The organism is Pseudomonas sp. HS6, assembly GCF_023375815.1.
GTDB lineage: Bacteria > Pseudomonadota > Gammaproteobacteria > Pseudomonadales > Pseudomonadaceae > Aquipseudomonas.
Genome location: NZ_CP067412.1, coordinates 335,906 through 393,017, shown reverse-complemented (window position 1 = coordinate 393,017; position 57,112 = coordinate 335,906). Strand labels below are relative to the sequence as shown.

The following is a 57,112-nucleotide window of genomic DNA, read 5'->3' as shown; positions in this document are numbered from 1 at the left end:
GCGCAGTGTGTTTTTCGGGCCGATGGCGGTGGCGATCATGGGGGGGTTGATTGTTGCGACTGCTCTGACGCTTTTGTTTTTGCCGGCGTTGTATGCGGCTTGGTTCAGGGTTCGCAAGGAGGCTTGAGGCTGTATGAGCTTGGCGGCCTTTGGGCCGGCCAGGCTCTGGGTGTTCTTTGTGAATATCCGTTTCTTTGGGTGTTGCGGCTGGCGGTTTCGCCCTTACGGCGAGTCCCTTTTGGCAAACGCCCCAAAAGGAACCAAAAGGTCTAGGCCCCGGCGTTCGGCCCCTCGCTTTGGCTCGGTGTTCCTTCGTTCCGGGATTCATCCGGGGGCATCGCCTACGGTTTGCTTCGCTGCACCTCCTCTCGATGTGTTCGACTTCGTCGAACGGCGCTACGCGCCCACCCCCGGATGACTCCCTCCACTCAGCCTGCCGATGGGGCCGGCACGTCAAGAGCGGTACTTGAGCTAACGCTCATCGTGTTGAGTGGTGGAAAGCCAAAGCCAAAGCCAAATCGGGAATGGAGTGGGAGTAGAGCTGTATGTGTTTTAAAACCCGAGTTCACCTCGGTATTTCACGTCGGCGTACCTCTCCCAAACACCTCGGTCAGTTCCCTCTCCCCCCGGGAGAGGGCTAGGGTGAGGGGGCTTCTTGAGTCGTTCAAAAAAGCTCCGGAGCACCAGAAAGCTCTCGAGCGTTTTCTTCAGTTTTGCGATCTCAAGCTAAGCTTTGGATTAGTTCGCTCCACAAATCTGACCCCCATGAAAAAGCCCGCTCAACCTGTAAAGATCAGCGGGCTTTTCATTGCACGAAAGAATTAAAGCGTACCAAACACCTTCTTCGCCAGACTCGTCGCCGCAGCGGCCGGGTTCTTGCGGATGGTTTCTTCCTGTTTGCCGATCATCTCGAACAGACCGTTCAGTGCTTGTTCGGTGACGTAGTTTTCGACGTTGGCGCTTTTCGCATCGACCACGCCCAGCGTCGCAGCCTGGCCGGCGAAGGCGTTGTATTTCTGCGCCACGCCGACTTTGTCGGTCGCCTGTTTGACGATAGGCAGGAATTTGGCACGGATCTGTTCGCGGCTGGACTTGTCCAGGTACTGCGTCGCGGAGTCGTTGCCGCCGCTGAGGATGCCTTTGGCGTCGGCCACGCTCATTTTCTTCACAGCATCGACCAGGATCGGCTGGGCCTGGGTCACGGCGTTTTCCGCCGCCTTGTTCATGGCGGTTTCCAGTTCATCGACCTGGGCCCCCATGCCGAACGCTTTCATCTTGCCGGCGACTTTGCCGAGTTTGCCCGGCAGTTCGATTTTCACATCCGGGTTATTGCTGAAGCCGCCCGGCGTGCCAAGTTGTTTGACGGCCAGTTGTGCGCCCTGGGTCAGAGCGTCCTTGAGGCCGCCGGTGGCGTCGCCTTGCGACAGGTCGCTGAGGGACAGGGCCATAGCGCTGGCGGAGATCATCAAGCCCGCGCACAGGCCGGCGAAGCGTAGGGTAGGGCGGAGCATGAAAGCTTCCTTATTGGAAAAAAAGTGCGGTAAGGGCGTTAACGGGCCGAGTCAACGCGAATCTTCAGCGGCTGCGGATCCTTGCCATCAAGCTGCACGGCATGGTTTTCGGTGGTGATGAACATCAGCTCGCCGTTGACTTCGATCCGTGCGCTGACCGAGTAGCGGTGGCCCGGTTTGACCTGGGCCGGATCGTAGCTCAAGTGGAACGGCAGCGGCACCTGGCCTTTGACCGGGCCCTTCTGTTCGTCGAGGACTACGGCCGGAGCATCGGCCAGCGAAACGTCCTGCAGGCTCACACTCAAGGTCGCGCTTGGTGGCAGAGCGATGCGTTGCAGGTAGAACACTTCGCCGTCGAGGCTGACTTTGCCGGCGGGCGAAGTTGATTGGCAGGCGCTGAGCAATGTGGCAGCAGCCAGCAGGGATAGTTTTTTCATCGGATATCTCCGTATCGACGGCGCCAGAAGAAGCCTGGCGCCTGTAGGAATCTAGTCGCTTTGCACAGGGACGGCGGGCTGATCGGCTGCATCTTCACTGCGATGCAACGCCACCTGACGGATCGACAAGCGAATCTCCGCCGGCAGTACCCGCTTGGCTGCGCCTTCGGCCAGTTCGCCGAGCAGTTCGTGGTAGCTCAACTTGCCGGCTTCGTCGCGACGCAGCACGTCGAGGTCGAGCAGGGTCTGGATGAAGTGGCGGAACAGGCTTTTGTCGAAGAACTCCGGCGCATTCAGGCCATGCAGGATCGACAGGCGCTGGGCCATGACCGTGCACAGGTCTTCCAGTTCTTCGGCGCTGATGGTGTTCTGGCCAGCGTTGAGCAGTAACGACACGGTCATGTAGAAGCGTTGCAACGTCTGGGCGATGCTCTTCGACAGCAGGGTCAGCAGCACGAAATGCCGCGAGCTCGGTGCCGGACGCAGGTACACGTCTTTCTCGAAACGCAGCAAGCCTTGTTCGACGAAGGCTTCCAGCCACTGATCGATCACCGCATCCAGTTCGTCCAGTGTCCAGCGGATGAACAGCTCCGATTGCAGGTACGGATACAGTGCGCGGGTGTAGCGCAGGATCTGTTCGCGGCTCATGCGCGAGGCGCTCTGGAAAAAACTCGCCAGCAGCGCCGGCAACGCGAAGATGTGCAGCACGTTGTTGCGGTAGTAGGTCATCAGGACGGCGTTCTGCTCGTCCAGATAGAGAATCTTGCCGAGTGCATCGTTCTGCTCGGACAACAGGTCCATGTCCTTCACGTGCTCGATCAGCGCACGGCCATCGCCTTCCGGTAACGTGGTGTGCGGCGAGTACGGCACCTTGCGCAGCAGCGCCAGGTACAGATCCAGCACCCGCGCCATGGCCCGATCGTCCAGCGCCAGTCGGGTGGTCGACAGCAGCGCCAGCGCCACCAGGTTGACCGGGTTGATCGCCGCCGCTTCGTTCAGATGCTGCGCGACTTTCTCGCCGAGGCGGTTGGTGGTTTCGTTGAGCCACGCCGGTTTGAACTGCGGGCCGAGTTCCTGCTGGCGCCAGTCTGGCTGTTCGCTGTCGAGGAATTCCGCGAGTTTGATCGGTTCGCCGAAGTTCACCGCCACTTGGCCGAAGCGCTGCTTGAGCGCGCCGATGACTTTGAAAATGTCGAAGATCGATTCTTTCTTCTTGCTCGCGCCACGCAGTTCGCCGAGGTAGGTACGACCTTCAAGTACACGCTCATAACCGATGTACACCGGCACGAACACGATCGGCATCCGCGACGAACGCAGGAAGCTGCGCATGGTGATCGCCAGCATCCCGGTTTTCGGTTGCAGCATGCGCCCGGTACGCGAGCGGCCACCTTCGACGAAGTATTCGACCGGGAAGCCTTTGGTGAACAGGGTGTGCAGGTATTCGTTGAACACCGAGGTGTACAGCGGGTTGCCCTTGAACGTGCGGCGCATGAAGAACGCACCGCCACGACGCAGCAGGCTGCCGATCACCGGCATGTTGAGGTTGATACCGGCGGCGATGTGCGGCGGGGTCAGGCCGTTGCGGAACAGCAAGTACGACAGCAGCAGGTAGTCGATGTGACTGCGGTGGCACGGCACGTAGATCACTTCGTGACCCTGCGCGACCTTCTGCACGCCTTCGATGTGGTTGACCTTGATCCCGTCGTAGATCTTGTTCCAGAACCAGCTCAGCACCACTTCCAGAAAACGGATCGCGGTGTACGTGTAGTCCGAGGCGATCTCGTTGCCGTAGCGCAGGGCCTGGGCCTTGGCTTTTTCCGGGGAGATGTTTTCGCGCTCGGCTTCATCGAGGATCGCTTGCTTGACCAGCGGCTGATTGAGCAGGCCTTTGACCAGGTTGCGGCGGTGGGAAATGTCCGGACCGATCACCGCAGCCTTGAGGTTGCGGAAGTGCACCCGCAGGATTCGCTGGGCCATGCGCACGGTGCGCTCGTGGCCCTTGTTGTGTTCGATCAGTTCGCGCAGATGGATCGGTGCGGAGAATTGCACCCGGGTCTTGCGGCCCAGAATCATGATGCTCAGCAGGCGGCGCAGGCGCCCGGTGACGGCCCAGCTGTCGGCGAACAGCAATTTCCACGGACTGTTTTCGCTGTCCGGTGACTGGCCCCAGAACACGCTGACCGGAATGATCTGCGCGTCTTCGGCGGCGTTCTGGCTCAGGGCGCTGACCAGTCGGGTCAGGGTCGGCGGTGCGCCGCGCTTGTCCTGGCGACCGAGCCAGTCCGGGTCCGGCGTCAGGTAGAAGAACGCCGCCGGCTCCAGCAGATTTCCGACCGACACCGGCAGCACCGGGCGCGGCAGGCCGGCCTTGGTGCACTCGGTGTCGACCACCGCCAGATCAGTCAGCGATGGATTTTGCAGGACGTAGAACACCGGACGACTGCGGTCGAGGTTGAGGGTGAACGACGACTGGTTGATCGTCTCGGAGCGAACCCAGAGATACAACAGTCGGCGCAAGGTGCCAAACACAAGACGGCGGAACGGGGAACGGGTCATACGGCTTCTGCGTGAGTGGATAAACCGAGCGTTTGCTCGGGCGGACGACAGTTTGCCGTATTGGGCGAAAATCGGCAAAAAAGCGGCGAAGTAATCTCCTGTTGAGAGTTTTGTCGCCTGTCATATACTCGGCGCTCTGTCGCCGGGGCCCTTTTATGGACGTCGGACGCAGGCTGACGTTCCGCAAAGGCTTTCCTGCGAAAAGCCTGTTCAATAATAAAAAAGGAGTATGAACAGATGGCAACACGTGAAACCGGCAACGTGAAGTGGTTCAACGACGCCAAGGGCTACGGCTTCATTCAGCGCGAAGACGGGGTGGACGTGTTCGTGCACTACCGCGCGATCCGCGGTGAAGGCCACCGTTCGCTGACCGAGGGTCAGCAGGTTGAATACGCGGTGGTGGAAGGGCAGAAGGGGTTGCAGGCTGAAGACGTGGTCGGGTTGTAAACCGCACTCTTCGGATCCCCAAAAAAACTGTGGGAGCGGGCTTGCCCGCGAAAGCGGTTTGTCAGCCACATCTTTTTTGGATGTGCCGCCGCCTTCGCGGGCAAGCCCCGCTCCCACAGGTTCTGCGTAAAGCTTCGTTACGCAGTTTTCCAGGTGATTTCTTCTTCACCGTCGGCGCTGATACGAATCCAGCGATCCGCCGTTTCCTCACCTTCTTCTTCAACCCACGTCCCCGGCGCGCAGCGCACTTCGACGTTCAGCGCGGCGAACGCGGCGCGGGCGCAGGCGATATCGTCGTCCCATGGCGTCTGGTCGCTTTCCAGGTAGAGGCTGTTCCACTTGCCCACGGCTTTCGGCAGCCAGGTCACCGGGATGTTGCCGGCCTTGCACTTGTAGGTCTGGCCTTTCTGTACCCAGTCGCTGCACGGGCCAAGGGCTGCGCCTAGCCAGGCGGAAATAGCCTTGTGGTCGACGTCGGCGTCTTTCAGGTAAATCTCGATGTCCGGTTGGCGCATGGATATCCTCACTGCGGGTCTGAAAAATCCATTCGCGGATTTAGCCGGCCCCGGGCTACTTGCCCGAGTCCAAAAGTTATTGAAGAACGAAATAATCGTAGCGCATCGACACGGTGGTCACGAACGGCTCGGCCTGTTCGATCACCGCCGCGCGGCGTTCGGCACTGGCGCGCCAGCCGTGAGGCGTCATCGCCAACAGGTTGGCGCGATCCTCGGGCTTGTCCAGTGTCAGCTTGAATTCGAGGGTTTCACTGTGCGCCAGCGCCATGCCTTCCGGCACCAGGGCCAGGTGCTTGTCGTCGGTGTACTCGCGCACTTCGTCGTACAGACTCTCGCGCAGTTCCATCAGATGGCCGCTTGTCGGGCCGACTTTCATCAGGCCGCCGCCAACACTGAGCAGGCGCTTGGCTTCTTCCCAATCCAGTGGACTGAAGACGCTGGCCAGAAACTGGCAACTGCCGGAAGCCAATGGCACACGGGCCATGCTGGCGATCAACCAGGTCAGCGCCGGATTGCGTTTGCAGGCGCGTTTGACCGCTTCCTTCGAGATGTCCAGCGCATAGCCATCGGCGTCCGGCAAGGCCTCGGCGATCTGCGCGGTGTAGTAACCCTCGCCACAACCGATATCGACCCAACGGGCCGGCGCATAACTCGCCGCCAGTTCCGCCAGACGCTTGGCCACCGGTGCATAGTGGCCGGCGTTCAGGAAGTCGCGGCGGGCCTCGACCATTGCCTGATTGTCGCCAGGGTCGCGGCTGTTCTTGTGCTGCACCGGCAGCAGGTTCAGGTAACCCTGACGTGCGCGGTCAAAGCGGTGGCCGGCGGGGCAGACCACGCCGTTGTCCACCGCGTTCAGCGGTTCACTGCAGATCGGGCACGCGAGCATCAGGCGAGCAACTTGATCAGGGTCTGGTAGTAGATCTCGGTCAGCACGTCGAGATCGGCCGCCAGCACGCGCTCGTTGACCTGGTGGATGGTCGCGTTGACCGGGCCCAGTTCAACCACTTGCGTGCCCATGGTCGCGATGAAGCGGCCATCGGAGGTGCCACCGCTGGTGGACGCCTTGGTCTCGCGACCGGTGATCTGCTTGATGCTCGACGACACCGCGTCGAGCAACGCGCCCGGCTCGGTGAGGAACGGCAGACCGGACAGCGCCCAGTCGATGTGCCAGTCCAGACCGTGCTTGTCGAGGATGTCGGCGACGCGCTTTTGCAGGCCTTCAACCGTCGATTCGGTGGAGAAACGGAAGTTGAACAACGCCACCAGATCGCCCGCAATCACGTTGGTCGCGCCGGTGCCGGAGTTGACGTTGGAAATCTGGAAACTGGTCGGTGGGAAGAAATCGTTACCGTGATCCCAATGCTCGGCGGCCAGCTCGGCCAGAGCCGGCGCCGCGAGGTGGATCGGGTTCTTCGCCAGGTGCGGATAGGCCACGTGGCCCTGCACACCGCGTACGGTCAGTTTGGCGCCGAGGGAGCCGCGACGACCGTTCTTCACCACGTCGCCCACCAGCGTGGTGCTCGATGGCTCGCCGACGATGCACCAGTCCAGACGCTCGTTACGTGCCGCCAGACGCTCGACCACAGCCTTGGTGCCGTGATGCGCCGGGCCTTCTTCGTCGCTGGTGATCAGGAACGCGACCTTGCCCTTGTGATCCGGGTAGTCGGCGACGAAGCGCTCGGCCGCCACGGTCATCGAGGCCAGGCTGCCTTTCATGTCCGCCGCGCCACGGCCGCAGAGCATGCCGTGCTCGTCGATCACCGCGTTGAACGGGTCGATCTGCCAAGCCGTCACCGGACCGGTCGGCACCACGTCGGTATGACCGGCGAAGCACAGCACTGGGCCGTCGTGTTTGCCGTGGATCGCCCAGAAGTTATCCACATCTTCGATGCGCATCGGCTCCAGGGTGAAACCGGCATCGCCCAGGCGCTGCATCATCTGCTTCTGGCAATCGGCGTCGACCGGCGTCACGGACGGACGGCGGATCAGGTCGATGGCGAGTTGGAGGGTCGGCGAAAGGTCGGCGTGGGCCGTCATGGAAAACTCCGGATGCTGTAAATGTGGGAGCGAGCTTGCTCGCGATGACGATGTCTTGATCAACATAAGTGTTGAATGTGACGGACTCATCGCGAGCAAGCTCGCTCCCACAGGTCTAGGGACAGGCCATCGGGGCCTTGGCCCTGCAAAATGGCGGTTATCTTAAAGCAAAACGGCGACCATTGGCCGCCGTTTAGTGCATCGCAGAGGATTTAGACAGCCGGTGCCGGTTCAGGCGTCGGCGCCGGTTTCGGCAGCGACGACAGGAACGCCATGATCAGCGCCGCCACGTACGGCAGCGACTGCACCAGCAGCATGGTCACCCAGAAGCGCATGTCGTTGCTCGGCAGGCCCTGCACCAGGAAGATCCCCAGCGCCGCGCCCCACAACAGCAGCATGATGAACAGCTCTTCCCGGGCCTCGGAAATCGCCACCCAGAAGCCATGGTTGTCGGCGTTTTTCGGGGTGCGGAAGAACGGAATGCTGCTGGTGAAGAAGCCGTACAGCACCGCTTTGGCGATGGTGTGCGACAACGCCAGGCCGGCCAGTGCCGCGCAGAACGCATCCTTCAGGTTCACGCCCACGGCGCGACGGTAGAGGAAGATGATTTTGCCGACCTTGAACACGAACAGCGCCAGCGGCGGGATTGCGAAAATCAGCAGCGGTGGATCGACCCGTTGCGGCACGATGATCATCGCCGCCGACCACAACAGCGCGCCGACGGTGAAGAAGATGTTCATGCCGTCCGCCACCCACGGTAGCCAGCCCGCGAGGAAGTGGTAACGCTGGCCGCGAGTCAGCTCGGTGTCCTTGCCGCGCAGCAGGCTGCCGGTATGACGCTTGATGATCTGGATCGCGCCGTAAGCCCAGCGGAAACGCTGCTTCTTGAAGTCGATAAAGGTGTCCGGCATAAGACCCTTGCCGTAACTGTCGTGGTAATACGCCGCCGACAGGCCTTTCTCGAATACCCGCAGACCGAGCTCGGCGTCTTCACAGATGCACCAGTCAGCCCAGCCCAGTTCTTCCAGAACCGAGCGACGGGTCATGGTCATGGTGCCGTGCTGGATGATCGCGTCGCGGTCGTTGCGGGTGACCATGCCGATGTGGAAGAAGCCTTTGTATTCGGCGTAGCAGAGCTTCTTGAAGGTGGTTTCGTTCTGGTCGCGATAATCCTGCGGCGACTGCACCACGGCGATTTTCGGGTCGGCGAAGTGCGGCACCATGTGCTTGAGCCAGTTCGGGTGCACGCAGTAGTCGGAGTCGATCACCGCGATCACTTCGGCGTCCTTGGCGGTGTGCGGGATCAGGTAGTTCAGCGCACCACCCTTGAAACCGGCCAGGGGCGAGACGTGGAAGAACTTGAAGCGCGGGCCGAGGGTTTCGCAGTAGTCGCGCACCGGTTCCCAGACCGCCGGGTCCTTGGTGTTGTTGTCGATGATCAGGACTTCGAAGTCCGGGTAATCGAGGTTGGCCAGGGCGTCGAGGGTCTGTTTGACCATCTCCGGCGGCTCGTTGTAGCAAGGCACGTGGATCGAGACTTTCGGCCGGTAGTCCGAATCGCCGACCACTGGCAGGAATTCACGGCGACGCTTGTGAATCCACACTGCCTCGGCCAGTTCGTGGGCCTCGGTCAGCAACACGATGAACACCCCCAGCGCACCGAGCGCCAGCAGGAAGCCCACCGTCAGGCTGAACCACGTGCTGTATTGCTGGCTGTAGTCGTAACCGATCCACACCAGCACCGAACCGCACAGGAACGCGATAAAGGTCAGGAAGGTACGGCCGCGCTGGCGCAGGGCCGAGCCGTCGATCATCAGCAGGGTCAGCGACAACAGCGCCAGCACCACCGAGCCGATGGCCAGCACGCGCCATTGCGGGATCGCTACCACCGGGCCTTCGAAGTTGAATTTCTGCTGGCGCGCGGCGTTGAACACGCCCCAGTAGGCGCCGACCGAACCTTCGTCGCTGGCCTTCCACGGCTGGTCAAACGCTTCGATCACGAAGTAGTTGAAGCCCTGGCGGTTGAGTTTGTTGACCAGCGTGCGCAGGTAGATCGCCTGATCCGCCGGCGACGCATCGGCGCCACCGCGCATGCGGCCGTTGCTCGGCCAGCCCACTTCGGACAGCAGCAACGGTTTTTTCGGGAACATTTTTTTCAGGTCGCGGGCGCGGTCGAAAACGAACTGCCCGGCCTTGTCCACCGGAATGAATTCCCAGTAAGGCAGAACGTGCGCGGCGATCAGGTCTACGTGCTTGGCCAGCTCCGGGTGCTCTTCCCAGACGTGCCACTGTTCGGAAGTGGTCACCGGCACTTTCACTGCCGCGCGCACGCGGTCGAGCAGCACGCTGAGTTGTTCGGCGGTGATTTCCTTGCGGAAGATCGCTTCGTTACCGACCACCACGCGAACCACGCTGCGTGAGGTGTTGGCCAGTTCGATGGCGCGAGTGATTTCGCGCTCGTTGCGTTCCTGGTCGGGGCTGATCCAGATCCCCAGGGTTACGCGCAGGCCGAACTCTTCAGCCAGTTTCGGAATGTCTTGCAGGGAACCGTCGACCGAGTAGATGCGGATGTTGTCCGTCAGCTTGCTCATGATCTCTAGGTCGCGGCGCATTTCATCGTCGGACGGATACTGATCCTTCTGTGGGAACTGTCCTTGCTGGAACGGTGAATAGGAGAAACCGGAGATCTGCTCCGGCCAGTTCGGCGCGGAGACGGGGCGGTTGATCAGCGCCCAGAAACCGGTGAACAGGGCGGCGATTGCCAGAACCACCACCAGGTTGAGTCCAAATTTACGCGATGACATAGCTGTGTCGGGTTCCAAGGTCTGTGGAACGAAGGGTCGGCTGGTTGACGCCTGAGGGCGCGCATCCTACACCGGCAGTTCGCCGAGTCCTACAACAGACAGGGAAATGCCGGACGTTGGGCAATCCAACCCGACTTAAGTTCTTTCGTTTCAGCATGTAAGACAAATCTTTGTTACGTACCGCTTTAATTAAAGCAGTCAGATTCACCGTTCATAGCGCAAAGATGCTCTTGGCCGCCGACGGCCCTATAATGCGCGCCGGTTTTTGGGGTAATGGTCATGAGTACAGAAGATCCGCGGTTTGCAGGCATCGCCCGTTTGTATGGCGTCGAGGGGATGGAGCGCTTGCGCGCCGCCCACGTGGCGATTGTCGGCGTTGGCGGCGTCGGTTCCTGGGCGGCGGAAGCCATGGCCCGTTGCGGGGTGGGCGAGATTTCGCTGTTCGACCTCGACGATGTCTGCGTCAGCAACGCCAACCGGCAGTTGCATGCGCTGGACAGCACCGTCGGCAAACCCAAGGTCGAGGTGATGGCCGAGCGTCTGCGCGGGATCAACCCGGACTGCAAGGTGCACGCCGTGGCGGATTTCGTCACCCGCGACACCATGGCCGAATACATCACGCCGAATATCGACTGCGTGATCGATTGCATCGATGCGGTCAACGCCAAGGCTGCGCTGATCGCCTGGTGCAAACGCCGCAAGATCCAGATCATCACCACCGGCGGTGCCGGGGGGCAGATTGATCCGACGCTGATTCAGGTGTGCGATCTCAACCGCACCTTCAACGATCCACTGGCCTCGAAAGTGCGTTCCACGCTGCGCCGGGACTATGGTTTCTCACGCACCGTAACTCGTCATTACAGCGTGCCGTGTGTGTTCTCCACCGAACAGCTGCGCTATCCGAAGCCGGACGGCAGCATTTGCCTGCAGAAGAGTTTTGTCGGCGACGGCGTGAAGCTGGACTGCGCCGGTGGGTTTGGCGCGGTGATGATGGTGACAGCGACGTTCGGCATGGTCGCGGCGACCAAAGCGGTGGACAAGATTGTGGCGGGCGTTCGGCGCCCGGCGGATCGGATCAAGCCTCAGGCTTAATTGTTGAGGCTGATGGCCTCATCGCTGGCAAGCCAGCTCCCACAAGGTTCTATGCTGTTCACAAATCAAGTGAACACACTGAAATACCTGTGGGAGCTGCGGTGCGACGATTCGACTTGCCAGCGATCGCGGTTAACCGGCCAGCACATTCATCCGCTGCAGCACGGCATTCAAGCCATTGCTGCGCGAAGGCGACAACTGCCGCGACAGCCCAAGTTGATTGAACCAGTCCGGCAGATCGACCTGCTGCAACTCGTCGGCGGTCAAACCGTTGACCCGCAACAACAGCAACGCCACCAACCCGCGAATCATCCGTGCATCGCTGCTCGCTGCGAATTGCCAGTGGCCGTCGCGCAATTCGCCGATCAGCCACACCTGACTTTCGCAGCCATGCACCCGGTTGGCGTCGCACTTGTCCGCGTCGCTCAACGGCGGCAGGCGATCACCGAACTGCATCAGCAGCCGCGCTCGCTGTTCCCAACCGGCGGCGCTCTGAAACGTTTGCAGCGCTTCGGCGGCCTCGACCGGCACGCTCATCGCAACAACTCCAGCGCCTGATCCAGCGCTTCAAAGAACCGCTCCAGATCCTCGGAATCGTTGTACAGCGCCAGCGACACGCGAATCGCCCCGGCTAGCTCGAAGCGCTTGAGCAACGGCATCGCGCAGTGGTGCCCGGCGCGTACGGCGATGCCCTGTTCGGTCAGCAAGTGCGCCAGATCGGCGTTGTGCACGCCTTCCACGACAAAACTCGCCAGCGCCAATTGCGGCTTGCCCAGCAGACGGATGCCATTGCGGGCGGCAAGGCCACGCAACAGGTAAGCGTGCAGCGCGGCTTCGTGGGCGGATACGGCGTCCAGATCCAGACCGGCGAGGTAGTCGAGGGTCGCGCCGAGGCCGATCACGCTGGCAATCGGCGGCGTTCCCGCCTCGAAGCCTAGCGGGGCAGGGCGGAAGCGCGCGTCGTGGTAATTGGCTTCCAGCACCATCTCGCCACCGAACTGCCATGGGCGCAGTTGCTCGAGTGCTTCGTTGCGTCCGAACAGCACGCCGAGGCCATCGGGGCCGTACAGCTTGTGGCTGGAAAACACATAAAAGTCGCAACTCAACGCCTGCACGTCATGCCGGCCGTGAACCACGCCTTGTGCGCCATCAACCACCGTCAGCGCGTTTTGCGCTTTCGCCATCGCCAGCAATGCCGGCAACGGTTGCCACGCACCGAGCACGTTGGACAACTGACTGACCGCCAGCAAGCGGGTGCGCGGGCCGATCAGGTGCACGGCGGCGGTGAGGTCGATCACGCCGTCATCGTCCAGCGGCAGGATCACCAGTTTCAGGTCACGACGTTGTGCCAGTTGCTGCCACGGCAGCAGATTGGCGTGATGCTCCAGGGCGCTGATGACAATTTCATCGCCCGGATGGAAAAGATGTTCCAGGCCGTAAGCCAGGAGATTCAGCGCACTGGTGGCGCCGTGGGTGAAGATGATCTGCCCGCTGTCACCGGCATTCAGCCACTGGGCAACCTTCAGGCGACTGTCCTCGAACGCCTGCGTGGCGTGGGCTCCGGGCAGATGCTGCGCACGGTGCACGTTGGCCGCGCCATTGGCGTAGTAATGCGCCAGCGCGTCGAGCAGGGCCTGGGGTTTTTGCGTGGTGGCGGCGTTGTCCAGATAAGTCTGGTCTTGCCGTTGCAGGGCGGCGATGGCCGGAAAATCGGCACGCCAGGGGGAGGGAATCATCACGGTTTCAAGCCCCGGTGAAGATGGGCGGGTTAACGCCGAACCCTGTGGGAGCGGGCTTGCCCGCGATGGCGATCTTTCGAACGCCATCGCAAACAGGCCGGCTCCCTCAGGTGAGCTTCTGGCGCTTAGTTGTGAGCGTGCAGCGCTTCGTTCAGTTCGATCGCCGACTTGTGGGTCTTGCATTCCACGGCACCGGTTTCCGAATTGCGACGGAACAGCAGGTCGGTCTGACCGGCCAGTTCACGGGCCTTGACCACTTTGACCAGGTTGTTGTGCTCGTCCAGCAGCGCCACCTTGGTGCCGGCGGTCACATACAGGCCCGACTCGACGGTGTTGCGGTCGCCCAACGGGATACCGATACCGGCGTTCGCGCCGATCAGGCAGCCTTCGCCGACCTTGATCACGATGTTGCCGCCGCCCGACAGGGTGCCCATGGTCGAGCAGCCGCCGCCCAGATCAGAACCCTTGCCGACGAATACGCCAGCGGAGACGCGGCCTTCGATCATGCCCGGGCCTTCGGTGCCGGCGTTGAAGTTGATGAAACCTTCGTGCATCACGGTGGTGCCTTCGCCCACGTAAGCGCCCAGACGCAGACGCGCGGCGTCAGCGATACGCACGCCGGCCGGAACCACGTAGTCGGTCATTTTCGGGAACTTGTCCACCGAGAACACTTCCAGCAGTTCGCCACGCAGACGGGCTTCGAGTTGCAACTCGGCCAGTTCGCTCAGGTCGATCGCGCCCTGGCTGGACCAGGCTACGTTTGGCAGCAGCGGGAAGATCCCGGCCAGGCTCACGCCGTGCGGCTTGACCAGACGATGGGACAGCAGGTGCAGTTTGAGGTAGGCCTCTGGCGTGGAAGTCAGTTGCGCGTCTTCGGCCAGCAGAGTGGCGACCAGCGGCTTGTGGCTTTCGGCCAGGCGGGTCAGCAGCTTGCCTTGTACCGCGTCGATGCCTTTCACGGCTTCAGCCAGTTGGGCGGCTTGTGCGGTGGTGAAGGTGATGGCCTGGTTGCCTTCGGTGTAGCCGAGGATCGGTGCAACAGCGGCGACCAGTTCGGCCGAAGGATTGAGCAGCGGCTGCGCGTAGAACACTTCCAGCCACGCGCCTTGACGGTTCTGGGTGCCGACACCGAAGGCAATACTGAACAGGGAGTTGGACATGTGAATACCTCTACAAAAAGTGACGGGCTGCTTACTTGAGGGCGGCCGCGTAGATATCTGGCTTGAAGCCAATCAGGGTTCGGTCACCGAGATCGAGCACCGGGCGCTTGATCATCGAGGGTTGAGCGAGCATCAGTTCGATGGCTTTCGACTGGTCGAGATCGGCTTTGCGTTCGTCGTCGAGTTTGCGAAAGGTCGTGCCTGCGCGGTTCAACACCGTTTGCCAGCCGTGTTCGTCACACCATTGGGTCAGGTGTTCACGGTCGATGCCGGCGGTTTTGTAATCGTGGAAGTCGTAGCTGACAGCGTGTTCATCGAGCCAGGTGCGAGCCTTTTTCATGGTGTCGCAGGCTTTGATGCCGAAAAGGTGCAACGTTTTGCTTGAAACGGTCAAGGAATCGCCCCCTTTACAGGTGCTGGAGAAAAATGGTGTCGGATTATGCCATGACCAAACTGTTTCGCGGCGGCCGAGGTTGATTTCCCGGACGGGGGCTGCGACATAGGTGCAACGGTCAGCCACAGCCTAAGCGGCTAATATGGCAGTTCAACGCTGTCGATTGTCTGAGATTTCCGCTTTATGCAAACCGCTTATACCGTCCTGATCCTGCTGATGCTGGTCAGCGTTTCGCGGCTGGTCGGACGGGTCATCCCGTTGCCGCTGCCGCTGGTACAGATCGCCGCCGGGGCCTTGCTGGCCTGGCCAACCCTCGGCCTGCACGTGGCTCTGGATCCCGAGCTGTTCCTGTTTCTGTTCCTGCCGCCGCTGCTGTTTTCCGATGGCTGGCGCATGCCCAAGCGTGAATTGTGGCGTTTGCGGGGGCCGGTGCTGACGCTGGCGGTCGGGTTGGTGCTGTTTACCGTGGTCGGTGCCGGCTACTTCATTCACTGGCTGCTGCCGACGATTCCATTGCCGGTAGCTTTTGCGTTGGCGGCGGTGCTGTCGCCGACGGATGCCGTGGCGGTGTCGGCGATTTCGCAGAACCGCTTGCCCACGCCATTGATGCACATGTTGCAAGGCGAAGCGTTGATGAACGATGCCTCGGGCCTGGTGACGTTCAAATTCGCCCTGGTTGCAGCGGTCACCGGTGCGTTTTCTTTGGCCAACGCCAGTCTGACCTTCGTGTTGGTCGCAGTCGGCGGGTTGGCGGTCGGGGTGGCGCTGAGTTGGCTGGTCGGCCGATTGCGCGCCTGGATGATCGCCCGGGGCTGGGACGATCCGGCGACGCACGTGGTGTTCATGTTGCTGCTGCCGTTTGCCGCTTACGTGTTGGCCGAACGGCTCGGCGCGTCGGGCATTCTGTCGGCAGTGGCGGCGGGGATGATGCAGAGCTGGCTCGACCTGTTGCCGCGCCAGACCAGCACCCGATTGCTCAACCGCAGCGTCTGGTCGTTGCTGGAGTTCGCCTTCAACGGCTTGATCTTCCTGCTGCTTGGCTTGCAATTGCCGGACATCATCAAGGCTGTGGCCAGCCACGAAACGTCATTGTGGCCGACCCTTTTCTATCGCTGTCTCGACGTGGTGGCGATTTTCCTGGCGCTGGTGCTGTTGCGTTTCATCTGGGTGCAAAGCATCTGGCGTCTGTCGGTGCTGCTGCGTCGATTGCGCGGCAAGGGTGAATTGACACAAGTGCCGACGGCTCGTTCCTGCTGGCTGCTGACCGTCGGCGGTGTGCGTGGTGCGGTGACGCTGGCGGGCGTGATGTCGGTGCCGATGCTGATGGGCAGCGAGGCCTTTCCCGAGCGTGACTTGCTGATTTTCATCGCCGCCGGGGTGATCCTGATGTCGCTGGTGGTGGCCTGCATCGCCTTGCCGTTGCTGCTGCGCGGGATCCAGAAAAGCCCCGACGACAAGCGCCGCCAGGAAGTCCGTGATGCCTGGCGCAAGACCGCCGAAGCGGCGATCCATGCGCTGGAAGTCGAGGAGGTCAATCCGCAGGATGCTGCCCAAGCGGCGCTGTCGGCGGAGCTCAAGGCGCGGATCATGTCCGAGTATCGCCATCAACTGGAGGTGTTCAACGATTCGGCGGAGGCCCAGGCGCTGGCGTTCCAGATGGATCTGCTTGAACGCCGTTTGCGTCTCAAGGCGCTGCGTGCGCAACGCCTTGAGTTGTACAGCCTCAGCCGTCAGCACCAGATTGGCGATGACGTGCTGCGTGAAGTGTTGGGCGAGCTGGATTTGAGTGAGGCGAATCTGGGGCAGGTCAAGTAATCGCATCGACCTGTCCCGTGCCGCTTACGCTGTTTGTGCAGTTGGGTAGGCCTTCGCCATAAAGGCCTTGTCCTTTTCACTGAGTGTCAGATTGAGGTCGATCTTGAAGTCGCCGTGGGTCCAGCTCTGGCGCACGGCGTAATGCATGATCGATTTCGGATCGTAGGGCGAGTAATCGAACTCGCTGGCGTCGAGCAGATTGAAGTAGCGCTCATCGACAGATCGGCGAGCGTAATCGTCTTCGTCAGCGTCTTCGGCCACTCCGTGTGCGGCGTAAACCGCAGGCTTGTTCCAAGGTATGTTCGACTCGGGGTGCAGGTGTTCATGTTCGGCACCCAGCGCATGCCCGAATTCATGCATGACATTGGCAGCAAAAAGTGCCGGGGCGAGCAATTGTTCCGGGGACAGCCTCATGGTGGGCTCTTCTGCTTCGACCAGCAGCGCGTTGGTACCGGTCATCGACCAGTAAATGCCGGGGTCGCTGCTGATACGGATATCTCCTGACTCACCTTCGACAAAATTGAATGTCAGGTTGATATAGGGCAGCCAGTTGTTCGCCGCGGCTTTGACGGCGTCCTTGAATGCTTGATCGCCACTCAGAAACGCAATGCGCAAGGTCCGGCCCGGTGCCCAGAAGTAAGCGTGTTTGCCAACGGCGCGCTTCTTGCGACCGGATGCCGAGGTTTTTTCATTGGCGGGGTTCTCGGTCACTGCAACTTCATAAGAACGTTGGAGCGACGCTGTTTTTTCTATAAGGCAAAATGTTGCGGAGTTCATGCTAAGTGTCCGTACTGATGTTGATCCAATAGGCGGTTGTTTATTTCAGTCAAGTTGAGCTAGAAGGCTGGGCAAGTCGTAAATTAATCGAGAGTGCGGGCTGAAGGAAGTTGAAGGTGGGTGGGTTGTATTGCGTGATGTTGAAAGTTCGCGAGGTATTACGCCAAGCGAACTCTGTCTGTCGGTAACGGTTGTTTATTTTGGATAAAGCAGTCGCATCAGTCGCTTGTCTTTTTTACTGATCCGGCGGTTGATCGGTAACTCCCAGTTGCCCACAGTCAATGTGTTTGCTACCGGGTGGTGCATGATCGATTTTCGGTCGTAGGAGGTGTAGATCGCGTCCAGTGTGTCGAAAGACGCGAACAGGTTCCTGTCAACCTGCTCCTCGGTCAGCGGGTTCATTTCACGGTTCTTGTAAAACTCATACACCTTTGGCTTATCCCACGGAATATTGGCCTTTGGGTGTTGATGTTCGTGCATCGCACCCAGTGCATGGCCGAATTCGTGGATCACGATCACCTCAAAGTCTTCATGATCAGGTTTGACCCCCAGGTTCATGGTGGGGTGGTCGGGATGGATCAGCAAGGCATCGGTGCCCAGCATCGAGCTGTTGTCATTGTTCTTTGTCGCAATCCTGATGTCGCCTTTCAAATCGTCGACAAATTCAAACTTCAGATTGATGTACGGTAACCACTGGTTGGCCGCAGCGATAATCCTGTTCTTATGGTCGGCGTCAGGTGCATCCATGAAAGCCACTTTCAAGGTTCGGCCGTTGGCCCACAACTTTGAATAATTGACTACTGAGCGTTTGCGTCGGGTGCCGGCAGCTTTACCGGCATTGGCGGGGTTTTCATTAATTGCCGTCGTGTAAGCAACTTGATCGTCGGGCCATTGAATGAGTTGGCAATCCAGCAGGTTGTTCATGTTTACTTCATCCTTGAAGTTAAATTTTTGAGTTGGTTTTAGGCGCAGAGATATGCGCGGCTCAAGACTAACGTCTGGCCGGCCGGCAAGTGGAGTAAATAGTTGGAGGATCTGTAACCCGATGTATGAGGCGCCCGTGCCGGATTGCCCGGCACGGGCGTTCACGCATTACTTGTGGCGCAGGACGAAATCGCGGATACGTTCGGCCGCTTCCACACACTCCGCCAGCGGCGCGACCAGCGCCATGCGCACACGGCCGGCACCTGGGTTGACCCCGTCCACATCTCGGGACAGGTACGAACCCGGCACCACGGTCACGTGTTCTTCGGCAAACAGGTCCCGGCAGAACGCTGCGTCATCACCTTGCACGTTTGGCCACAGGTAGAAGCTGCCATCCGGACGCTGCACATCCATCACCGGGCTGAGGATCGCCAGCACGGCATCGAATTTCTCGCGATACAGCGCACGGTTGGCGCGCACATGCACTTCATCGTTCCACGCGGCAACGCTGGCCAACTGGGTCTGAACCGGCATCGCGCAGCCGTGGTAGGTGCGATACAGCAGGAAGCCTTTGAGGATGTCGGCGTCGCCAGCGACGAAACCGGAGCGCAGGCCCGGCAGGTTCGAGCGCTTGGACAGACTGTGGAATACCACGCAACGCTTGAAGTCCTTGCGACCCAGTTCGGCGCAAGCGCTGAGCAGGCCTGACGGTGGCGTCTGTTCGTCGAAGTACAGCTCGCTGTAGCACTCGTCGGCGGCGATCACGAAGTCATATTCGTCGGCCAAAGCGATCAGTTTTTTCAGCACGTCGACTGGAATCAGCGCGCCGGTCGGGTTGCCCGGCGAGCACAGGAACAGGATCTGGCAGCGCTTCCAGATGTCCGGCGATACCGCGTCGAAGTCCGGGTTGAAGCCGTTTTCATCCAGGCATGGCAGATAGTGCGGCTTGGCGCCGGCGAGGAACGCTGCGCCTTCGTAGATCTGATAGAACGGGTTCGGGCTGACCACCAGCGCGTCGTCGCCACGATTGACCACGGTCTGGGTGAAGGCGAACAGCGCTTCACGGGTGCCGTTGACCGGCAGTACGTTGCGCGCCGGGTCGATCCAGCCGCTCGGCACGTTGAAGCGACGTTCGCACCAGGCGGCAATGGCTTCGCGCAGGGCCGGGATGCCGAGGGTGGTCGGGTACACCGCCATCTGGTCCAGGTTGTTGGCCAGCGCCTCGGCGACAAAGCTTGGCGAACGGTGTTTCGGCTCGCCGATGGACAGCGCGATCGGGCGTTTGTCCGGGTTCGGCGTGACGCTGCCGAGCAGGGCACGGAGCTTTTCGAACGGGTAGGGCTGAAGCTGGGACAGAGCGTTGTTCATCGGTGCTGGGTCTCGTGCAAAGCGGTTGAATCCGGGCGCTCAGTCAAATGCTGATGCGCGACAGTTTGATATCGGGTTCCTGATTGACGCTGAGCTGCTCGACGATGGCATCCTGCAAACGGCTGCACAGCAGCGGGTCGGACAGCGGCTGATTGTGGGCGTCGGTGATGAAGAACACGTCTTCCACCCGTTCGCCCAGGGTGGCGATCTTGGCGTTCTGCAGCGACAGATCGAACTCCAGGAATATCCCGCCGATCCGTGCCAGCAGGCCCGGACGGTCGGGTGCGGTGAGTTCCAGCACCGTCACCGGACGCTGGGCGTCGTTGTGGATCGTCACTTGTGGTGCGAACGCAAAGTGTTTGAGCTGGCGCGGCACCCGACGCTGGATGATGGTCGGGTAGTCGTCCGGGTTGCGCAGGGCCTCGGTCAGGCCGTCGCGGATCTGTTTGACCCGGATCGGATTGTCGCCGATGGATTCGCCTTCCGTATCGAGCACGATGTAGGTGTCGAGGGTGAACTGGCTGCTGGAGGTGATGACCCGGGCGTCGTGAATGTTCAGGTTGAGCTGGTCCATCGCGGCCACGGTCACAGCGAAGAAGTCGTGCTGGTCCGGCGCATAAATGAAGATCTGCGTACCGCCCTCGAATTCGCGTTGGGTGGTTTCCTTGATCAGCACCAGCGGCCCGCCGTCGGCCGGCTGCTGGAGAATCGCATCGCTGTGCCAGGCCACGTCGCCGGCGGTGTGGCGCAGGAAATAGTCATCGCCCAGTTGCGCCCACAATTGCTCTACATCGTCCGGATCGGTGCCGCCGCGCACCAGAATATCCAGCGCTGCGCTCTGGGTCTGGCGGATCTGTTCTTCGCGATCCACCGGGTTTTCCAGGCCTCGACGCAGAGCGCGCTTGGTCTCGGTGTAGAGCTGGCGCAGCAGGCTGGCGCGCCAGGAGTTCCACAGCGTCGGGTTGGTGGCGTTGATGTCGGCCACGGTCAGAACGTACAGGTAGTCGAGACGGGTTTCATCACCGACCGCCAGGGCGAAGTCATGGATCACTTGCGGGTCGGACAAGTCCTTGCGCTGGGCGGTGGTCGACATCACCAGATGGTTCTGCACCAGCCAGACGATCAGGCGGCTGTCCCACACCGGCAATTGATGGCGCTGGCAGAACGCCTCGGCATCGACTGCGCCGATCTCCGAGTGGTCGCCATGCCGGCCCTTGCCGATGTCGTGATACAGGCCCGCCATGTAGATGAGTTCGGGCTTGGGCAGCTTGGCCATGAGCTTGGCGGCCAACGGGAATTTCTCCGACACCTGGGTGTACTGCAATTTACGCAGGTGTTTGATCAGGTTCAGCGTGTGCGCATCGACCGTATAGATGTGGAACAAGTCGTGCTGCATCTGCCCGACGATGAAGCCGAACTCCGGCAGGTAGCGCCCGAGGATGCCGTAGCGGTTCATTCGCCGCAGGTTGCGGTGGATGCCGATCTTGCACTTGAACAGCTCGATGAACAGGCTGGTATTGCGAATGTCGTTGCGAAAGTTGTCGTCGATCAGGTGACGGTTTTCCCGCAGCAGACGAATGGTGTCGGCGCGCACGCCTTTGATTTCCGGCTGCTGGGCCATCAGCACGAAGATCTCGAGCATGGCGAACGGCGTGCGGCGGAACACGTTGTCGTTGCGTGCCTCGATGTAACCGTCGTGCAGCTGGAAGCGCGAGTTGATCGGCTGCGGCGGCGCTTCGTCTTCCGGGGCGAGGATGACCTCCTCGAAGTGCTGGATGATCAGGTCGCTGAGCTGGGCGATGCTCATCACCACGCGAAAGTACTGCTGCATGAAGTTTTCGACGGCCTGCTTGGCGTCGTCACCTTCAAACCCCAGCAGCCCCGCAATGGTGCGTTGATGATCGAACAGCAGACGATCTTCGGAGCGGCCGGCCAGCATGTGCAGGGCGTAGCGCACTTTCCAGAGGAATTCCTGTGACGACGCCAGCAGGGCGTTTTCACTCTCGACCAGGAAGCCTTCGCCCGCCAAAGCACGCAGGTTGAGGGTGCCGTACTGACGACGGGCGACCCACAGAATCGTCTGAATATCCCGCAGTCCGCCGGGCGAACCTTTGACGTTGGGTTCCAGGTTGTATTCGGTGTCGTTGTACTTGTGGTGGCGAGCCTTCTGCTCGGCGCGCTTGGCCAGGAAGAACTCCTTGGCCGGCCACATGTGTGCGGTGCTGGTGACATCGAGCATGCGCTGGCGCAGACGCTCGGGGCCGCAGATGGTGCGGCTCTCCATCAGGTTGGTGACCACCGTCAGGTCGGCGCGGGCCTCTTCGGCGCACTCGTCCACTGAACGAACGCTCTGACCGACTTCCAGGCCAATGTCCCACAGCAGTGTGAGAAAACGCTCGATGGAGTCGCGGAAGATTTCGTGATCGGCGCTGTCCAGCAGGATCAGCAGGTCGATATCGGAATAGGGGTGCAACTCACCGCGACCGTAGCCGCCGACCGCGACCAGCGCGATGTCGGCGTCTTCGCTCCAGTTGAACTGGTCCCAGGCCTTTTGCAGGATGTTGTCGACGAACCAGGCGCGATCCTCGATCAACCGCCGGATATCGCGGCCGCTGCGAAAGCGCGCATCGAGCACTTCGCGGGCCTGGCGGATCGCCTTCTTGAAGGCGGCGATAGGGCTCGCTTTCAGGGCCAGTTCAGCCTGGAACTGGCCGCGGTCGAAGAGTTCGGGATCCACCTGCGGCATCGATTGGCTTTCCTTTCTATAGGCTGGGAGCGGTGTCGGGATCAGGCCGATACGCGCGGGATCGTGTCATCGCTGCGCAGGGTGAAGATCTCGTAGCCGGTGTCGGTGACAAGCAAAGTGTGTTCCCACTGTGCCGACAGCTTGCGGTCCTTGGTGATCGCGGTCCAGCCGTCGCCCAGTACCTTGGTGTCGGCCTTGCCCTGGTTGATCATCGGTTCGATGGTGAAGGTCATGCCGGCCTTCAGTTCCATGCCGGTGCCGGCGCGACCGTAGTGCAGGATCTGCGGCTCTTCGTGGAACACCTTGCCGATGCCGTGGCCGCAGAACTCGCGCACCACGGAGAAACCGTTCTTTTCAGCGTGCTTCTGGATGATCTCGCCGATGTCGCCGAGGCGGCAGCCGGGTTTGACGATCTCGATCGCCTTGTACATGCATTCCTGGGTGACCTGGGACAGGCGTTCGGCCCAGACCGGCACGGTGCCGACGTGGAACATGCGGCTGGTGTCGCCGTGGTAGCCGTCCTTGATTACGGTAACGTCGATGTTCAGGGTGTCGCCGTTCTTCAGCGGCTTGTCGTTCGGGATGCCGTGGCAGACCACGTGGTTGATCGACGTGCAGATCGACTTCGGGTAGCCCTTGTAGTTGAGCGGGGCAGGGATGGCTTTCTGCACGTCGACGATGTAGTCGTGGCAGATCTGGTTCAGCTCATCGGTGGTCACGCCCGGCTTGACGTGCTCGGCAATCATTTCCAGCACATCGGCGGCCAGTTTGCCGGCGACACGCATGGCGGCGATGTCCTCGGGGGTTTTGAGGGTGACGGTCATACAGGCTCTCTCTGCGCTCGGCGGCGCTTGTTGATACGGGCAGGGCGGCGGTTTTCGCCTGGCGGCCCTGAAAAACGCGATTCTAACAGACCAAAGGCGCAAATCCGCGCCTGCGTGCATCGCTTCGACCTATACAATAGTGCGCGTCAGGGCGATTCCAAGGGGCCGGCGCCCATGTCCCTGACGCGATTACAGATTCCGGGTTCCGTTTGCGTCCTTCCTGTGATATAAAATGCGCCGCTTTCCGGGGATAGCTCCGGGAGCATTAACCCACACACGTGTCGACACGATGACCTGGGTGCCTTTGATCCTCGGATCAGGGTTGGTCATTGGGATACGTGGAGGCCCAACCCGACTTATCAAGGAACTATCATGTCCCAAGTCAACATGCGCGATATGCTGAAGGCCGGTGTGCACTTCGGTCACCAAACCCGTTACTGGAATCCGAAAATGGGTAAATACATTTTCGGCGCGCGTAACAAGATTCACATCATCAACCTTGAAAAAACCCTGCCAATGTTCAACGAAGCTCTGACTTTCGTAGAGCGTCTGGCCCAGGGCAAAAACAAGATTCTGTTCGTCGGCACCAAGCGTTCCGCTGGCAAGATCGTTGCTGAAGAAGCAGCACGTTGCGGTTCGCCGTACGTGGATCACCGCTGGTTGGGCGGCATGCTGACCAACTTCAAAACCATTCGTGCTTCCATCAAGCGTCTGCGTGACCTTGAAGTTCAAGCCGAAGACGGTACTTTCGCCAAGCTGACCAAGAAAGAAGCGCTGATGCGCTCCCGTGATCTTGAGAAGCTGGATCGCTCCCTGGGCGGCATCAAGGACATGGGCGGTCTGCCAGACGCACTGTTCGTGATCGACGTTGACCACGAGCGCATCGCGATCACCGAAGCCAACAAGCTGGGCATCCCGGTCATCGGCGTTGTCGATACCAACAGCAGCCCGGAAGGCGTTGACTACATCATCCCAGGCAACGATGACGCAATCCGCGCTATCCAGCTGTACATGGGTTCGATGGCTGACGCAGTAATCCGCGGTCGCAACAATGTTGCCGGCGGCACTGTAGAGTTCGCAGCTGAAGAAACTCAGGCTGCAGCTGAGTAATTGACGCCCTGGCGTTGACTCAGTAAGCAAAAAGGGGGCTTGGCCCCCTTTTTGCCACCTCGAAAACCATCTGTCGGCAGCGCAGCTACAGCATCTGTAACGTGCAGCGGCTACAAGGTGGCTCGGGAAGAATTGAACGCCCGTTCGATCGGGTGGAATGGTTGAAAACCTATCCAAGAGGAATTTGAAAATGGCAGCAATTACTGCAGCGTTGGTTAAAGAACTGCGCGAGCGTACCGGCGAAGGCATGATGGATTGCAAGAAAGCCTTGGAAAAGGCTGACGGCGACATCGAAAAAGCCATTGATGACATGCGTGCTTCGGGCGCGATCAAGGCTGCCAAGAAAGCTGGCAACGTTGCCGCTGAAGGCGCTATCGCCATCAAGTCGAACGACAAGGTAGCTGTGCTGCTGGAAGTCAACTCGCAGACCGACTTCCTGGCCCTGCAAGACGACTTCAAAAACTTCGTTGCTGCCAGCGTAGAAAAAGCCTTCGACGAAAACCTGACCGACGCAGCTCCGCTGATCGCCGCTCAGGAATCGGCTCGTGAAGCTCTGGTTGCCAAAGTAGGCGAGAACGTCAACATCCGTCGTCTGGTACGCGTAGAGGGTGACGTTGTCGGCACCTACCTGCACGGTAACAAGATCGGTGTTGCTGTTGTCCTGAAAGGCGGCGACGTCGAGCTGGCCAAAGACATCGCTATGCACGTTGCTGCAAGCAACCCTGAGTTCCTGCTGCCTTCGCAAGTCTCCGACGAAGCGATCGAGCGTGAAAAAGCTGTGTTCCTGCAGCTGAACGAAGAGAAGATCAAAGGCAAGCCAGAAAACATTGTTGAGAACATGGTCAAAGGCCGTATCAGCAAGTTCCTGGCAGAAGCAAGCCTGGTTGAGCAGGCGTTCGTCAAGAACCCTGAAATCAAGGTTGGCGAACTGGCCAAGAAAGCCGGTGCTGAAATCGTTTCCTTCACCTACTTCAAAGTAGGCGAAGGCATCGAGAAGCCGGTCGACAACTTCGCTGAAGAAGTTGCTGCCCAGCTGGCTGCCGCCAAGCAATAAGACGGTTTTTCAACTGTCGCCCGAAAGAGGCTGCCCGCTCACGCGCGCAGCCTCTTTTCAGATAGGGTTACCAATTTTTAATTGGTTTCCCCTTGGAACTGACTTACAAAGCCATGTTCCGATGGCGCTGAAGCAGCGCCAAGCTAGAGTGAACGCCAGCTGTAAACAGCTCGCAAAGAATTTTTAAATACGCCGCAGGAGAGATTCGCAATGGCTCAGCAGGGCAGTGGTTATCAGGCTCGCTATAAACGCATTCTACTCAAGCTTAGCGGCGAGGCCCTGATGGGCTCGGAAGAGTTCGGGATCGATCCGAAAGTGCTGGATCGCATGGCGCTGGAAGTCGGCCAACTGGTCGGTATCGGTGTTCAGGTCGGTCTGGTGATCGGCGGCGGCAACCTGTTTCGCGGTGAAGCGCTGAGCAAGGCCGGCATGGATCGGGTCACGGGCGACCACATGGGCATGCTGGCCACTGTGATGAACGCCCTGGCCATGCGCGATGCGCTGGAACGTGCCAATATCTCGGCCATCGTGATGTCGGCCATTTCCATGGTGGGTGTGACCGATCACTATGATCGTCGCAAGGCCATGCGCCACCTGAACTCCAAGGATGTGGTGATTTTTGCAGCCGGTACCGGCAATCCATTCTTCACTACGGATTCTGCAGCCTGCTTGCGCGCCATTGAAATCGACGCGGATGTCGTGCTCAAGGCGACCAAGGTCGATGGCGTCTACACCGCTGACCCATTCAAGGACCCGCATGCCGAGAAGTTCGATCATCTGACTTATGATGAAGTACTGGATCGCAAGCTGGGTGTAATGGACCTGACGGCTATCTGCCTGTGCCGCGACCACAAGATGCCGCTGCGCGTATTCAACATGAACAAGCCTGGTGCTTTGCTGAACATCGTCCATGGCGGCGCTGAAGGCACCCTGATCGAGGAAGGTCAACAATGATCAACGAAATCAAGAAAGACGCTAAAGAGCGCATGACGAAGTCCGTCGAGTCTCTGGCTCACAACTTCGGCCGCATTCGTACCGGTCAAGCTCACCCAAGCATTCTGGAAGGCGTAATGGTTCCGTACTACGGTTCCGATACCCCGATCAAGCAAGTGGCCAACATCACCGTCAAGGACGCCCGTACCCTGCAAGTGGTTGCGTTCGAGCGCAACATGCTCGGTGCTGTCGACAAGGCGATTGGTAGTGCGGGTCTGAACCTGAACCCAACCAACCTCGGTGAACTGCTGCTGATCAGCATGCCGGCCCTGACTGAAGAAACCCGTCGAGGTTTCACCAAGCAGGCGCGTGACGTGGCTGAAGATGCTCGTGTTGCCGTGCGCAATATCCGTCGCGATGCCAACAGCTCGCTGAAGGATCTGGTTAAAGAGAAAGAAATCAGTGAAGACGAAGAGCGTCGTGCCACTGGCGAAATCGACGACCTGACCAAGAAGTTCGTGGCTGAAATCGACGCGAAGCTGGCAGAGAAAGAAAAAGACCTGATGGCCGTATAAGGGTCGAGCTTTAAATGGATAAGACCAAGCAGACTGCGCCGTCCGCGGTGCCGCGCCATGTCGCGATCATCATGGATGGCAACAATCGCTGGGCGAAAAAACGCTTTATGCCGGGTGTCGCCGGGCATAAAGCGGGCGTGGACGCTGTTCGGGCGGTGATCGAGGTGTGTGCCGAGGCTGGGGTCGAGGTGCTGACCCTGTTCGCCTTTTCCAGTGAGAACTGGCAGCGCCCGGCCGATGAGGTCAGTGCCTTGATGGACCTGTTCTTCAAGGCACTGCGTCGTGAGGCTAAACGCCTCAACGACAACAACATCAGTCTGCGCATCATTGGCGACCGCTCGCGTTTTCATCCTGAGCTTCAAGCTGCCATGCGCGAAGCCGAGGCCATGACCGCGGGCGCGAATCGCTTTGTCCTGCAGATCGCCGCCAACTACGGCGGTCAGTGGGATATCGCGCAAGCGGCGCAGCGTCTGGCTCGTGAGGTTCAGGCCGGACATCTGCGTCCGGAAGACATCACGCCGGATCTGCTGCAAACCTGTCTGGCGACCGGTGACCTGCCATTGCCGGATCTGTGCATCCGCACTGGCGGTGAGCACCGCATCAGTAACTTCCTGCTGTGGCAACTGGCCTATGCCGAGTTGTACTTCTCCGACCTGTTCTGGCCGGACTTCAAACACGATGCCATGCGTATTGCGCTGGCCGATTTCGCTTCGCGTCAGCGTCGTTTCGGTAAAACGAGCGAGCAGATCGAAGCTGGAGCCCGGGTTTAATGCTTAAACAACGAATCATCACTGCACTGATCCTGCTGCCGATCGCCCTGGGCGGATTTTTCCTGCTCGAAGGTTCCGGTTTTGCGCTGTTCATCGGGCTGGTCGTGAGTCTGGGTGCCTGGGAATGGGCGCGCCTGGCCGGCTTTACCGCGCAATCGTTCCGCGTCGGTTTTGCGGCAGTGGTCGCGCTGATGTTGTTCGTCATGTACATCCTGCCTGGGCTGGCGCCTTGGGTACTCGGTGCCTCGGTGATCTGGTGGGCGGTGGCGACCTGGCTGGTGCTGACCTATCCGCGCTCCAGTGAGCGCTGGGCCAGCGCCGCCAGCAAATTGGTGATTGGTTTGCTGATTCTACTGCCGGCCTGGCAAGGGCTGATCCAGATCAAGCAATACCCGCTGGGCAACTGGATGATCATGGCGGTGATGGTGCTGGTGTGGGGTGCCGATATCGGTGCCTATTTCTCCGGACGTGCTTTCGGCAAGCGCAAGCTGGCTCCGCAAGTGAGCCCAGGCAAGAGCTGGGAAGGCGTGTATGGCGGTCTGGCGCTGAGTCTCGTCATCACCACGCTGGTCGCCCTGTTTCGTGACTGGACCGTGGCGCAACTGTTCAAGGGGCTGATCGGCGCTGCATTGATCGTGTTTATCTCGGTGGTGGGTGATCTGACGGAAAGCATGTTCAAGCGTCAGTCCGGCATCAAGGACAGCAGTAATCTACTGCCAGGTCACGGTGGTGTACTGGATCGTATTGACAGCCTGACAGCGGCAATTCCGGTATTTGCGGTGTTGCTGTGGATGGCTGCACCGTGAGCCGCCCGCAGCAGATTACCGTTCTGGGGGCTACCGGTTCGATCGGTCTGAGCACTCTGGATGTTATCGCTCGTCACCCTGAGCGTTATCAGGTTTTCGCACTCAGCGGCTTTACGCGTCTGAGCGAGTTGCTTTCCTTGTGTGTGCGCCATGTGCCTCAGTTTGCTGTGGTGCCGGAAGTTGCTGCTGCTCGTGGTTTGCAGGACGACTTGCGTGCCGCGGGTCTGTCGACTCGGGTGCTGGTGGGGGAGGAGGGCCTGTGTCAGGTCGCGGCTGCCCCTGAGGTGGATGCCGTGATGGCGGCCATCGTCGGCGCCGCCGGTCTGCGCCCGACCCTTGCGGCGGTCGAGGCGGGCAAGAAGATCCTCCTGGCCAACAAGGAGGCGCTGGTGATGTCCGGCGCCTTGTTCATGGACGCTGTGCGCAAGAGCGGTTCGGTCCTGCTGCCAATCGACAGTGAGCACAATGCGATTTTCCAGTGCATGCCGCAGGATTTTGCCCGGGGTTTGAGTACTGTCGGCGTACGTCGGATTTTGCTGACAGCCTCCGGCGGTCCTTTCCGGCAGACGCCGATGGCCGAACTGGCGCATGTTTCACCCGACCAGGCCTGCGCTCATCCGAACTGGTCCATGGGCCGCAAGATTTCCGTGGATTCGGCCAGCATGATGAACAAGGGGCTCGAGCTGATCGAGGCCTGCTGGTTGTTCGATGCCAGGCCGTCGCAAGTTGAAGTGGTGATTCATCCGCAGAGCGTGATTCATTCTCTGGTTGATTACGTGGACGGCTCGGTGCTGGCGCAGTTGGGTAATCCCGACATGCGCACGCCCATCGCCAATGCGTTGGCCTGGCCTGAGCGCATCGATTCCGGCGTGGCGCCACTCGACCTGTTTGCCATCGCGCGCCTGGACTTCGAAGCGCCTGATGAAAAGCGGTTTCCCTGCCTGCGACTTGCACGTCAGGCGGCCGAGGCGGGCAACAGTGCGCCGGCCATGCTCAACGCCGCGAATGAAGTGGCGGTAGCAGCGTTTCTCGACGGGCGGGTTCGCTACCTGGAAATCGCGAGTATCATCGAGGAAGTGTTGAATCTCGAGCCGATAGTTGCTCTGAATGATCTCGATGCGGTGTTCACGGCGGATGCGGCGGCACGCGCTCTGGCCGGGCAATGGTTGACCCGTCACGGTCGATAGACTCTGCGGTACATGGCTTCACGCGGCATAGAACAGGATTGCGGAGAAAGTAGATGAGCGCGCTCTATATGATTGCCGGCACCCTGATCGCTTTGGGTGTGCTGGTCACCTTTCACGAATTCGGCCACTTCTGGGTCGCGCGTCGCTGTGGCGTCAAGGTTCTGCGCTTTTCCGTAGGCTTCGGCATGCCGTTGCTGCGCTGGCACGACAAGCAAGGGACCGAGTTTGTTGTCGCGGCCATTCCGCTCGGCGGCTACGTCAAGATGCTCGATGAGCGTGAAGGCGAAGTGCCCGCTGATCAGCTTCATCAATCTTTCAATCGCAAGTCTGTTCGTCAGCGTATTGCCATCGTTGCCGCCGGCCCGGTCGCCAACTTCCTGCTGGCCATGGTGTTCTTCTGGGTGCTGGCCATGCTGGGCAGCGAACAGGTGCGTCCGGTCATCGGTGCGGTCGAGTCCGGCAGTCTCGCGGCAAAGGCCGGTTTGAGTGCGGGCCAGGAAATCATTGCCATCGACGGCGAGCCGACTTCCGGCTGGGCGGCGGTCAATCTGCAGTTGGTGCGTCGTCTCGGGGAAAGCGGTTCACTGCAGGTGCTGGTGCGCGAGCAGGGCTCCACGGCCGATTCGCCACGTGAACTTGCGCTGGATCACTGGCTGAAGGGGGCTGACGAGCCGGATACGATTCGCTCCCTGGGTATCCGTCCGTGGCGCCCGGCAATGCCGCCGATTCTTGCCGAGCTTGATCCGAAAGGCCCCGCTCAGGCTGCTGGGCTGAAAGCCGGTGATCGCCTTCTGTCCCTTGATGGAAAGGTACTGGATGACTGGCAGCAGGTGATAGATACGGTTCGTACGCGTCCTGATACCAAAATCATGCTGCACGTCGAGCGTGACGGTGCTCAAATCGACGTTCCGGTGACGCTGGCGGCACGCAGCGACAGCAAGTCGCCAAGCGGCTATCTGGGCGCAGGAGCGAAAGCCGTCGACTGGCCACCGGAGATGATCCGCGAGGTCAGCTACGGTCCTTTGGCCGCGATTGGCGAGGGCGCCCGTCGTACCTGGACCATGAGCGTCCTGACGCTGGATTCACTGAAGAAAATGCTGTTCGGCGAGCTCTCGGTAAAAAACTTGAGTGGACCGATAACCATTGCTAAAGTGGCGGGCGCTTCTGCCCAGTCGGGCGTTGCTGATTTCCTGAATTTCCTTGCTTATCTGAGTATTAGCCTGGGAGTTCTGAATTTGCTGCCCATTCCTGTACTGGATGGGGGGCATTTGTTGTTTTATCTGATCGAGTGGGCGCGTGGTCGTCCCTTGTCGGATCGGGTGCAAGGTTGGGGGATACAGATCGGTATCAGTTTGGTGGTCGGGGTGATGTTGCTTGCTCTGGTCAACGATCTGGGTCGACTGTAACGCTTCGCTGAATTGCGAATCTGCCGCATTTTGCGGCAGTTTGTTTATTGCCAGTTGGAATAAGAAAGGACTTCATGAAACGTCTGCTGCTAACTGCGGTTCTCACCGTATTGATGATCGCCGAAGTTCACGCCGAGTCCTTCACTATCTCTGATATTCGCGTCAATGGCCTCCAGCGGGTCTCCGCGGGTAGCGTCTTTGGTGCCTTGCCGTTGAACGTCGGCGAGCAGGCGGATGATCGTCGCCTGGTGGAATCCACTCGTGCGTTGTTCAAAACCGGTTTCTTTCAAGATATCCAGCTGGGCCGCGAAGGCAACGTTCTGGTGATCACTGTCGTCGAACGTCCATCGGTCGCCAGCATCGAGATCGAAGGCAACAAGGCGATCTCCACCGAAGACCTGATGAAGGGCCTCAAGCAATCCGGTCTGTCCGAAGGCGAGATCTTCCAGCGCGCGACCCTCGAAGGCGTGCGTAACGAGCTGCAACGTCAGTACGTGGCGCAAGGCCGTTACTCGGCCACCGTTGATACCGAAGTGGTATCGCAGCCGCGTAACCGCGTCGGCCTGAAAGTGAAGATCAACGAAGGCACCGTCGCTGCCATTCAGCACATCAACGTGGTGGGCAACACGGTTTTCCCTGAAGAAGACCTGACCGACCTGTTCGAACTGAAAACCACCAACTGGCTGTCGTTCTTCAAAAACGACGACAAGTACGCCCGTGAAAAGCTTTCCGGTGACCTGGAGCGTCTGCGTTCTTACTACCTGGATCGCGGCTATATCAATATGGATATCGCTTCGACACAGGTGTCCATCACCCCGGACAAGAAACACGTCTACATCACCGTCAACGTGACCGAAGGCGAAAAGTACACCGTTCGTGACGTCAAGCTCAGCGGTGACCTGAAAGTCCCTGAGGACCAGGTCAAGTCGCTGCTGCTGGTGCAAAAAGGTCAGGTGTTCTCGCGCAAGCTGATGACCACCACCTCGGAACTGATCACTCGTCGTCTGGGTAACGAGGGCTACACCTTCGCCAACGTCAACGGTGTTCCACAGCCGCACGATGACGACCACACCGTGGACATCCTGTTCGCTGTCGATCCGGGCAAGCGTGCCTACGTCAACCGCATCAACTTCCGTGGCAACACCAAGTCCGAAGACGAAGTGCTGCGTCGTGAAATGCGTCAGATGGAAGGTGGCTGGGCTTCGACCTACCTGATCGACCAGTCCAAGACCCGTCTGGAGCGTCTGGGCTTCTTCAAAGAGGTCAACGTTGAAACTCCGGCCGTACCGGGTGTCGACGATCAGGTTGACGTTAACTATGCAGTTGAAGAGCAGGCTTCCGGCTCGATCACCGCCAGCGTCGGTTTCGCCCAGAGCGCCGGTCTGATTCTCGGTGGTTCGATTACCCAGAACAACTTCCTCGGTACTGGTAACCGCGTCAGCGTCGGCCTGACCCGAAGCGAATATCAGAGCCGCTACAACTTCGGCTACGTTGACCCCTACTGGACCGCCGATGGCGTGAGCCTGGGTTACAACGCGTTCTATCGCACGACCGACTACAAAGACCTCGACGTCGACGTAGCAAGCTATGCGGTGGACAGCCTGGGTGCCGGTGTGAACGTTGGCTACCCGATCAGCGAGACCTCGCGTCTGACCTTCGGTCTGTCCGCTCAACAGGACAAGATCAAGACCGGTCAGTACACCGTCGACGAAATCTTCGACTTCGTGAATCGTGAAGGCGATCAGTACCTGAACTTCAAGGCTTCGGCCGGCTGGTCCGAGTCGACCCTGAACAAAGGCGTACTGCCGACCCGTGGCCGTTCCCAGAGCCTGACTCTGGAAACCACCATTCCAGGCAGCGACCTGTCGTTCTACAAGCTTGACTACCGTGGTCAGCTGTTCCAGCCGATCACCGAGAACTACACCCTGCGCCTGCACACCGAACTGGGTTATGGCGACGGTTATGGTTCGACTGATGGCTTGCCGTTCTATGAAAACTACTATGCTGGTGGTTTCAACTCGGTACGTGGCTTCAAGGACAGTACTCTGGGTCCGCGCAGTACACCTAGCCGTGGTCAAGGTAATACAGGCAACGTCGGTACAATCAACGATCCGGACCAGGATCCACTGCCGTTCGGTGGTAACGTCCTGATCCAGGGTGGTGTGGAAGTCCTGTTTCCGCTGCCGTTCGTGAAGGATCAGCGTTCGCTGCGTACTTCCGTGTTCTGGGATGTGGGTAACGTTTTCGACTCCAAGTGCCAGCAGACCCTTAATACCGACGGTATCACCAAGTCCAAAACGCAGTGCAACGACGTCAGCCTCAGCAACATGGCCAGTTCCGTCGGTGTTGGCGTGACCTGGGTTACCGCACTGGGACCTTTGAGCTTCGCGTTGGCCACACCGATCAAGAAACCGGATAACGCTGAAACTCAAGTGTTCCAATTCTCCCTCGGCCAGACGTTCTAAGCGTCTGACCCAAGATAACGACAATGGATTTTGTAGGAGTGCATCGTGCGTAAGTTGACTCAATTGGTTCTCCTGGCCTCCGTACTGGTGGCAGGCCCGGCGTTCGCCGACATGAAAATCGCTGTTCTGAACTATCAGATGGCACTGCTGGAATCCGACGCAGCCAAGAAATACGCTGTGGATGCCGAGAAGAAGTTCGGTCCTCAACTGACCAAGCTCAAAACGCTGGAAAGCAGCGCCAAGGGTATCCAGGATCGTCTGATGGCGGGCGGCGACAAGATGCAGCAGGGCGAGCGTGAGCGTCTTGAGTTGGAATTCAAGCAAAAGGCCCGTGACTTCCAGTTCCAGTCCAAGGAACTGAACGAAGCCAAAGCCGTCGCTGACCGTGAAATGCTTAAGCAGCTCAAGCCGAAACTGGATAGCGCAGTGGAAGAAGTCATCAAGAAAGGTGCTTTTGACCTCGTGTTCGAGCGTGGCGCAGTGATTGATGTCAAACCTCAGTACGACATCACGCGCCAGGTTATCGAGCGCATGAATCAGCTGAAGTAACCCATGACCGTGACTATCAAACTCGGCCAGTTGGCCGAGTTCCTCGGTGCCACCCTGAGTGGCGATCCCGAGAAGCAAATTACTGGGCTAGCCACTTTGCAGGAGGCTGGCCCAGCTCAGTTGAGCTTTCTGGCAAACCCCCAATACCGCAAATACCTGGCTGGCTCGCAAGCGGCAGCATTGCTGCTCAAGGCAGCCGATGCCGAAGGTTATACCGGTAATGCGCTGGTGGTGCCGGATCCTTATCTGGCTTACGCACGCATTTCCCACCTGTTCGATCCGAAGCCGAAATCAGCAGCCGGTATCCATTCGACTGCGGTGATCGCTCCCGACGCCGTGGTCGATCCGACTGCCAGTATCGGTCCCTTTGTGGTGATCGAGTCCGGCGCCCGGATCGGTGCAGGCGTGACGCTCGGCGCGCACTGCGTTGTCGGTGCCCGCAGCGAAATCGGCGAGGGCGGCTGGCTGGCTCCGCGGGTGACGCTGTATCACGATGTGCGCATCGGCAAGCGGGTGGTGATCCAGTCCGGTGCAGTGCTTGGCGGTGAAGGCTTCGGCTTTGCCAACGAGAAAGGCATCTGGCAGAAAATCGCCCAGATCGGTGGCGTGACCATCGGCGACGATGTGGAGATTGGCGTGAACACCGCCATCGACCGCGGTGCGTTGGCCGATACCGTAATCGGCAACGGCGTTAAGCTCGATAACCAGATTCAGATCGCCCACAACGTTCAGGTCGGTGATCACACTGCGATGGCGGCGTGCGTGGGGATCTCCGGCAGCACTAAAATCGGCAAGCACTGCATGCTTGCCGGCGGTGTGGGCCTGGTAGGGCACATCGATATTTGCGACAACGTTTTCCTGACTGGAATGACCATGGTGACCCACTCGATTACCGAGCCGGGGGCCTACTCTTCCGGTACAGCCATGCAGCCAGCTGCCGAATGGCGCAAAAGCGCGGCACGCATCCGTCAGCTCGATGACCTCGCGCGACGGTTGAAACAGCTGGAAAAGCGGGCAGGGGAAGTGACCCCTGGCGGTAATGCTTCATCTGAAGGCTGATACCATTTCCATATCAAGTGTGCACAGCCTCTGGACTGCCTCCTTGATTTGCTAGAGGAGTGCGCGTCAGTCGCGCTCCCAATCTTTACATAGGCTTCCCCCCGAAATGATGGACATCAACGAGATTCGCGAATACCTGCCTCACCGTTACCCGTTCCTGCTGGTGGACCGGGTGGTGGAACTGGATACTGAAGGCAAGCGCATTCGCGCCTACAAGAATGTCAGCATCAACGAGCCGTTCTTCAATGGTCATTTCCCTGCGCATCCGATCATGCCGGGCGTCCTGATCATCGAAGCGATGGCTCAGGCAGCCGGGATTCTCGGTTTCAAGATGCTCGACGTGAAGCCCGCTGATGGCACGCTTTACTACTTTGTCGGTTCCGACAAACTGCGTTTCCGTCAACCGGTCAAGCCTGGCGATCAGCTGATTCTTGAGGCCACGTTCATTAGCTGCAAGCGCAAGATCTGGAAGTTTGAATGCCAGGCGTCGGTTGATGGCAAGCCGGTCTGCTCCGCCGAGATCATCTGCGCGGAACAAAAAGTATGAGTTTGATTGACCCTCGCGCAATCATCGATCCTTCGGCCGTACTGGCTGAAGGTGTCGAGGTCGGCCCTTGGTCGATCATCGGCGCAGGTGTGGAAATCGGCGAGGGAACAGTGATCGGGCCTCACGTGATCCTCAAAGGTCCGACCCGAATCGGCAAACACAACCGCATCTACCAGTTTTCCTCGGTAGGCGAAGACACGCCGGATCTCAAGTACAAGGGTGAAGAAACCCGTCTGGTGATCGGTGACCATAACGTTATCCGCGAAGGCGTGACGATTCACCGTGGCACTGTTCAGGATCGCTCGGAAACCACCCTGGGTGATCACAATCTGATCATGGCCTACGCCCACATCGGTCACGACAGCGTCATCGGCAACCACTGCATTCTGGTCAACAACACCGCGTTGGCTGGACATGTGCATGTCGAGGACTGGGCGATCCTGTCCGGCTTCACTCTGGTGCACCAGTATTGCCACATCGGCGCCCACAGCTTTTCCGGCATGGGCACGGCCATCGGCAAGGACGTTCCGGCGTTCGTCACGGTGTTTGGCAATCCGGCCGAAGCGCGCAGCATGAATTTCGAAGGCATGCGCCGTCGCGGTTTCAGCGAGGACGCGATTCATGCCCTGCGTCGCGCCTACAAAACCGTTTATCGCCAGGGACTGACTGTCGAGCAAGCGCTGGCCGAACTGGCCGAGCCTGCCGCCCAGTTCCCGGAAGTCGCGGTATTCCGTGACTCCATTCAGTCGTCGTCTCGCGGCATCACCCGCTGATCATGGCCAATCTGCGTATTGCGCTGGTGGCGGGTGAGGCTTCCGGTGACATTCTGGGCGCCGGTCTGATGCGTGCCCTCAAGGCACAGCATCCCGCTGTCGAGTTCATCGGCGTCGGCGGCCCGTTGATGCAGGCCGAAGGCCTGAGTTCCTACTTCCCCATGGAGCGACTGTCGGTCATGGGGCTCGTGGAAGTCCTCGGGCGACTGCGTGAACTGCTCAAGCGCCGCAAGGACCTGATCGCCACGCTGATCGCTGAAAAGCCGGACGTGTTCATCGGCATCGACGCCCCGGATTTCAACCTCAATATCGAACTCAAGCTGCGTCAGGCCGGGATCAAGACCGTGCACTACGTCAGCCCTTCGGTATGGGCCTGGCGGCAGAAACGGGTGCTGAAAATCCGCGAAGGCTGCGACCTGATGCTCACGCTGCTGCCGTTCGAAGCGAGATTTTACGAAGAGAAAGGCGTACCGGTGCGGTTCGTCGGGCATACGTTGGCCGATACCATCCCACTGGAAGCCGATCGCACCGCTGCGCGCGCCGAACTGGGACTGCCGGACGGTCCGCTGGTGGCTTTGATGCCGGGCAGTCGCGGCGGCGAAGTCAGTCGTCTGGGTGCGCTGTTCCTCGATACCGCCGAACGCCTGCGCGCCTTGCGCCCGGGTTTGCGCTTCGTCATACCGTGCGCCAACCCCGAGCGTCGGGCCCAGCTTGAAGAGCTGCTGGCCGGGCGCGACCTGCCGGTGACCCTGCTCGACGGCAAATCCCATCTGGCGCTGGCGGCGTGCAACGCGGTTCTGATTGCGTCGGGTACGGCGACCCTGGAGGCGCTGCTGTACAAGCGTCCGATGGTGGTGGCCTACCGTCTTGCACCGCTGACGTTCTGGATTCTCAAACGCATGGTCAAGAGCCCGTACGTCTCTCTGCCTAACCTGCTGGCCCAGCGACTGCTGGTGCCGGAATTGTTGCAGGATGATGCGACGGTTGAGGCACTCGCCCAGACCCTGTCGCCGCTGATCGACGGTGGCGAAGAGCAGACGCGCGGCTTCGACGAAATCCATCGCACCCTGCGACTGGACGCTTCCAATCAAGCGGCTGAAGCCGTTCTGAACCTGATCGGTCAAACACGATGAGCAAGACAAGCATGCAGATGGGCCTGGATTTCACCCTGGTCGCCGAGGTCGAAGAACTGGTGGCCGGGGTTGATGAAGTCGGTCGCGGCCCGTTGTGCGGTGCGGTCGTGACGGCGGCGGTGATCCTCGATCCGAACCGGCCGATTCTCGGTCTCAACGACTCGAAGAAACTCACCGAAGCCAAGCGTGAAAAGCTCTACGACGAAATCTGCGAAAAGGCACTGAGCTGGTGCATCGCCCGTGCTGAAGTCGAAGAAATCGACGAGCTGAATATCCTTCATGCCACCATGCTGGCAATGCAGCGCGCGGTGGCGGGGCTGCACATTCAGCCGAAATTGGCGATGATCGATGGCAACCGCTGCCCGAAACTGCCGATGCGTTCCGAAGCAGTGGTCAAGGGCGATAGCAAGGTTCCAGCCATCGCAGCCGCGTCGATTCTGGCCAAAGTCAGCCGTGACCGCGAGATGGCAGCGTTCGAATTGATCTACCCGGGTTACGGCATCGGTGGTCATAAAGGCTACCCGACGCCCGTTCATCTGGAAGCGCTGGTGCGCCTCGGGCCAACGCCGATTCACCGGCGTTCGTTTGCCCCAGTGCGGCAGGCTTATGAAGCGCTGGAAGGCCTCACGCCGGTTTAGCGGCGAGGCTGATGTTTTTTTCAGGGCCCGGTACAATCCGGGCCTTGTTGTCTCTATGTAACTGACAGGATCACTATGCCGGCTTCATTCGTTCATCTACGCCTGCACACTGAATACTCCCTGGTCGACGGGCTGGTGCGGATCAAGCCGCTGGTCAAGGCCTTGACCGGCATGGGCATGCCGGCCGTTGCGGTTACCGACCAGAACAACATGTGTTCGCTGGTCAAATTCTATAAAAACACCATGGGCGCCGGGATCAAGCCGATCTGCGGCGCCGACCTGTGGCTGTCGAACAAGGACCCGGAGGGTCCGCTGAGCCGGATCAGCCTGCTGGTCATGAACGCCTTGGGTTATCGCAACCTGACCGAGCTGATTTCCCGTGGCTTCATCGAAGGTCAGCGCAACGGCATGATCATCATTGAGCGCGAATGGGTCGCCGAGGCCAACGAAGGCCTGATCATGTTGTCCGCCGCGAAAGAAGGCGAAATCGGCATGGCCATGATCGGCGGTAACCCCGCTGAAGCCGAAACCCTGGCGCGCGAATGGATGGCGGTGTTTCCGGATCGTTTCTATCTGGAGATCCAGCGTACCAACCGTCCGAATGACGAAGAACAATTGCACGGCGCCGTGGCCCTGGCTGACAAGCTCGGCGCGCCGCTGGTCGCGACCAACGATGTGCGTTTCATCAAGCAGGAAGACTTCGCCGCCCACGAAACCCGCGTCTGCATCGGTGAGGGCCGGGCCCTTGACGATCCGCGTCGTTCGAAGAATTACAGCGATCAGCAGTACCTGAAAAGCGCCGAAGAAATGGCCGAGCTGTTCAGCGACCTGCCGGATGCGGTGGAAAACTCCGTCGAGATCGCCAAGCGCTGCAACATTGAAGTGAAGCTGGGCACGCACTTTTTGCCCAACTTCCCGATCCCCGATGGCATGACCATCGATGAGTATTTCCGCAAGGTGTCCTTCGAAGGTCTGGAAGAGCGGTTAACCGTTTTGCTGCCAAAGGACACGACTGAAGACTACGAAGCCAAGCGGCAGGTCTATGTCGACCGACTGAATTTCGAGCTGGATATCATTATCCAGATGGGGTTCCCCGGTTACTTCCTGATCGTGATGGACTTTATTCAGTGGGCCAAGAGCAACGGCGTGCCGGTGGGCCCGGGCCGTGGGTCGGGTGCCGGATCGCTGGTGGCCTACGTGCAGAAGATCACCGACCTCGACCCGCTGGAATACGACCTGCTGTTCGAACGTTTCCTTAACCCGGAACGGGTATCCATGCCCGACTTCGACGTCGACTTCTGCATGGACGGTCGCGACCGTGTGATCGACTACGTGGCGGAGAAGTACGGCCGTAACGCCGTGAGCCAGATCATTACCTTCGGTTCCATGGCGGCGAAAGCTGTGGTCCGCGACGTGGCTCGGGCACAGGGCAAGTCGTTCGGCCTGGCGGATCGCCTGTCGAAGATGATTCCGTTCGAAGTCGGCATGACCCTGGAAAAAGCCTACGAGCAGGAAGAGATCCTGCGCGACTTCATCAAGGTCGATGAGGAAGCGGCGGAAATCTGGGAGATGGCGCGCAAGCTCGAAGGCGTGGTGCGTAACGTCGGCAAGCACGCCGGTGGTGTGGTGATCGCGCCGACCAAGCTGACCGACTTCTCGCCGATCTATTGCGACGAGGCCGGCGACGGTCTGGTAACCCAGTTCGACAAGGATGACGTCGAGGCGGCCGGTCTGGTGAAGTTCGACTTCCTCGGTCTGCGAACGCTGACGATCATCGACTGGGCGCTGAAAACCATCAACCGCGACCGCGCCAAGGTCGACGAGCCGCCGCTGGATATCGCGTTCATTCCGCTGGATGACAAACCGACTTATCAGCTGCTGCAAAAAGCTGAAACCACCGCGGTGTTCCAGCTTGAATCCCGCGGCATGAAAGAGCTGATCAAAAAGCTCAAGCCCGACTGCCTGGAAGACTTGATCGCACTGGTGGCCCTGTTCCGTCCGGGCCCATTGCAATCGGGCATGGTGGATGACTTCATCAACCGTAAGCACGGTCGCGCCGAACTGGCCTATCCGCACTCGGATTACCAGTACGAGGGCCTCAAGCCCGTCCTGGCACCGACTTACGGCATCATCCTGTATCAGGAACAGGTGATGCAGATTGCGCAGGTCATGGCTGGATACACCCTCGGTGGTGCGGACATGCTGCGGCGGGCCATGGGTAAGAAAAAGCCCGAGGAAATGGCCAAGCAGCGCGGCGGCTTCATTGAAGGTTGCGCCACCAACAATATCGACGCGGACCTTGCCGGTAACATTTTCGACCTGGTAGAGAAATTCGCCGGTTACGGCTTCAACAAATCCCACTCCGCCGCCTACGGCCTGGTGTCGTATCAGACCGCCTGGCTGAAGGCTCACTACCCGGCGCCGTTCATGGCCGCGGTACTGTCGGCGGATATGCACAACACCGACAAGGTCGTGACTTTGATCGAGGAAGTGCGCACGATGAAACTGCGCCTCGACGCGCCGGACGTGAACACGTCGGAGTTCAAGTTCACGGTGAACGACGAAGGCCGCATCGTGTATGGCCTGGGCGCGATCAAAGGCGTCGGCGAAGGCCCGGTGGAAGCGATCACCGAGGCCCGTCAGGCCGGACCCTTCAAGGATCTGTTCGACTTCTGCGCCCGGGTCGACCTCAAACGCATCAACAAGCGCACGCTCGACGGCTTGATTCGCGGCGGCGCGCTGGATCGTCTCGGTCCGTACTTCAATGACGAGCAAAAGGCCTATCAGGCCAATATCGACCGCAACCGTGCCGTACTGCTGGCGGCGATGGAAGAGGCGATCAAGTCGGCCGAGCAGACTGCGCGCACCCGCGACAGTGGTCATGCCGACCTGTTTGGCGGGCTGTTCGTCGAGGAGGATGCGGACGTTTACGCGCTGCATCGCAAGGCCAAGGAGCTGACCCTCAAGGAACGCCTCAAGGGTGAAAAAGACACCCTCGGCCTGTACCTGACTGGTCACCCGATCGACGAATACGAAGGCGAAATCCGCCGTTTCGCCCGCCAGCGAATCATCGATCTGAAACCGGCGCGGGATACCCAGACCGTTGCGGGGATGATCATTGCCCTGCGGGTGATGAAGAACAAAAAGGGCGACAAGATGGGCTTCATCACCCTCGACGACCGCTCCGGGCGGATCGAGGCGTCGCTGTTCGCCGAGGCGTTCCACTCCGCGCAATCGCTGTTGCAGACCGATGCGATGGTGGTGGTCGAAGGCGAGGTCAGCAACGATGACTTCTCCGGCGGCCTGCGCCTGCGGGTCAAGCGGGTGATGAGCATGGAAGATGCTCGCACCAACCTGGCCGAGAGCCTGCGTCTGAAGTTACAGACCCAGGACCTGAAAGGCGATCAGCTACGCTGGTTGGGTGATTTGCTCAAGCGTCACCGCGGGGCGTGCCCGATCACCATGGAGTACACCAGTCCCGATGCGAAGACCTTGCTGCAGTTTGGCGAGACCTGGCGGATCGACCCGGCGGATGCCTTGATTCAAGCCCTGCGTGACCAGTTCGGGCGAGACAACGTCTTCCTCCAATACCGTTGACCGGCAGTTGGTATCGAACCGCCTGCCCGCAACCTGAATTTTTAATCTCGACCTTAGCGCGCCTCTCCCTTAAGGTAGGGCGCGAATAGACAACCGGCCGGCCCAAGCTCACTTGGGACACGACCCTAGACGGACGCCTATGAACCCGAATTTTCTAGATTTCGAACAGCCGATCGCCGACCTGCAAGCCAAGATCGAAGAGTTGCGCTTGGTCGGTAATGACAATTCGCTGAATATCGGCGATGAGATCTCCCGCCTGCAGGACAAGAGCAAAACGCTCACCGAAGACATTTTCGGCAAGCTGACCAGCTGGCAGATCGCACGTCTGGCGCGTCACCCGAAACGTCCATACACCCTGGACTACATCGACCACATCTTCACCGAGTTCGACGAACTGCACGGTGATCGCCACTTCTCCGACGACGCGGCCATTGTGGGCGGCGTTGCCCGTCTGGACGATCAGCCGGTGATGATCATCGGTCACCAGAAAGGCCGTGAAGTACGCGAGAAAGTACGCCGCAACTTCGGCATGCCGCGCCCGGAAGGCTACCGCAAGGCTTGCCGTCTGATGGAAATGGCCGAGCGCTTCAAGATGCCGATCCTGACCTTCATCGACACCCCGGGTGCCTACCCTGGCATCGACGCCGAAGAGCGCAACCAGAGCGAAGCGATTGCCTGGAACCTGCGTGTCATGGCTCGCCTGAAAACCCCGATCATCGCCACCGTGATTGGTGAAGGTGGTTCCGGCGGTGCACTGGCGATCGGTGTCTGCGATCAGTTGAACATGTTGCAGTACTCGACTTACGCGGTGATCTCGCCGGAAGGTTGCGCTTCGATTCTGTGGAAAACCGCAGAAAAGGCGCCGGATGCCGCTGAAGCGATGGGCATCACCGCCGAGCGCCTGAAAGGCCTGGGTATCGTCGACAAAGTGATTGGCGAGCCTCTGGGCGGCGCCCACCGTGATCCAGCGGCTGCCGCTGCTTCGATCCGCGCCGAGCTGAGCTCGCAACTGGCGATGCTGAAGAAGTTCGACAACGAAGCGCTGCTCAAGCGTCGTTACGATCGTCTGATGAGCTACGGCCTCTGATCGAACGCCGTTTTGGCTGACAATGCAAAACACTGTGGGAGCGGGCTTGCCCGCGAATGCGATGTAACATTCAACGACTTTGTTGGCTGTTTCACCGCTTTCGCGAGCAAGCCCGCTCCCACATTTGGTTTGTGAAAAGGTAGAAAAATGGGTCAGCCCTCGATTGATTTGCCTTCCAGGCTTCTGCGCAATCTCAAGCCCTGGCTCAGTGCTTCCCACTGGCGCATCGCCTTTTCCGGTGGACTCGACTCCACCGTCCTGCTGCACCTTCTGGCCCATCTTGCCAAAACCCAATCCCTTCCGGCGCTAAGCGCCATCCATGTTCATCACGGCCTTCAGGCTGCGGCCGATGCGTGGCCGACGCATTGCCAGGCTGTCTGCGATGAACTGGCGGTGCCGTTGCAAGTGGTGCGTGTGCAGGTGCAGCCGGGGGCGAGCCTGGAGCGGGCGGCGCGGGATGCGCGCTATGCAGCGTTCAGTGCGGCGACTCAGGTCAACGATGTGTTATTGACCGGGCAACACCGCGACGATCAGGCCGAAACGCTGCTGTTCCGTCTGTCGCGCGGCGCCGGGGTGCGCGGTCTCTCCGGCATGCCAGCCCAGCGTGCGCTGGGGCAGGGCAATCTGGTTCGGCCCTTGCTCGATGTTACGCGTGCCGAACTGGAAGCCTATGCGCGGGACCATGGTCTGCGCTGGGTCGATGACCCGTCGAATCAGGATCGGCAGTTCTCTCGCAATTACCTGCGCCATCAGGTCATGCCGCTGCTGACCGGTCGCTGGCCGCAGGCTCACGCCAGCATGGCCCGCAGTGCGGCGCACTTGCGTGAAGCGCAAGGTTTGCTCGATGAGCTGGCGCAGATTGATCTGGCTCAAGCGACCTTGCCCGATGATTTCGAGTGGCTGGGTTTGCCATCGCTGGCGTTTGCGGCCATCACCGGGTTGTCCGATGCTCGTCAGCGAAACGCACTCAGTCACTGGCTGGAACCGCTCACCCGACTGCCGGATACCGACCATTGGTCGGGTTGGATCGATTTGCGTGATGCCGGCAACGATGCCTCGCCGGTCTGGCGTCTGGCGGATGGCGAGTTGCACCGAAGCACTGGTCGCCTGTGGTGTCTCAGCGGGCAATGGTTGCGCACACCAGTGGTCAGCGGCGACTGGCATGAGCCGTCGCGGGCGCTACGCCTGCCCGATAACGGGTGTGTCATGTTCAGCGGTCAGACTCCCGCAGGGCCGCTGCGCATCCGTTATCGGCTGGGCGGCGAGGTGATGCATCTGGCGGATCGCGGTCATCGCGATCTCAAGCGTTTGCTCAATGAACGTTCGGTGCCGGGCTTCGTGCGTGGCAGATTGCCGCTGCTGTTTCGCGGTGAAGAATTGCTCGCCGTGGCGAACCTGCCGGGGCTTGATGGCAACGTGCAGGAAGGCTGGCGATTGCATTGGGTGCCTTTTGATGAAGATCAAGGTTTGAGCTGAAGGGGGCATTCCGGTAGACTACGCTCCCTTCTTGATACAACTTCTGTGGATTCGCCTGAATTGCAGGAGTTGCCGATTACCAAGCAGTCTTTGCTGGGCGATTCCAAAAAATGTGTAGCGAGCAACGTACCGGTGTTTTCACTTCCGGTCTGTCCCAACGCGGCGGTTTTTTTGAAAGGTGCACTGTGATTAATGCAGGTGATCGGGGGCTTCGGCCTTCCTTCGCTTTCCCCGGCGGCTCGGACCGCTTTAACGCAGACTTCTAGGGTTTTTCATGACGCGCTACATATTCGTCACGGGCGGTGTTGTTTCTTCTTTGGGGAAAGGCATTGCATCGGCTTCATTGGCGGCCATCCTGGAGGCGCGGGGGCTTAAGGTCACCATGCTGAAGCTGGATCCGTACATCAACGTCGACCCGGGCACCATGAGCCCGTTCCAGCACGGTGAAGTGTTCGTCACCCACGACGGCGCCGAGACCGACCTGGACCTGGGCCACTACGAGCGGTTCATCCGCACGACCATGACCCAGAACAACAACTTCACCACCGGCCGTGTCTACGAGCACGTGCTGCGCAAAGAGCGCCGTGGTGACTACCTGGGTGCAACCATCCAGGTGATTCCGCACATCACCGACGAAATCAAACGTCGCATCATCAAGGGCGCCGGCGATGCCGACGTGGCTCTGGTGGAAATCGGCGGTACCGTTGGCGATATCGAATCGCAACCGTTCCTCGAAGCCATCCGCCAGCTGCGTGTGGAAGTCGGTTCCAAGCGCGCGATGCTGATGCACCTGACTCTGGTTCCGTACATCGCCACCGCTGGCGAGACCAAGACCAAGCCGACCCAGCACTCCGTAAAAGAGCTGCGTTCGATCGGTCTGCAGCCAGACGTGCTGATCTGCCGCTCCGACCATCCGGTGGATGTGTCGTCGCGTCGCAAGATCGCACTGTTCACCAACGTTGAAGAGCGTGCGGTGATCTCCCTGGAAGACGTCGACACCATCTACAAGATCCCGGCCGTGCTGCACGCCCAGGGGCTGGACGATTTCGTCGTCGAGCGTTTCGGCCTGCAATGCAATGGCGCCGACCTGTCCGAGTGGGAAAAGGTCGTCGATGCCAAGCTCAATCCTGAGCACGAAGTCACCATCGCGATGGTCGGCAAGTACATGGAACTGCTGGACGCCTACAAGTCGCTGATCGAAGCGATGAGTCACGCCGGCATCACCAACCGCACCAAAGTCAACCTGCGCTACATCGATTCCGAAGACATCGAAAACCAGGGCACCGCGCTGCTGGAAGGTGTCGACGCGATCCTCGTACCGGGCGGTTTCGGTCTGCGTGGCGTGGAAGGCAAGATCACTGCCGTTCAATATGCTCGCGAAAACAAGGTTCCATACCTGGGTATCTGCCTGGGCATGCAAGTGGCGGTCATCGAGTTCGCCCGTAACGTGCTGGGCTGGAAAGACGCCAACTCCACCGAGTTCGATCGTGCCAGCGGCCATCCGGTTGTCGGTCTGATCACCGAGTGGGAAGACGCTACCGGTGCAGTCGAAACCCGTACCGAATCGTCCGATCTGGGCGGCACCATGCGTCTCGGCGCTCAGGAATGCCTGCTCGAAGCCGGATCCAAGGTGCACGACTGCTACGGCAAGGATGTGATTGTCGAGCGTCACCGTCACCGTTACGAAGTGAACAACAACCTGCTGCCACAAATCATCGAGGCCGGCCTGAAGATTTCCGGTCGCTCCGCTGATGCCGCGCTGGTTGAAGTGGTCGAAGCACCGGATCATCCATGGTTCGTCGCTTGCCAGTTCCACCCAGAGTTCACCTCGACGCCTCGCGATGGCCACCCGCTGTTCAGCGGCTTCGTCAAAGCGGCATTGGCTCAACACCAGAAGAAGGCGTAACCCCGATGGCACAGAAGATCATCCGCGTCGGCGACATCGAGATTGCCAACGACAAACCCATGGTGCTGTTCGGCGGCATGAACGTGCTGGAAAGCCGTGACATGGCCATGCAGGTTTGCGAAGAGTACGTGAAGGTCACCGAAAAGCTCGGTATCCCTTACGTGTTCAAGGCCAGCTTCGACAAGGCCAACCGTTCTTCTGTGACCTCCTATCGCGGTCCTGGCCTGGAAGAGGGCATGCGCATCTTCCAGGACATCAAACAAGCCTTCGGCGTGCCGATCATCACCGACGTCCACGAGCCTGACCAGGCCGCGGTCGTCGCTGAGGTCTGCGACATCATTCAGCTGCCGGCCTTCCTGTCGCGCCAGACCGACCTCGTGGTCGCGATGGCCAAGACCAATGCCGTCATCAACATCAAGAAAGCCCAGTTCCTCGCGCCTCAGGAAATGAAACACATCCTGAACAAGTGCGTGGAAGCGGGTAACGATCAGTTGATCCTCTGCGAGCGTGGTTCGAGCTTCGGCTACAACAACCTCGTGGTCGACATGCTCGGCTTCGGCATCATGAAGCAGTTCGAGTACCCGGTATTCTTCGACGTGACCCACGCGCTGCAAATGCCTGGCGGTCGTTCCGACTCCGCCGGCGGTCGCCGTGCTCAGGTGCTGGATCTGGCCAAGGCTGGCATGAGCCAGTCGCTGGCGGGTCTGTTCCTCGAAGCCCACCCGGATCCGGACAACGCCAAATGCGACGGCCCTTGCGCCTTGCGTCTGGACAAACTGGAGCCATTCCTGGCCCAGCTCAAAGCCCTGGACGAACTGGTGAAGAGTTTTCCGACGGTAGAAACCGCGTAAACCTCAATTCTCCGGTAAAGTACCGCACGATTTGTCGCACATGCCCTCGGGCATGTGCGTTGTCGTCTGCAAGCTGCCCGCTGCACACCACTTGCCGACGGTAAAAAGATTTCCTCTAGCTGCGTCGTTTTCGTCAACTTTGGAGTGTTTACAACAATGGCAAAAATCGTCGACATCAAAGGTCGTGAAGTTCTCGACTCCCGTGGCAATCCCACCGTGGAAGCGGACGTGCTTCTCGACAACGGCATCATCGGCAGCGCTTGCGCGCCGTCCGGTGCATCCACTGGCTCGCGTGAAGCGCTCGAGCTGCGTGATGGCGACAAGAGCCGTTACCTGGGCAAGGGCGTGCTCAAGGCGGTAGCCAACATCAACGGTCCGATCCGCGATCTGCTGCTGGGCACCGACCCAAGCGACCAGAAAGCCCTGGATCACGCGATGATCAAGCTTGACGGTACCGAAAACAAAGCGACCCTGGGCGCCAACGCCATCCTCGCCGTCTCCCTGGCTGCGGCCAAGGCTGCTGCACAGGATCAGGACCTGCCGCTGTACGCACACATCGCCAACCTGAACGGCACCCCGGGTGTGTACTCGATGCCGGTTCCGATGATGAACATCATCAACGGTGGCGAACACGCCGACAACAACGTCGACATCCAGGAATTCATGGTTCAGCCGGTTGGCGCCAAGTCTTTCTCGGAAGGTCTGCGCATGGGCACCGAGATTTTCCATCACCTGAAAGCTGTACTGAAGGCCCGTGGCCTGAGCACTGCTGTCGGTGATGAAGGTGGTTTCGCTCCGAACCTGGCGTCCAACGAAGACGCACTGAAAGTGATCTCCGAAGCTGTTGCCAACGCCGGTTACAAGCTGGGCACCGACGTGACCCTGGCCCTGGACTGCGCGGCCAGCGAATTCTACGAAGACGGCAAGTACAATCTGTCCGGCGAAGGCCAGGTGTTCACTGCTGAAGGTTTCGCCGACTACCTGAAAGGTCTGACCGAGCGTTACCCGATCATCTCGATCGAAGACGGTCTGGACGAGTCCGACTGGGCTGGCTGGAAGATCCTCACCGACAAGATCGGCGAGAAGACCCAACTGGTCGGCGACGACCTGTTCGTGACCAACACCAAGATCCTGAAAGAAGGCATCGATAAAAAGATCGCCAACTCGATCCTGATCAAGTTCAACCAGATCGGCACCCTGACCGAAACCCTGGAAGCCATCCAGATGGCCAAGGCTGCCGGTTACACTGCCGTGATCTCGCACCGTTCGGGCGAAACCGAAGATTCGACCATCGCCGACCTGGCGGTAGGTACTTCGGCTGGCCAGATCAAGACCGGTTCGCTGTGCCGTTCCGACCGCGTTTCCAAGTACAACCAACTGCTGCGTATCGAAGAGCAGTTGAATGGCAAAGCCAAGTACAACGGTCGCTCCGAGTTTCGCGGCTGAGTTGTAGATGGTAAAAAGACACCGGATTGTGTCGGAAAAGTCGTGACAGCGATGGATTTGCCACTAATCTGATGCCTTATATGCACAAGCCTGGATATTCCAGGCTTCGTGCTATCAGATGCTTCAAAGTTTTAGCGTGGCTGTCTTTTTTCACTGGATACCTGATATTCGATGCGCAGTCCTTACTGGTTGTTTCTCGTCTTGCTCTTGCTGCTGGCCGGTCTGCAGTACCGCCTGTGGGTGGGCAATGGCAGTCTGGCGCAAGTCGCCGAACTGAATCAGCAGATTGCTGATCAGCACGCCGAGAACGAAGCCTTGCTGGAGCGCAACCGGGTGATGGACGCTGAAGTCAGCGAGTTGAAGAAAGGCATGGAGACCGTTGAAGAGCGGGCTCGTCACGAATTGGGCATGGTCAAGGACGGCGAAACCCTTTACCAGTTGGCCCAATGATCGATTCCCTGCCGGCCTTCTGGGCCGTGATTCCTGCCGCGGGCGTCGGTGCCCGTATGGCCGCGGACCGTCCCAAGCAATACCTGCAACTGGGCGGGCGCACAATTCTCGAACACAGCCTCGGCTGTTTCCTCGATCACCCGAGCCTCAAGGGCCTGGTGGTCAGTCTTGCTGTCGATGATCCTTATTGGCCGAACCTGGCCAGCGCCAGCGACCCGCGGATTCAGCGGGTCGAAGGTGGCGCCGAGCGTTCCGGTTCGGTGCTCAACGCCTTGCTGCATTTGCACGCACAAGGTGCCGACGACGAGGATTGGGTACTGGTGCACGATGCGGCACGACCTAATCTGAGCCGTGACGATCTCGACAAACTGCTCGCTGAGCTGGCGAACGATCCGGTCGGCGGCTTGCTGGCAGTGCCGGCGCGCGACACCCTGAAACGAGTCGACAAGCAAGGTCGAGTGGTCGAAACCGTGGATCGCAGTGTGATCTGGCAGGCTTACACGCCGCAGATGTTCCGCCTCGGTGCCTTACATCGGGCTTTAGCGGACAGTCTGGTGGCCGATGCGCTGATCACCGATGAAGCCTCGGCGATGGAGTGGGCCGGCATGGCGCCGCGCCTGATCGAAGGTCGGGCGGACAACCTGAAAGTCACCCGCCCTGAAGACCTCGAATGGTTGCGCCAGCGCTGGGCCAACCGTCGTTAAATCCGATATTCCGGCCGTTCGGCCAAGCCTTCCTTGAGAAAATCCACCAGTTTGCGCACCTTGGGCGACAAGTGTCGCTGCTGCGGATACAACGCCCACACCGCCGTGTTTGGCGGTTGATGCGCCTCCAGCAGCGAAATCAACGCGCCGCTGTGCAGATGCTCCAGCACGTAATAGTCCGGCAACTGACACAGACCGACGCCTTGTAGCGCCGCATCCAGCACCGCTTGTCCACTGTTGCAGCGCCAGTTTCCCTGTACCCGCTGGGAAAACTCCCGCCCGTTCTGCTCCAGCTGCCAGATGTCCGAGCTGCCGATCAGGCAATTGTGCCGGCTCAGTTCCGACAAACTGTGTGGCCGACCGTACCGTTCTAGGTAGGACGGCGACGCGCAGAGGTACATGCGCCGCGGGGCCAGACGGGTCGCCACCAACCGAGAATCCTGAAGACGCCCGAGGCGAATCGCCAGGTCCAGGCCTTCGTGCACCAGATCGAGCTGCCGGTTGGTGAGCTCTATATCGATGCGCAGTTGCGGGTAGTGCCCCATGAACCGGGTCACCAGCGGCACGATGAAGCGCTCGCCATACGCCACGGCGCAGGTCATGCGCAGCATGCCTTTGGGCTCGCTGGTCAGATCGCCGACTGCTCGCAGCGCTTCTTCGCGGCCATCCTGCAGACGCTGACAATGTTGCAGGAAGGTCTGGCCGGCTTCGGTCAGGGTAACGCGACGGGTGCTGCGATACAGCAGTCGCGTCTGCAAACGCTCCTCGAGTCGTACGATTTGTCGACTGATGTGCGAGGAAGAAACGCCCAGACGTTCAGCCGCGGCGGTGAACTGGCTGCATTCGGCAACGGCGACGAACTCGTCGATGCCTTCCCAGCGGTTTTCGGACATGGGGATTATCCCTGTATGGCAATAATGTTTTGCTTTTGTCCGGATTATTCATCACTCAGCGCTGGACTACACTCCCTGTCTGGTTTTTATTCAATGGATTCACTGGAGAGTCAGCATGATCAAGTCGCGCGCCGCCGTTGCCTTCGAGGCCAAGAAGCCGCTGGAAATCGTAGAAGTCGATGTCGCCATGCCCAAGGCCGGTGAAGTGTTGCTGCGCGTGGTGGCTTCCGGCGTTTGCCACACTGACGCCTACACCCTGTCCGGTGCTGATCCGGAAGGCATCTTCCCGTCGATCCTCGGTCACGAAGGCGGCGCCATCGTCGAAGCCATCGGTGAAGGCGTAACCTCGGTGGCTGTCGGCGACCACGTGATCCCGCTGTACACCCCGGAATGCGGCCAGTGCAAATTCTGCAAGTCGGGCAAGACCAACCTGTGCCAGGCGATTCGCGCCACTCAGGGCAAGGGGCTGATGCCGGACGGCACTTCGCGTTTTTCCTACAAAGGCCAAACTATTTTCCACTACATGGGTACCTCGACGTTCTCCGAGTACACCGTGTTGCCGGAAATCTCCGTGGCCAAGATCTCCAAGGATGCACCGCTGGAAAAGGTCTGCCTGCTCGGTTGCGGCGTGACCACCGGTATCGGTGCAGTGATCAACACCGCCAAGGTCAAACCGGGTGACACCGTGGCCATCTTCGGTCTCGGCGGCATTGGTCTGTCGGCCGTGATTGGTGCAGTGAAGGCCAAGGCTTCGCGCATCATCGCCATCGACATCAACCCGGCCAAGTTCGAAATCGCCAAACAACTGGGCGCCACCGACTGCGTGAACCCGAAAGATTTTGATCGCCCGATCCAGGAAGTGATCGTCGACATGACCGACGGCGGCGTCGACTTCTCCTTCGAGTGCATCGGCAACGTGCAACTGATGCGTGCGGCGCTCGAGTGCTGCCATAAAGGCTGGGGCGAGTCGGTGATCATCGGTGTTGCCGGTGCCGGCCAGGAAATCTCCACCCGTCCGTTCCAGCTGGTGACCGGTCGCGTCTGGCGCGGTTCGGCGTTCGGCGGCGTGCGTGGCCGTACCGAATTGCCAAGCTACGTCGACATGGCCCAAAGCGGCGAAATCCCGCTGGATACTTTCATCACCCATACCATGGGCCTGGAAGACATCAACAAGGCTTTCGACCTGATGCACGAAGGCAAGAGCATCCGCACCGTCATTCATTTCTGATCGATCGCCATGCCACGGCTGCCTAAGTGCAGGCCGTGGTTGCGTAGGAGTCTTACATGAGTCTGGAAAACATCTCCTGTCAGAAGAGTTTCGGTGGCTGGCACAAGCGCTATCGCCATCGTTCCGAGGTGCTGGGCTGCGACATGGTGTTCGCCGTGTATCTGCCGCCGCAGGCAGAGCAGGGCGGCAAGCTGCCGGTGCTGTACTGGTTGTCGGGCCTGACCTGCACGGACGAGAACTTCATGCAGAAGGCCGGTGCGATGCGTATGGCGGCGGAACTGGGGTTGATCATCGTGGCGCCGGACACCAGTCCCCGTGGCGTCGATGTACCGGGTGATCCGGATGGCGCGTGGGATTTTGGCCTCGGTGCCGGGTTCTATCTGAATGCCACGCAGGAACCTTGGTCGCGACACTATCGGATGCATGACTACGTCGTGCAGGAATTGCCTTCACTGGTTGAAGCGCATTTCCCGGCTTCGGACAAGCGCAGCATCAGTGGCCATTCCATGGGCGGTCACGGTGCGCTGGTTTGTGCCTTGCGCAATCCTGGGCGTTACCAATCGGTGTCGGCGTATTCACCGATCAACAATCCAATGGATTGCCCGTGGGGTCAGAAGGCATTCACTCGTTATCTGGGCGAAGACCGTTCGAAGTGGCGCGAGTGGGATGCTTGTGCGCTGATCGCCGAGGCGGACGAGAAACTGCCATTGCTGGTCGATCAGGGGGACCGCGACGACTTCCTCGCCACCCAACTGAAACCGGAAGCGCTGCAACAAGCGGCAAAACAAGCGGGCCACCCGCTGACGTTGCGCCTGCAACCGGGCTACGACCACAGCTATTTCTTCATCGCCAGCTTCATTGACGACCACTTGCAGCATCACGCACGCGCCCTAGGGGGTGTTCTCAGTTAGTTTCCACTCCGCGCCGGGTCTGCTGTTTTGCAGGGCAAGGCGCGAGAAGCGTGGTTTGGTCGTTCCAAATAAGCTTTGAGCAACGCAGCCCTGCAAAACAGCAGGCCCGGCCCTTCGGGTTGTGCCTTAAAGCGTGCCATGCTGCGTTACAGGCCTTGGGAAGGGAACAACCATTCCCAGCGGCCTGCGCCTTGCCTGGCACGCTTTAAGGCGACAACGCGGAGGGGAAACTAATTGAGAACACCCCCCTGGCTAATGCAGGTAGAATCACGCCCTGACAAAATTCGGGGCGTTTTTTTATGCGTATTGGCCACGGCTATGATGTGCACCGTTTCGCTGAAGGCGATTTCATTACTCTGGGCGGCGTGCGAATCGCACACGGCTTCGGGCTGCTCGCTCACTCCGACGGTGACGTCCTGCTGCACGCCTTGAGCGATGCCTTGCTCGGCGCCGCTGCGCTGGGTGATATCGGCAAGCATTTCCCGGACACCGACCCGCAATTCAAGGGCGCCGACAGCCGAGTGCTGCTGCGTCATGTGGTCAGCCTGATCCACGCCAAAGGCTGGAAAATCGGCAACGTCGACAACACCATCGTTGCCCAGGCACCGAAAATGGCCCCCCATATCGAATCGATGCGCGCGCTGATTGCCGCGGATCTGCAAGTAGAACTGGATCAAGTGAACGTGAAAGCTACCACCACCGAGAAGCTCGGCTTCGTCGGTCGCGAAGAAGGCATCGCCGTGCATTCCGTTGCCTTGTTGCTGCGCGCATGAACGAACTGCAATTGCTCGGCCCGCGGGCCTATGGCGACGCCCTCGGCACCGCGGTACTGAAAGCCATCGCCGAAGATTTTCAGGTCGATGAAGTCCTCGACATTCCGTTCAGCGGTGACGGCGAGCACCTGTGGATCTGGGTGGAAAAACGCGGTCTGAATACCGAAGAAGCGGCACGCCGCATCGCCAAGGCGGCCGGTGTGCCGTTGCGCACGGTCAGCTATGCCGGCCTGAAAGACCGTCAGGCGCTGACGCGGCAGTGGTTCAGCGTGCAACTGCCGGGCAAGGCCGATCCGGATCTGTCGGCAGCGGAAAACGATACGCTGAAAATCCTCAAGACCACCCGCCACAAGCGCAAGCTGCAACGCGGCGCGCATTCGGCCAATGGTTTCACCTTGCGCCTGACTCAGTTCAATGGCGACAAGGCTGCCATCGACGAGCGCCTGCAACAGATTGCCAAGCAAGGAATCCCCAACTATTTCGGCGCCCAGCGTTTCGGCCATGATGGCGGCAACGTGGTCGACGCTCGTTCATGGGCGGCGCGCAAGGCCCTGCCGGAGCAGCGCAATGTGCGTTCGCGCCTGCTGTCGACCGCGCGCAGCTTTCTGTTCAATCAGGTGTTGGCGGCGCGTGTGGCCGATGGCACCTGGCAGCGCGCCTTGGTCGGCGATCTGCTGGCCTTCACCGACAGCCGCAGCTTTTTCCCGGCAGGTGAAGCCGAGTGCAGCGACCCGCGTCTGGCGATTCTCGATCTGCATCCGACCGGGCCGCAGTGGGGCGAAGGTGACTCACCGGCGGCCGGCGCTGTCCATGATCTGGAGCAGGCAATTGCCGCACGCGAGGCGGATCTGCGCGATTGGTTGATTAATGCCGGTATGAGCCACGAACGTCGCATCCTTCGACTGCCCATTGGCGGGTTGACGTGGCATTATCCCGAGCCTGACATTCTGCAACTGGAATTCGTCCTTCCGGCCGGATGCTTCGCCACCGTATTGGTGCGCGAACTCGTTGATCTGGTGCCGGTGGGGCAGACGGACAGCCCATGCGTATTCTGATTTCTAACGACGATGGGGTAACCGCACCCGGTCTTGCCGCGCTTTATGCTGCGCTGGCGGATTACACCGAATGCGTGGTTATCGCCCCGGAACAGGACAAGAGCGGTGCCAGCAGTTCGCTGACGCTGGACCGTCCGCTGCACCCGCAGTACCTGGCCAACGGTTTCATCAGTCTCAACGGCACGCCGACCGACTGTGTGCACCTGGGGCTCAATGGTTTGCTGGAGCGCGAGCCGGACATGGTGGTTTCGGGCATCAACCTCGGCGCCAATCTGGGCGACGACGTGTTGTATTCCGGGACAGTGGCGGCGGCCCTCGAAGGCCGTTTTCTCGAACGCCCATCGTTTGCTTTCTCGCTGGCCTCCCGGCAGGTGGACAATCTGCCCACCGCTGCCTACTTTGCGCGCAAACTGGTCGAGGCCCACGCCGGGCTCGATCTGCCACCGCGCACGGTACTGAACGTGAACATTCCCAATCTGCCCATCGATCACATTCGCGGCATCCAGCTGACGCGCCTGGGGCATCGCGCCCGTGCGGCAGCGCCGATGAAAGTGGTCGATCCCCGTGGCAAGGCCGGTTACTGGATTGCCGCCGCCGGCGATGCAGAAGACGGCGGGCCGGGCACTGATTTCCACGCGGTGATGCAGGGCTACGTTTCCATCACTCCGTTGCAGCTCGATCGCACCTTCAATGATGCCTTCAGAAATCTCGACGGCTGGCTGGAGGGGCTCAACTGATGGCTCGTGAACAAGACGACCGGTTGCGCAGCGGCATCGGGATGACCTCCCAGCGCACCCGTGAACGCCTGATTCAGCGGTTATATGAAGAAGGCTTGTCCAACGCCAATGTGCTGGAAGTGATCCGTCGTACGCCGCGTCATCTGTTTGTCGATGAAGCGCTGGCGCACCGCGCCTACGAAGACACCGCGCTGCCGATCGGCCACAACCAGACCATCTCTCAGCCTTATATGGTCGCGCGCATGAGCGAGTTGCTGCTCGAAGCGGGGCCTTTGGACAAGGTGCTGGAGATCGGCACCGGTTCCGGTTACCAGACGGCGGTGTTGTCGCAGTTGGTCGAGCGGGTGTTCTCTGTCGAGCGGATCAAGGTGCTGCAGGATCGGGCCAAGGAGCGCCTGGTCGAGCTCAACCTGCGCAACGTGGTGTTCCGCTGGGGCGATGGCTGGGAAGGCTGGCCGGCGCTGGCGCCGTACAACGGCATCATCGTCACGGCCGTGGCAACCGATGTGCCACAGGCCTTGCTCGATCAACTGGCGCCAGGCGGGCGGCTGGTGATTCCGGTCGGCTCCGGAGAAGTGCAGCAATTGATGCTGATCGTGCGCGAAGAAAACGGCTTCTCCCGACACGTTCTCGGGGCGGTTCGCTTCGTGCCATTGCTTAACGGGCCGCTGGCCTGAGCATTTGTTTGCCGGCGCTGAATTCCTTGCGAGAGCGCCTGTCTTACAGCGGCATCGATCGTTTAAACAGGATTTATCGTCCATGAGCAAACGTGTGCGTCGAGCGATATCGCTTCATTAAAGGTAAAGCCTGTTTCGCCCGTTATACTTGCGAAGTTACATGCCGGAATCGGCATTCCACATTTTTCAGCCACCACAAAGGGAGCGGCGGGTGAGTCTCACAGTCATTGCGCAGCGTATGGGTAACACGAGCTTTCAGCGCCTGGTGACTGGCCTTGTCTTGAGCACCTTGCTGGTCGGTTGCTCCAGCACCAAATCGAGCAACGTGCGGGTCGTCGATCGCAACAATGCGGTGGCCCAGCGTCCTACAGTGACGACCGGGCAGTACGTAGTCCGTCCGGGTGACACCATGTTTTCGATCGCGTTTCGCTACGGCTGGGACTACAAAGCCCTCGCTGCCCGGAACAATATTCCTACGCCGTATACGATCCATCCGGGTCAGACAATTCGCTTCGACGGCCGCCCGGGTTCAACGCCGACGGCGGTGGTGAGTAACAGCGGTTCTGCGCCGTCTTCGTCGAGCAAAACCACGATAATCCGGCGCCAGGCGAATGGCACCACGACCACTACGACGACCGGTTCCGGGGCGACTTCTGCGACGGTTGTACCGTCCGTCGCCAACAAGCCGGCACCGGCTCCATTGCCTCCTCCGGGTCCAGCCCCGACCGGCTGGGGATGGCCATCTAATGGCATTCTGATTGGTAAATTCTCTTCAAACGGTAGTTTGAATAAAGGAATTGATATCGCCGGGGATTTGGGACAGCCTGTTTTAGCTGCGTCTGATGGGACGGTGGTTTACGCCGGGAGTGGCTTAAGGGGCTACGGCGAATTAGTCATCATCAAACACAGCGAAACCTACGTCAGTGCTTACGGACACAACCGTCGGCTGTTGGTACGGGAGGGGCAGCAGGTCAAAGTCGGACAGACAATTGCCGAAATGGGGTCAACGGGTACAGACCGGGTGAAACTGCATTTTGAGATTCGCCGACAAGGTAAACCTGTAGATCCGCTGCAGTTCCTGCCAAGACGTTGATTTGCAGACCAGCCTGTTCCGTCGCGTAGAGGGGACAGGCTCCAGCGTTGCCAAGGATAAAGGCGTCGCTTGAGCTT

General features: G+C 59.8%; 51 protein-coding genes (1 of these 51 only partly in view). 34 read left to right on the top strand and 17 right to left on the bottom strand.

Going from position 1 to position 57,112, the window contains the following annotated elements; translation table 11 throughout:
- Positions 1-127, top strand: partial view of an efflux RND transporter permease subunit gene (locus JJN09_RS01955; protein WP_249485215.1) — the final stretch only. Its footprint begins 2,942 nt before the window's first position; only the last 127 of its 3,069 coding nucleotides appear in the window; its start codon lies beyond the left edge, outside the window; its stop codon occupies positions 125-127.
- Between the two features lie 694 nt (positions 128-821).
- Here JJN09_RS01955 and JJN09_RS01950 read toward each other — a convergent pair.
- The 3 genes from JJN09_RS01950 to plsB are packed head-to-tail and all read right to left on the bottom strand — an operon-like array spanning position 822 to position 4,504.
- Positions 822-1,511 carry a DUF4197 domain-containing protein gene (locus tag JJN09_RS01950; protein WP_249485214.1) on the bottom strand — a complete coding sequence of 230 codons (690 nt, stop codon included), beginning with the start codon at positions 1,509-1,511 and terminating at the stop codon, positions 822-824.
- A 38-nt stretch (positions 1,512-1,549) separates the two neighbouring features.
- Entirely contained in the window at positions 1,550-1,948 is a 399-nt protein-coding gene (locus JJN09_RS01945; protein ID WP_127797051.1) for a YbaY family lipoprotein, read from the bottom strand.
- 51 nt (positions 1,949-1,999) lie between these two features.
- On the bottom strand, positions 2,000-4,504 hold the full coding sequence (gene plsB, locus JJN09_RS01940) for a glycerol-3-phosphate 1-O-acyltransferase PlsB (RefSeq protein ID WP_249485213.1): 2,505 nt from the start codon (positions 4,502-4,504) through the stop codon (positions 2,000-2,002).
- 237 nt (positions 4,505-4,741) lie between these two features.
- On the opposite strand from plsB, the gene JJN09_RS01935 reads away from it, so the two are divergent.
- On the top strand, positions 4,742-4,951 hold the full coding sequence (locus tag JJN09_RS01935; RefSeq protein WP_007954750.1) for a cold shock domain-containing protein: 210 nt from the start codon (positions 4,742-4,744) through the stop codon (positions 4,949-4,951).
- 137 nt (positions 4,952-5,088) lie between these two features.
- On the opposite strand, the gene JJN09_RS01930 is transcribed toward JJN09_RS01935, so the two are convergent.
- The 4 genes from JJN09_RS01930 to JJN09_RS01915 all read right to left on the bottom strand — a co-directional run bounded on the left by JJN09_RS01930 (position 5,089) and on the right by JJN09_RS01915 (position 10,307).
- A complete protein-coding gene (locus JJN09_RS01930) occupies positions 5,089-5,466 on the bottom strand; it encodes a hypothetical protein (protein WP_007954752.1) in 378 nt (125 codons plus the stop codon).
- A 76-nt stretch (positions 5,467-5,542) separates the two neighbouring features.
- A complete protein-coding gene (locus JJN09_RS01925) occupies positions 5,543-6,352 on the bottom strand; it encodes a putative RNA methyltransferase (protein WP_249485212.1) in 810 nt (269 codons plus the stop codon).
- A complete protein-coding gene (dapE, locus tag JJN09_RS01920) occupies positions 6,352-7,503 on the bottom strand; it encodes a succinyl-diaminopimelate desuccinylase (protein WP_249485211.1) in 1,152 nt (383 codons plus the stop codon). Before dapE ends, JJN09_RS01925 begins: the two co-directional genes overlap by 1 nt.
- A 212-nt stretch (positions 7,504-7,715) precedes the next feature.
- A complete protein-coding gene (locus tag JJN09_RS01915) occupies positions 7,716-10,307 on the bottom strand; it encodes a glycosyltransferase (RefSeq protein WP_249485210.1) in 2,592 nt (863 codons plus the stop codon).
- 273 nt (positions 10,308-10,580) lie between these two features.
- On the opposite strand from JJN09_RS01915, the gene tcdA reads away from it, so the two are divergent.
- Entirely contained in the window at positions 10,581-11,399 is an 819-nt protein-coding gene (gene tcdA, locus JJN09_RS01910) for a tRNA cyclic N6-threonylcarbamoyladenosine(37) synthase TcdA (protein WP_249485209.1), read from the top strand.
- Positions 11,400-11,531: 132 nt separating this feature from the next.
- Here tcdA and JJN09_RS01905 read toward each other — a convergent pair whose 3' ends face one another.
- The 4 genes from JJN09_RS01905 to JJN09_RS01890 all read right to left on the bottom strand — a co-directional run bounded on the left by JJN09_RS01905 (position 11,532) and on the right by JJN09_RS01890 (position 14,692).
- Positions 11,532-11,936: a SufE family protein gene (locus tag JJN09_RS01905; protein WP_249485208.1), complete on the bottom strand. Its 405-nt coding sequence runs from the start codon at positions 11,934-11,936 to the stop codon at positions 11,532-11,534.
- Positions 11,933-13,138 (bottom strand): aminotransferase class V-fold PLP-dependent enzyme, encoded by a 1,206-nt coding sequence (locus JJN09_RS01900; RefSeq protein ID WP_249485207.1) that lies wholly within the window; start codon positions 13,136-13,138, stop codon positions 11,933-11,935. The genes JJN09_RS01905 and JJN09_RS01900 overlap by 4 nt, the downstream gene beginning before the upstream one ends.
- A 125-nt stretch (positions 13,139-13,263) precedes the next feature.
- Positions 13,264-14,298, bottom strand: a complete 1,035-nt coding sequence (gene dapD / locus JJN09_RS01895; protein ID WP_249485206.1) for a 2,3,4,5-tetrahydropyridine-2,6-dicarboxylate N-succinyltransferase — start codon at positions 14,296-14,298, stop codon at positions 13,264-13,266.
- A 31-nt stretch (positions 14,299-14,329) separates the two neighbouring features.
- Entirely contained in the window at positions 14,330-14,692 is a 363-nt protein-coding gene (locus JJN09_RS01890; protein ID WP_003222107.1) for an ArsC family reductase, read from the bottom strand.
- Between the two features lie 183 nt (positions 14,693-14,875).
- Between JJN09_RS01890 and JJN09_RS01885 the strand changes: the two genes are divergently transcribed.
- Positions 14,876-16,507, top strand: a complete 1,632-nt coding sequence (locus JJN09_RS01885; RefSeq protein WP_249485205.1) for a Na+/H+ antiporter — start codon at positions 14,876-14,878, stop codon at positions 16,505-16,507.
- A 24-nt stretch (positions 16,508-16,531) separates the two neighbouring features.
- Here the strand turns inward: JJN09_RS01885 and JJN09_RS01880 are convergent, their stop codons facing one another.
- The 5 genes from JJN09_RS01880 to map form a co-directional block, all read right to left on the bottom strand.
- Positions 16,532-17,284, bottom strand: coding sequence for a hypothetical protein (locus JJN09_RS01880; protein ID WP_249485204.1), 753 nt, complete (start codon positions 17,282-17,284; stop codon positions 16,532-16,534).
- Between the two features lie 195 nt (positions 17,285-17,479).
- The gene (locus tag JJN09_RS01875; RefSeq protein ID WP_249485203.1) at positions 17,480-18,373 is read right to left on the bottom strand and encodes a M12 family metallopeptidase; all 894 of its coding nucleotides are present in this window, start codon (positions 18,371-18,373) and stop codon (positions 17,480-17,482) included.
- Positions 18,374-18,376: 3 nt separating this feature from the next.
- Complete coding sequence (gene dapC, locus JJN09_RS01870; RefSeq protein ID WP_249485202.1) at positions 18,377-19,576, bottom strand: succinyldiaminopimelate transaminase; 1,200 nt, start codon at positions 19,574-19,576, stop codon at positions 18,377-18,379.
- A gap of 43 nt (positions 19,577-19,619) precedes the next feature.
- Positions 19,620-22,322: a [protein-PII] uridylyltransferase gene (locus tag JJN09_RS01865; RefSeq protein WP_249485201.1), complete on the bottom strand. Its 2,703-nt coding sequence runs from the start codon at positions 22,320-22,322 to the stop codon at positions 19,620-19,622.
- 41 nt (positions 22,323-22,363) lie between these two features.
- Entirely contained in the window at positions 22,364-23,146 is a 783-nt protein-coding gene (map, locus tag JJN09_RS01860; protein ID WP_096819629.1) for a type I methionyl aminopeptidase, read from the bottom strand.
- Between the two features lie 372 nt (positions 23,147-23,518).
- Here map and rpsB point away from each other — a divergent pair, with 372 nt between their 5' ends.
- The 23 genes from rpsB (at position 23,519) to ispD (ending at position 49,668) form a co-directional block, all read left to right on the top strand.
- Positions 23,519-24,256: a 30S ribosomal protein S2 gene (gene rpsB / locus JJN09_RS01855; protein WP_003222119.1), complete on the top strand. Its 738-nt coding sequence runs from the start codon at positions 23,519-23,521 to the stop codon at positions 24,254-24,256.
- 190 nt (positions 24,257-24,446) lie between these two features.
- Positions 24,447-25,310: a translation elongation factor Ts gene (gene tsf, locus JJN09_RS01850; protein ID WP_249485200.1), complete on the top strand. Its 864-nt coding sequence runs from the start codon at positions 24,447-24,449 to the stop codon at positions 25,308-25,310.
- Positions 25,311-25,520: 210 nt separating this feature from the next.
- Positions 25,521-26,264 carry a UMP kinase gene (gene pyrH / locus JJN09_RS01845; RefSeq protein ID WP_003222124.1) on the top strand — a complete coding sequence of 248 codons (744 nt, stop codon included), beginning with the start codon at positions 25,521-25,523 and terminating at the stop codon, positions 26,262-26,264.
- A complete protein-coding gene (gene frr, locus JJN09_RS01840) occupies positions 26,261-26,818 on the top strand; it encodes a ribosome recycling factor (RefSeq protein ID WP_096819627.1) in 558 nt (185 codons plus the stop codon). The genes pyrH and frr overlap by 4 nt, the downstream gene beginning before the upstream one ends.
- Before the next feature lie 14 nt (positions 26,819-26,832).
- Positions 26,833-27,588 (top strand): polyprenyl diphosphate synthase, encoded by a 756-nt coding sequence (gene uppS, locus JJN09_RS01835; protein ID WP_096819626.1) that lies wholly within the window; start codon positions 26,833-26,835, stop codon positions 27,586-27,588.
- The gene (locus tag JJN09_RS01830) at positions 27,588-28,394 is read left to right on the top strand and encodes a phosphatidate cytidylyltransferase (protein WP_249485199.1); all 807 of its coding nucleotides are present in this window, start codon (positions 27,588-27,590) and stop codon (positions 28,392-28,394) included. Before uppS ends, JJN09_RS01830 begins: the two co-directional genes overlap by 1 nt.
- The gene (gene ispC, locus JJN09_RS01825; RefSeq protein ID WP_249485198.1) at positions 28,391-29,581 is read left to right on the top strand and encodes a 1-deoxy-D-xylulose-5-phosphate reductoisomerase; all 1,191 of its coding nucleotides are present in this window, start codon (positions 28,391-28,393) and stop codon (positions 29,579-29,581) included. Before JJN09_RS01830 ends, ispC begins: the two co-directional genes overlap by 4 nt.
- A 53-nt stretch (positions 29,582-29,634) precedes the next feature.
- Positions 29,635-30,987: a sigma E protease regulator RseP gene (rseP, locus tag JJN09_RS01820; protein ID WP_249485197.1), complete on the top strand. Its 1,353-nt coding sequence runs from the start codon at positions 29,635-29,637 to the stop codon at positions 30,985-30,987.
- Between the two features lie 74 nt (positions 30,988-31,061).
- Complete coding sequence (gene bamA / locus JJN09_RS01815) at positions 31,062-33,452, top strand: outer membrane protein assembly factor BamA (protein WP_249485196.1); 2,391 nt, start codon at positions 31,062-31,064, stop codon at positions 33,450-33,452.
- Positions 33,453-33,497: 45 nt separating this feature from the next.
- Complete coding sequence (locus JJN09_RS01810; RefSeq protein ID WP_007990260.1) at positions 33,498-34,001, top strand: OmpH family outer membrane protein; 504 nt, start codon at positions 33,498-33,500, stop codon at positions 33,999-34,001.
- Between the two features lie 3 nt (positions 34,002-34,004).
- On the top strand, positions 34,005-35,060 hold the full coding sequence (lpxD, locus tag JJN09_RS01805) for a UDP-3-O-(3-hydroxymyristoyl)glucosamine N-acyltransferase (RefSeq protein ID WP_249485195.1): 1,056 nt from the start codon (positions 34,005-34,007) through the stop codon (positions 35,058-35,060).
- 106 nt (positions 35,061-35,166) lie between these two features.
- Positions 35,167-35,607: a 3-hydroxyacyl-ACP dehydratase FabZ gene (gene fabZ, locus JJN09_RS01800; protein ID WP_016771469.1), complete on the top strand. Its 441-nt coding sequence runs from the start codon at positions 35,167-35,169 to the stop codon at positions 35,605-35,607.
- Positions 35,604-36,380 carry an acyl-ACP--UDP-N-acetylglucosamine O-acyltransferase gene (lpxA, locus tag JJN09_RS01795; protein WP_085712845.1) on the top strand — a complete coding sequence of 259 codons (777 nt, stop codon included), beginning with the start codon at positions 35,604-35,606 and terminating at the stop codon, positions 36,378-36,380. Before fabZ ends, lpxA begins: the two co-directional genes overlap by 4 nt.
- Positions 36,381-36,382: 2 nt before the next feature.
- Entirely contained in the window at positions 36,383-37,513 is a 1,131-nt protein-coding gene (lpxB, locus tag JJN09_RS01790) for a lipid-A-disaccharide synthase (RefSeq protein WP_249485194.1), read from the top strand.
- Positions 37,514-37,524: 11 nt separating this feature from the next.
- Positions 37,525-38,151, top strand: a complete 627-nt coding sequence (rnhB, locus tag JJN09_RS01785) for a ribonuclease HII (RefSeq protein WP_085729815.1) — start codon at positions 37,525-37,527, stop codon at positions 38,149-38,151.
- Between the two features lie 75 nt (positions 38,152-38,226).
- The gene (gene dnaE, locus JJN09_RS01780; protein ID WP_249485193.1) at positions 38,227-41,748 is read left to right on the top strand and encodes a DNA polymerase III subunit alpha; all 3,522 of its coding nucleotides are present in this window, start codon (positions 38,227-38,229) and stop codon (positions 41,746-41,748) included.
- A gap of 139 nt (positions 41,749-41,887) precedes the next feature.
- The gene (locus JJN09_RS01775) at positions 41,888-42,835 is read left to right on the top strand and encodes an acetyl-CoA carboxylase carboxyltransferase subunit alpha (RefSeq protein WP_249485192.1); all 948 of its coding nucleotides are present in this window, start codon (positions 41,888-41,890) and stop codon (positions 42,833-42,835) included.
- Positions 42,836-42,982: 147 nt separating this feature from the next.
- Positions 42,983-44,311 carry a tRNA lysidine(34) synthetase TilS gene (gene tilS / locus JJN09_RS01770; RefSeq protein ID WP_249485191.1) on the top strand — a complete coding sequence of 443 codons (1,329 nt, stop codon included), beginning with the start codon at positions 42,983-42,985 and terminating at the stop codon, positions 44,309-44,311.
- Between the two features lie 274 nt (positions 44,312-44,585).
- Complete coding sequence (locus tag JJN09_RS01765; RefSeq protein ID WP_249485190.1) at positions 44,586-46,217, top strand: CTP synthase; 1,632 nt, start codon at positions 44,586-44,588, stop codon at positions 46,215-46,217.
- Between the two features lie 5 nt (positions 46,218-46,222).
- Entirely contained in the window at positions 46,223-47,068 is an 846-nt protein-coding gene (gene kdsA, locus JJN09_RS01760) for a 3-deoxy-8-phosphooctulonate synthase (RefSeq protein ID WP_249485189.1), read from the top strand.
- A gap of 156 nt (positions 47,069-47,224) precedes the next feature.
- Positions 47,225-48,514, top strand: a complete 1,290-nt coding sequence (eno, locus tag JJN09_RS01755; RefSeq protein WP_093436567.1) for a phosphopyruvate hydratase — start codon at positions 47,225-47,227, stop codon at positions 48,512-48,514.
- Between the two features lie 171 nt (positions 48,515-48,685).
- A complete protein-coding gene (gene ftsB, locus JJN09_RS01750; RefSeq protein WP_003222158.1) occupies positions 48,686-48,964 on the top strand; it encodes a cell division protein FtsB in 279 nt (92 codons plus the stop codon).
- Positions 48,961-49,668: a 2-C-methyl-D-erythritol 4-phosphate cytidylyltransferase gene (gene ispD, locus JJN09_RS01745; RefSeq protein ID WP_249485188.1), complete on the top strand. Its 708-nt coding sequence runs from the start codon at positions 48,961-48,963 to the stop codon at positions 49,666-49,668. Before ftsB ends, ispD begins: the two co-directional genes overlap by 4 nt.
- On the opposite strand, the gene JJN09_RS01740 is transcribed toward ispD, so the two are convergent.
- On the bottom strand, positions 49,665-50,561 hold the full coding sequence (locus JJN09_RS01740) for a LysR substrate-binding domain-containing protein (protein WP_085712852.1): 897 nt from the start codon (positions 50,559-50,561) through the stop codon (positions 49,665-49,667). The two genes, ispD and JJN09_RS01740, sit on opposite strands and share 4 nt — an antisense overlap.
- 115 nt (positions 50,562-50,676) lie before the next feature.
- Here JJN09_RS01740 and JJN09_RS01735 point away from each other — a divergent pair, with 115 nt between their 5' ends.
- The 7 genes from JJN09_RS01735 (at position 50,677) to JJN09_RS01705 (ending at position 57,035) form a co-directional block, all read left to right on the top strand.
- Complete coding sequence (locus tag JJN09_RS01735) at positions 50,677-51,789, top strand: S-(hydroxymethyl)glutathione dehydrogenase/class III alcohol dehydrogenase (RefSeq protein WP_011332700.1); 1,113 nt, start codon at positions 50,677-50,679, stop codon at positions 51,787-51,789.
- Positions 51,790-51,845: 56 nt separating this feature from the next.
- Positions 51,846-52,700: an S-formylglutathione hydrolase gene (fghA, locus tag JJN09_RS01730; RefSeq protein WP_249485187.1), complete on the top strand. Its 855-nt coding sequence runs from the start codon at positions 51,846-51,848 to the stop codon at positions 52,698-52,700.
- A gap of 299 nt (positions 52,701-52,999) precedes the next feature.
- Complete coding sequence (gene ispF / locus JJN09_RS01725; protein WP_042606995.1) at positions 53,000-53,473, top strand: 2-C-methyl-D-erythritol 2,4-cyclodiphosphate synthase; 474 nt, start codon at positions 53,000-53,002, stop codon at positions 53,471-53,473.
- Positions 53,470-54,528, top strand: a complete 1,059-nt coding sequence (truD, locus tag JJN09_RS01720) for a tRNA pseudouridine(13) synthase TruD (RefSeq protein WP_249485186.1) — start codon at positions 53,470-53,472, stop codon at positions 54,526-54,528. Before ispF ends, truD begins: the two co-directional genes overlap by 4 nt.
- Positions 54,516-55,265: a 5'/3'-nucleotidase SurE gene (surE, locus tag JJN09_RS01715; RefSeq protein WP_096819612.1), complete on the top strand. Its 750-nt coding sequence runs from the start codon at positions 54,516-54,518 to the stop codon at positions 55,263-55,265. The genes truD and surE overlap by 13 nt, the downstream gene beginning before the upstream one ends.
- Positions 55,266-55,306: 41 nt before the next feature.
- Complete coding sequence (locus tag JJN09_RS01710) at positions 55,307-55,942, top strand: protein-L-isoaspartate(D-aspartate) O-methyltransferase (protein ID WP_173861377.1); 636 nt, start codon at positions 55,307-55,309, stop codon at positions 55,940-55,942.
- A gap of 211 nt (positions 55,943-56,153) precedes the next feature.
- On the top strand, positions 56,154-57,035 hold the full coding sequence (locus JJN09_RS01705) for a peptidoglycan DD-metalloendopeptidase family protein (protein ID WP_249485185.1): 882 nt from the start codon (positions 56,154-56,156) through the stop codon (positions 57,033-57,035).
- Positions 57,036-57,112 lie beyond the last annotated feature (77 nt).

What these genes read in the sequence shown, in the direction of transcription:
- JJN09_RS01950 (WP_249485214.1), bottom strand. Translation starts at nt 1,511, where the DNA reads ATGCTCCGCCCTACCCTACGCTTCGCCGGCCTGTGCGCGGGCTTGATG.
- JJN09_RS01945 (WP_127797051.1), bottom strand. Translation starts at nt 1,948, where the DNA reads ATGAAAAAACTATCCCTGCTGGCTGCTGCCACATTGCTCAGCGCCTGC.
- plsB (WP_249485213.1), bottom strand. Translation starts at nt 4,504, where the DNA reads ATGACCCGTTCCCCGTTCCGCCGTCTTGTGTTTGGCACCTTGCGCCGA.
- JJN09_RS01935 (WP_007954750.1), top strand. Translation starts at nt 4,742, where the DNA reads ATGGCAACACGTGAAACCGGCAACGTGAAGTGGTTCAACGACGCCAAG.
- JJN09_RS01930 (WP_007954752.1), bottom strand. Translation starts at nt 5,466, where the DNA reads ATGCGCCAACCGGACATCGAGATTTACCTGAAAGACGCCGACGTCGAC.
- JJN09_RS01925 (WP_249485212.1), bottom strand. Translation starts at nt 6,352, where the DNA reads ATGCTCGCGTGCCCGATCTGCAGTGAACCGCTGAACGCGGTGGACAAC.
- dapE (WP_249485211.1), bottom strand. Translation starts at nt 7,503, where the DNA reads ATGACGGCCCACGCCGACCTTTCGCCGACCCTCCAACTCGCCATCGAC.
- JJN09_RS01915 (WP_249485210.1), bottom strand. Translation starts at nt 10,307, where the DNA reads ATGTCATCGCGTAAATTTGGACTCAACCTGGTGGTGGTTCTGGCAATC.
- tcdA (WP_249485209.1), top strand. Translation starts at nt 10,581, where the DNA reads ATGGTCATGAGTACAGAAGATCCGCGGTTTGCAGGCATCGCCCGTTTG.
- JJN09_RS01905 (WP_249485208.1), bottom strand. Translation starts at nt 11,936, where the DNA reads ATGAGCGTGCCGGTCGAGGCCGCCGAAGCGCTGCAAACGTTTCAGAGC.
- dapD (WP_249485206.1), bottom strand. Translation starts at nt 14,298, where the DNA reads ATGTCCAACTCCCTGTTCAGTATTGCCTTCGGTGTCGGCACCCAGAAC.
- JJN09_RS01885 (WP_249485205.1), top strand. Translation starts at nt 14,876, where the DNA reads ATGCAAACCGCTTATACCGTCCTGATCCTGCTGATGCTGGTCAGCGTT.
- JJN09_RS01880 (WP_249485204.1), bottom strand. Translation starts at nt 17,284, where the DNA reads ATGAACTCCGCAACATTTTGCCTTATAGAAAAAACAGCGTCGCTCCAA.
- dapC (WP_249485202.1), bottom strand. Translation starts at nt 19,576, where the DNA reads ATGAACAACGCTCTGTCCCAGCTTCAGCCCTACCCGTTCGAAAAGCTC.
- JJN09_RS01865 (WP_249485201.1), bottom strand. Translation starts at nt 22,322, where the DNA reads ATGCCGCAGGTGGATCCCGAACTCTTCGACCGCGGCCAGTTCCAGGCT.
- map (WP_096819629.1), bottom strand. Translation starts at nt 23,146, where the DNA reads ATGACCGTCACCCTCAAAACCCCCGAGGACATCGCCGCCATGCGTGTC.
- rpsB (WP_003222119.1), top strand. Translation starts at nt 23,519, where the DNA reads ATGTCCCAAGTCAACATGCGCGATATGCTGAAGGCCGGTGTGCACTTC.
- tsf (WP_249485200.1), top strand. Translation starts at nt 24,447, where the DNA reads ATGGCAGCAATTACTGCAGCGTTGGTTAAAGAACTGCGCGAGCGTACC.
- pyrH (WP_003222124.1), top strand. Translation starts at nt 25,521, where the DNA reads ATGGCTCAGCAGGGCAGTGGTTATCAGGCTCGCTATAAACGCATTCTA.
- frr (WP_096819627.1), top strand. Translation starts at nt 26,261, where the DNA reads ATGATCAACGAAATCAAGAAAGACGCTAAAGAGCGCATGACGAAGTCC.
- uppS (WP_096819626.1), top strand. Translation starts at nt 26,833, where the DNA reads ATGGATAAGACCAAGCAGACTGCGCCGTCCGCGGTGCCGCGCCATGTC.
- JJN09_RS01830 (WP_249485199.1), top strand. Translation starts at nt 27,588, where the DNA reads ATGCTTAAACAACGAATCATCACTGCACTGATCCTGCTGCCGATCGCC.
- rseP (WP_249485197.1), top strand. Translation starts at nt 29,635, where the DNA reads ATGAGCGCGCTCTATATGATTGCCGGCACCCTGATCGCTTTGGGTGTG.
- bamA (WP_249485196.1), top strand. Translation starts at nt 31,062, where the DNA reads ATGAAACGTCTGCTGCTAACTGCGGTTCTCACCGTATTGATGATCGCC.
- lpxD (WP_249485195.1), top strand. Translation starts at nt 34,005, where the DNA reads ATGACCGTGACTATCAAACTCGGCCAGTTGGCCGAGTTCCTCGGTGCC.
- fabZ (WP_016771469.1), top strand. Translation starts at nt 35,167, where the DNA reads ATGATGGACATCAACGAGATTCGCGAATACCTGCCTCACCGTTACCCG.
- lpxA (WP_085712845.1), top strand. Translation starts at nt 35,604, where the DNA reads ATGAGTTTGATTGACCCTCGCGCAATCATCGATCCTTCGGCCGTACTG.
- lpxB (WP_249485194.1), top strand. Translation starts at nt 36,383, where the DNA reads ATGGCCAATCTGCGTATTGCGCTGGTGGCGGGTGAGGCTTCCGGTGAC.
- rnhB (WP_085729815.1), top strand. Translation starts at nt 37,525, where the DNA reads ATGCAGATGGGCCTGGATTTCACCCTGGTCGCCGAGGTCGAAGAACTG.
- dnaE (WP_249485193.1), top strand. Translation starts at nt 38,227, where the DNA reads ATGCCGGCTTCATTCGTTCATCTACGCCTGCACACTGAATACTCCCTG.
- JJN09_RS01775 (WP_249485192.1), top strand. Translation starts at nt 41,888, where the DNA reads ATGAACCCGAATTTTCTAGATTTCGAACAGCCGATCGCCGACCTGCAA.
- tilS (WP_249485191.1), top strand. Translation starts at nt 42,983, where the DNA reads ATGGGTCAGCCCTCGATTGATTTGCCTTCCAGGCTTCTGCGCAATCTC.
- JJN09_RS01765 (WP_249485190.1), top strand. Translation starts at nt 44,586, where the DNA reads ATGACGCGCTACATATTCGTCACGGGCGGTGTTGTTTCTTCTTTGGGG.
- kdsA (WP_249485189.1), top strand. Translation starts at nt 46,223, where the DNA reads ATGGCACAGAAGATCATCCGCGTCGGCGACATCGAGATTGCCAACGAC.
- eno (WP_093436567.1), top strand. Translation starts at nt 47,225, where the DNA reads ATGGCAAAAATCGTCGACATCAAAGGTCGTGAAGTTCTCGACTCCCGT.
- ftsB (WP_003222158.1), top strand. Translation starts at nt 48,686, where the DNA reads ATGCGCAGTCCTTACTGGTTGTTTCTCGTCTTGCTCTTGCTGCTGGCC.
- ispD (WP_249485188.1), top strand. Translation starts at nt 48,961, where the DNA reads ATGATCGATTCCCTGCCGGCCTTCTGGGCCGTGATTCCTGCCGCGGGC.
- JJN09_RS01740 (WP_085712852.1), bottom strand. Translation starts at nt 50,561, where the DNA reads ATGTCCGAAAACCGCTGGGAAGGCATCGACGAGTTCGTCGCCGTTGCC.
- JJN09_RS01735 (WP_011332700.1), top strand. Translation starts at nt 50,677, where the DNA reads ATGATCAAGTCGCGCGCCGCCGTTGCCTTCGAGGCCAAGAAGCCGCTG.
- fghA (WP_249485187.1), top strand. Translation starts at nt 51,846, where the DNA reads ATGAGTCTGGAAAACATCTCCTGTCAGAAGAGTTTCGGTGGCTGGCAC.
- ispF (WP_042606995.1), top strand. Translation starts at nt 53,000, where the DNA reads ATGCGTATTGGCCACGGCTATGATGTGCACCGTTTCGCTGAAGGCGAT.
- truD (WP_249485186.1), top strand. Translation starts at nt 53,470, where the DNA reads ATGAACGAACTGCAATTGCTCGGCCCGCGGGCCTATGGCGACGCCCTC.
- surE (WP_096819612.1), top strand. Translation starts at nt 54,516, where the DNA reads ATGCGTATTCTGATTTCTAACGACGATGGGGTAACCGCACCCGGTCTT.
- JJN09_RS01710 (WP_173861377.1), top strand. Translation starts at nt 55,307, where the DNA reads ATGACCTCCCAGCGCACCCGTGAACGCCTGATTCAGCGGTTATATGAA.